The organism is Micromonospora sp. NPDC003816, from assembly GCF_042874705.1.
Taxonomy (GTDB): domain Bacteria; phylum Actinomycetota; class Actinomycetes; order Mycobacteriales; family Micromonosporaceae; genus Micromonospora.
The window spans coordinates 1377716-1435386 of sequence record NZ_JBIANP010000001.1 but is presented as its reverse complement, the minus strand read 5'-3'; the positions used below and the strand labels follow the sequence as shown (position 1 = coordinate 1435386).

Here is a 57671-nt window from a genome sequence, read left to right as displayed (position 1 = left end):
GAAGATCCGGGCGGGTCGGACGGTCCTGTTGCTGCTCGGCGCCGCCAACCGGGACGCTTCCGTGTTCGCCGACGCCGAGCGCCTCGACGTCGGTCGTGACCCCAACCCGCACCTCGGTTTCGGCGGCGGGTTGCACCACTGCCTCGGCACCGCGATGGCCCGGCTGATGTCGGTGATCGTTTTCGAGCGGATCGTGCGGTCGGTGGAGATCCTCGGTCCGGCGGGTCCGGCGGTCCGGCGTCGACACGCCAGCCTGCGCTCGTACGACCAACTGCCGTTGCTGGTACGACCGCGCTGACCCCGGGTGTGTCGGCTGTCTGCGCCGGAGTCGGCTGGGTAGGGTGGATGTCGTCTGTCGACATCAGGAGGATCCAAATGTCCGATGTGGTCGCACCGGTGATCCCCTTCCTGCGCTACCGGGACCCGGGTGCCGCCATCGACTGGCTCTGCTCCGCCTTCGGGTTCACGCTGCTGGAGAAGACGACCGGCGGCGAGGGCCAGGTGGTGCACGCCGAGTTGCGGTGGGGCATCGGCACGTTCCAGCTCGGTCCGGCCGGCTCGTCGAGCCTGCCCATGGCCAGCCCCCGGGACCTGCCCCTGACCAGCCAGGGCGTCTACGTCTACGTCGGTGACACCGTCGACGCCCACCACGACCGGGCGGTGGCGGCCGGCGCCGAGGTGGTCATGCCCCTCACCGACACCGACTACGGATCGCGGGAGTACGTGGCCCGTGACCTCGAGGGTCACCTGTGGGGTTTCGGCAGCTACGCGCCGAAGCTCGACTGACCGTCGGCTTCTTGTCGTCCGCCGGACGCAAAGAGCACATAGAGTGATTGTTCGTCCTGACAGTCTCGCCGTATCGACTCCGAGGAGTGACCCATGGCCGATTCCTCCGTGCCGCCCACCGTCGCCCCCTACATCGCCTACGAGAACCCGGCAAAGGCCATCGAATGGCTGGTGAACACGTTCGGTTTCACCACGCTCGGGGTCTTCGACGACGGGCAGGGCAACGTCTACCACGCCGAGCTGAAGATCGGTGACCACGGTCTGATCATGATCAACCCGGCCAACGGCGACCTGCGGCTCGGCGAGCCCCGGGCGCTCGGTGCCGCCACCGCCGGCACGTTCCTCCGGGTCGAGACCGACACCGAGGTGGACGCCCTGCACGAGCGCGCGGTCGCCGGCGGTGCCGAGATCCTGCTCGCGCCGGAGAGTAAGCCGCACGACTCGTACGAGTTCACCTGCCAGGACCCGCAGGGCCACGTGTGGACCATCGCGACCTACCGGACCGCCCTCGGCTGACCCACGACACACCGCGGCCCCGGTGCCCCCGTTCTCGACGGCGGCACCGGGGCCGCGGTTCATGTCGGCCGCACCCGGTCAGCGGCGCGGCAGCAGGAAGCTTCCCAACAGGGCCAGCGCGAAGCTGATCACGCTGAACCAGAGCGTGCCGACCATGGCCCGCTGGAAGCTGATCTGACTGGCCTCGAACGACCGCTCTTCGATCACCTGGACGGCCCGGTCACCGCCACCGGCTGCCACGGTCGCACTGTCGCAACCGGCCGGCGGCAGTGTCGGGTCGGCGGCGCCGAGCTGGGTGCTCACGCAGTCCCGGAACCGTTGCCCGATCTGCTCGGCCTGGCCCTCGGCGACACCGACGGCGACCAGGTCCGCGCGCAGACGCGGTCCCACGTCGTCGGTGGCGGTGGGTGCGCTGGCCGCGATCAGGCTGAAGAACAGCGTGCCGCAGGCGGCGATGCCGAGCGTCACGCCGATCTGGTAGTTGGCGTTCACCACACCGGAGGCCGACCCGGCCTGATGGCCGGGCACGTCGTGCAACGAGTACCCCATCAGCGGCGGGAAGGTCATACCCATGCCGGCGCCGCCGATGAACATCGGCACGAGCAGCTGCCAGATGGTCACCTGCGGGGTGCTGTCGATCACCCACATGAACCAGAACATGCTGGCGATCAGCAGCACCAACCCGATCTGTAGGCCCACCCGGCCGAGCTTCGGCGTGATCCACCGGGCGGAGAGCCAGCCGAGCAACGGCACCGCGATGTCCCAGGGCAGACCGGCCAACCCGGCGCGCAGGATGCTGTAGCCCACGCCGATCTGCACGTAGATCGTGATGACCAGGAAGAACGACATCACGGCGCCCTGGAAGAGGAAGACCACCACCAGGCCGGAGCTGAACGAGCGGTGCCGGAACAGCGACAGCGGCACCAGGGGCGACTCGGTGCGGGAACGCTGGTGCAGCACGAACAGCGCGAACACCACCAGACCGGCGACCATCATGCCGTACGTCCACAGCGGCCAGCCGTGCTCACGCCCCTGCACCAGCGGATAGACGATCAGCATCACCGCAGCCGTGATCAGGGTCGCGCCGACCACGTCGAGCCGTTCCCCGCGGTTGCGCTCGGACTCGGGCAGCAGCGCCCGCGCGGCGAAGAACGCCGCGATGCCGATCGGGACGTTGACCAGGAAGATCATGCGCCAGCCCAGGCCGCCGACGTTCGCGGTGGTCAGCAGCGCGCCGACCAGGGGGCCGCCGACCGTGCCGAAGGCGAGCGCGGCGCTGAGCGCGGCGAACGCCCGGCCGCGTTCCTTGGGCGCGTAGAGCAACTGGATCAAGGTGTAGACCTGCGGCACCATCACCGCGCCCATGGCGCCCTGGAGGAAGCGCAGCACGATGAGCTGCTCAGGCGACTGCGCCATGCCGGCGAGCAGCGAGGTGAAGGTGAAGCCGGCGACACCGATGAGGAACATCCGGCGTACGCCGATGATGTCACCGAGCCGACCGGAAATGATCAGCATCGAGGCGAAGGCGAGCGCGTAGCCGGCCACCAGCCACTGCATGGTGGAGGCGGTGGCGTTGATGCCGTCCCGGATCGACGGCAGGGCCACGTTGACGATGGTGATGTCGAGCAGGTCCAGGACGAACCCGGTGAGCACCACGATGAGGGCGAGGGTGCGCTTGCGACCGGTGACCGGAGGAACGAACTCGTCGGGTGGCGTCGCGGCCGGCGCAGGTGCCGACACCGTGTCGGTGTCGGTTCCTGGCGACGTGCGAGTGTCGTCAGACATCAGATCCCTCTCCTGGGGGGTTCGGTGGACGTGACGGTGGCGGGTGCGTCCCCGGTGTCCGGCAACGGACGGAGATCACCCGATCGCGTTAGGTCAGCAACTTATTGGAAATGTGTGTCGATGCGAAACCCGCCACACCGGAGCGGATCGGGTCGAGCAGTGAATTGCCGTCGTGAGTGGACACCACAAGGGGTCCACCGAGACTCGCCAGTGCGGCGGCGTACCCGGTGGGGGCATCCAGGTCGACCAGGTGCGGCCGGGCGGCGGGACGGGACGGACCCGCCCAGCGCCGCAGCCGGGCCGGCTGGTCCGGTGCGGTCACCGTGATCGTGGCCGGGTCGACGGTCAGGCCGTCCCCGGTGGCCTTGACCAGTGCCTCCTTCCTGGTCCAGTAGCGGATGAAGGCGGCCGTGCGGTCCCGGGCGTCGGTGGCCGCGACCACCGCGCGCTCGACCGGCGACAGCGCGCGCCACGGGAGGTCGCGCCCGCGTACCGCGATCCGCTCGACGTCCACGCCGACCTCGGTCCGGGAGGCGAACGCCACCGCACACCAGTGCCCGGAGTGCGCGACGGAGAACGACACCGGTGTGGCGGGTGCGCGCAGTGCCGGCTTGCCGTGCGGCCCGCCGCACTGTCGGCACACCGCCTCGAAGCGCAGCTCGCTCGCCGGGGTGCCGAGCATCCCGGCGAGCACCGACCGGGTCAGCGCCCGGGCGGTGAGGTGGGTCGCGCGCGAGTGCGGATCGGTGAACCCGGCGTGCCGGTCGCGTTCCGGCGCGGACAGCAGGGCGATCAGACGCGCGTCGTCCGGTGACCCGACCTCGGCCCACCAGACCTGGCAGGTGCCCTCCCCGGGCGGGCCGGTCGCCATCGCGGGTGCCACCCTCTCCGCCGGTCACCACCGCTGCCTGACCGGCCGTCATGCCGTCGTATGTGGAGCCTATTGCAAGTAGCATGTTCTTTCTACTGTACGTATCCGTGTCGGCTTGTTACCTTGGCGTCGGCACGGACTCGTGTGGCGGTGCCGGACAACTCCGTCGAACAGGGGAGACCCAGATTGGGCGTCGAGGCCGAACACACACGACCCTTCACCCGGGACGGTATGCGGGACGACATCGCGGCCGTCCTCGGTGAGCCACCCGGCACGGTCGCGGACGACGCCGACCTGCTTCAGCTCGGTCTCGACTCGATCGGCGTGATGCGGTTGGTCGCCCGGTGGCACCAGCGTGGCGTGCCGGTGAGCTTCGCGGAACTGGTCGAGGGACGCACCCTGGACGACTGGTGGCGGATGGTCGCCGAGCGGGCACCGGCCGACGCGGTCGTCCCCGACGCGCCGCCGCTGACCGTCGTCGACGCGGACGAACCCTTCGACCTGGCCGCGATGCAACACGCGTACTGGGTGGGACGCGGCGACGGCCAGGCGCTCGGCGGCGTCGGCGCGCACTTCTACAACGAGTTCGACGGCAGCGGGGTGGACCCGGACCGGCTCGACACCGCGGTCCGGGCACTGCTGCGCCGGCACGGGATGCTACGCGCCCGCTTCGACGACGACGGCCGCCAGCGGATCCTGCCGACGAGCCCCTGGCCCGGCCTGACCGTGCACGACCTGCGGGCCCTCGACCACGCGCATGCCGAGCGGACCCTGCTCGACCTGCGCGACCGGCTGTCGCACCGGCGGTTGGACGTGGCCCGTGGCGAGGTCTTCGACGTGCAACTCTCGCTCCTGCCCGACGGCGGTACGCGCTGCCACGTGCACATCGAGATGCTGGTGGCCGACGCGCACAGCTTCCGGATCCTGATGTCGGAACTCGCCCGCCTCTATCAGGACCCGGACGCCGAGCTGCCCCTGATCGGGCTGGACTACCCGAGCTACCTGGCGACGCTGCGTCGACGCCGGGTCGGCGAGCGGGACGCCGACCAGGCGTACTGGCAGGCCCGGCTGCCCGAGCTGCCCGGCCCGCCGGAGCTGCCGCTGGCCGTCGATCCGCAGCAGGTCAGCGGCCAGCGGGTGGTCCGACACCACCACTGGGTCGCCGCCGAGCAGGTCGAGCGACTGACCCGCCGCGCCCGGACGTACGGGTTGACCCTGCCGGTGCTGTTCCTGGCCGCCTTCGGTCACGTGCTGGGTCGGTGGAGCTCCGCCGGGCGGTTCCTGCTCAACCTGCCGCTCTACGACCGGCAGCCGGTGCACCCCGACGTCGCGCACCTGGTCGGTGACTTCACCAACCTGCTGCTGCTGGAGGTGGACACCACCGCCGAGCGTGACTTCGCGGCCTTCGCCCGTACGGTCCAGGAGCGGCTGCGCGCCGACGCCGCCCACCCCGGCTACACCGGAGTGGACGTGCTGCGGGACCTGACCCGGCTGCGCGGCGGTACGCCCGTCGGCGCCCCGGTGGTCTTCACCAGCGCGCTCAGCCTCGGCGAACTCTTCGACGGCGAGGTACGCGAGAGCTTCGGCGCGCCCGGTTGGACCATGTCGCAGACCCCGCAGGTGTGGCTGGACGTGCAGGTCACCGAGCGTGAGCACGGCCTCTTCGTGAACTGGGACTGCGTCGAGGAGCTCTTCCCGGCCGGGCTGGTCGGCGAGATGTTCGACGCGTACCTGCGGATCCTCGACTGGCTGCTCGACGACGACGCCGACTGGGCCGCGTACCCGCCGGAGTTGCTGCCGGAGCGGACCCGGCAGGTCCGCGCGGCGGCCAACGACACGGCCCGTCCGATCCGTCGTCGCCGCCTGCACGACGACGTCTTCGCCCGGGCCGCCACCGAGCCGGACCGCCCGGCGCTGCTCTGGGGCACCGACGGCCGGCTCGACTACGGCGACCTGGCCGCGCAGGCCGACCGCGTCGCCGGAGCGCTGGTCGCCAACGGGCTCCGTCCGGGCGACCCGGTGGCGGTCACCGTCGAGAAGGGACCACGGCAGGTCGTCGCGGTGCTCGGCGTGCTGCGGGCCGGCGGGGTGTACGTGCCGGTCGGCGTCGACCAGCCGGCCGCCCGCCGGGCCCGGATCCACACGGTGGCCGGGGTGCGGCACGTGGTGACCGGGGTGCCCCTGCCGGAACTGCCCGCAGACCTGTGCGTGCTCGACGTGGCGGACCGCTCGTACCCGCCCGCCGGCCCGGTCCCCGGCACCGACGACGACCCGGCCTACCTGCTGTTCACCTCCGGCTCCACGGGCGAGCCGAAGGGCGTGCAGGTGCCGCACCGGGCGGCGGTCAACACGATCGACGACATCGGCCGGCGCTTCGACGTCGGTCCGGAGGACCGGGTGCTCGCGGTCTCGGCCCTCGACTTCGACCTCTCCGTGTACGACATGTTCGGCATGCTGAACGCCGGTGCGGCGCTGGTCTGCGTCGGCGAGGACGAGCGGCGGGACGCCGACCGCTGGGTGGAGCTGGTCCGCCGGCACCGGGTCACCGTCTGGCAGTCCGTGCCGGCGCTGCTGGACATGCTGCTGACCGCCGGTGCCGACGGCGACCTGCCGCTGCGGCTGGCCCTGCTCGGTGGCGACTGGGTCGGGCTCGACCTGGCCGGACGGTTGGCCGCACAGGCCCCGGGCGCGGTCCTGGTGGCGCTCGGCGGCACCACGGAGACCGCGATCCACTCCACCGTCCAGGTGGTGCCGGTGCCGGTGCCCGGGGAGTGGCGTTCGGTGCCGTACGGCGTGCCCCTGGCCAACCAGCTCATGCGGGTCACCGACCCGGCGGGACGGGATCGGCCCGACTGGGTCACCGGTGAACTCTGGATCGGTGGCCTCTCGGTGGCCGACGGCTACCGGGGCGACCCCGACCGCACCGCCGCGCAGTTCCGTCAGATCGACGGGGTGCGGTGGTACCGCACCGGTGACCTGGCCCGCTACCACCCGGACGGCACCGTCGAGTTCCTCGGTCGGGCCGACGCCCAGGTCAAGATCCGGGGGCACCGGATCGAGCTGGGGGAGATCGAGACCGCACTGGAACGGCACCCCGCCGTCCGCCGCGCGGTCGCGGTCGCCCTCGGTACGCCCCGGCAACTCGCCGTCGCCGTCATCACCGAGACCGACCTGGACCCGGCCGCGCTGCGTGACTGGCTGGCCGAGCAGGTGCCCGGGTACATGGTGCCCGAGCGGGTGGTGCTCACCGACGATCTGCCGTTGTCGGCCAACGCCAAGATCGACCGACGGGCGGTGGCCCGCCTGGTCGACGCCGCCCGCCCCGGGACCGAGCAGCTCGAACCGCCGGTCGGCGACATCGAGCGCGAGGTGGCCCGGATCTGGGCCGAGCTGCTCGGGGTGCCCGCCGTCGGGCGGCGGCAGAGCTTCTTCGCCGCCGGTGGCGACAGCCTGGTGGCGACCCGCTCGATGGCGCTGCTCGGCGCCGCCGGGCTGGACGGCGCGAACCTGCGCCAACTCTTCGCCACCCCGGTGCTGGCCGACTTCGCCGCCACCCTGCGCCGCGTCGAGGGGGACCGCCCGGTCGCCGTCGCACTGCGGGCCGACCCGGCGAACCGGTACGCGCCCTTTCCCCCCACCGACGTGCAGCGGGCGTACTGGCTGGGGCGCAGCAGCGAGTTCGCGCTCGGCGGCGTCGGCTCGCACTGGTACTGGGAGTTCGACGGCGCGGACGTCGACCTGGACCGGCTGGAGGACGCGGTCGACCTGCTGGTCGCCCGGCACGACATGCTCCGCGCGACCTTCGACGACGACGGCGACCAGCGGGTGCTGGCCGAGGTGGACCGGTTCCGGATCACCGTCCGCGACGGCGGTGACGCCGAACTGCGCGAACTGCGGGAGCGGATGGCCCACCGGGTCCCCGACCCGAGCCGGTGGCCGCTGCTGGAGATCGCCGCCGTCCGGTACGCCGACGGCCGGGTCCGGATCGGGTTCAGCTTCGACTACATCGTGCTCGACGCGCTCAGCATCGTGATCTTCTTCGACGAGCTGACCACGCTCTACACCGACCCGGCGGCCTCGCTGCGGCCGGTCGGCGTGACCTTCCGTGACTACGTGCTGGCCGACTCGTCGACCGTCGAGGACGACCAGCGGTACTGGCGGGAGCGGCTGGACAGCCTCCCGCCCGCGCCGCCGCTGCCGCTCGCCGTGGACCCGGACACCGTGGTCGCCCCGCGCTTCGTCCGCCGGGAGGACCGGCTCGACCCGACGCAGTGGGCCCGGCTGACCGAGCAGGCCCGGCGGCACGGGGTGACCCCGGCCAGCGTGCTCGCCGCCGCCTTCGCCGAGGTGCTGTCGGCCTGGTGCGGTCGCGGGGAGCTGACCCTCAACCTCACCCTGTTCAACCGTCGTGACGTGCACCCCGACATCAACAACATCCTCGGCGACTTCACCTCCCTGCTGCTGCTGGCGCATCGGGCGGGGGCGGGGGACACCTGGCTGGACGTGGTCCGGCGCACCCAGGAGCAGGTCTGGGAGGGGATGGCCCACGACTCGGTCTCCGCGCTGTGGGTGCTGCGCGAACTCGCCCGCCGTCAGCAGGGCGGCGCGGTCAGCATGCCGGTCGTGTTCACCAGCGCCCTCGGTGTCGCCGGTGGCATGAGCGAGATGTCCTTCCCCTTCGGCGAGCTGGTCTGGGGCATCTCGCAGACCCCGCAGGTCTGGCTCGACAACCAGGTGATGGAGCGCGACGGCGGACTGGTCTACAACTGGGACTCGGTCGACGACCTGTTCCCGCCCGGCCTGCTCGACGCCATGTTCGACGCGTACCGGGAGCTGCTGCTGCGGCTGACCACGGCGGACTGGGAGGCCGTGCCCCCGGCCCCGCTGCCGGCGGCGCAGCGGCGGGTCCGGGACACGGTCAACGACACCGCCGGCCCGCTGCCGACCGGCCTGCTGCACACCGGCTTCTTCCGGCACGCCGCCGCCACGCCCGACGCGACCGCCGTGGTCACCGCCGACGGACTCACGGTCGACTACCGCGAACTCGCCGTGCGGGCGCTGCGTCTCGGCGGGGCGTTGCGCGCGCACGGCGTCCAGCCCGGCGACGCCGTCGCGGTCACCCTGCCGCGCGGCGTCGACCAGGTCGCCGCCGTCCTCGGCGTGCTCGCGGCGGGCGGCCACTACGTCCCGGTCGGCGTCGACCAGCCGGCCGAGCGCCGCGACCGGATCTACTCCCGGGCCGGGGTACGCGCCGTCGTCGCCCGACCCGACCTGGACACCGGTCACCCGGTGGTGGCGCCGGACACGCCCGCCACCCCGTTGCCCGCACCGGTCGAGGTGGACCCGGACCGGCTCGCCTACATCATCTTCACCTCCGGCTCCACCGGTGAGCCGAAGGGCGTGGAGATCACCCACCGGGCGGCGCTGAACACCGTCGACGACATCAACACCCGCTACGGCGTCGGCCCCGACGACCGGGTGCTGGCCATCTCGGCGCTCGACTTCGACCTGTCCGTGTACGACGTCTTCGGTCTGCTCGGCGCCGGCGGTGCGGTGGTCTGCGTCGCCGACGAGGACCGGCGGGAGGCCCGCCGGTGGGTCGCCGTCGCCCGCAGTGCCGGGGTGACGATCTGGAACTCGGTGCCCGCGCTGCTGGACATGCTGCTGGTCGCGGCCGACACCGACGGCCTGCCCGACGGGCTGCGGCTGGCCCTGCTCTCCGGCGACTGGGTCGGGCTCGACCTGCCCGGACGGCTGCGCGACCGGTGCCCCGAGGCCCGGTTCGTCGCCCTCGGCGGGGCGACCGAGGCGGCCATCTGGTCCAACGCCTGTGACATCGACGTGGTGCCCGCGCACTGGCGGTCCGTGCCGTACGGGCTGCCGTTGCGCAACCAGCGCTACCGGGTGGTCGATCCACGCGGCCGGGACTGCCCGGACTGGGTCCCCGGTGAGCTGTGGATCGGCGGTGTCGGGGTGGCCCGGGGCTACCGGGGCGACCCGGAGACCACCGCACGACAGTTCGTCACCGTGGACGGACAGCGGTGGTACCGCACCGGGGACCTCGGCCGGTACTGGCCCGACGGCACGCTGGAGTTCCTCGGCCGGGTCGACTTCCAGGTCAAGATCCGTGGGCACCGGATCGAGCTGGGGGAGATCGAGGCGGCCGCGGAGGCGTACGCCGGGGTGGCCCGCGCCGTCGGGCTGACCGTCGGCGAGGGTACGCACCGGCGGCTGGCGCTGGCCGTGGTCGCCGCCGACGAGCCGGTCGACGAGGCGGCCCTGGTCGGCTTCCTGGCGACTCGGCTGCCCAGCTACATGGTGCCGGAGCGGGTGGTCGGCGTCCCCGGGCTGCCGCTGACCGCCAACGGCAAGGTGGACCGTCGGGCGTTGACCGCCCAGGTGGACACCGAACCCGACGACGCGGCCGACGAGAGCCCGCGCGGGGACAGCGAGAAGCTGATCGCCGAGATCTGGGCCGAGGTGCTCGAGTGCGAGCGGATCGGCCGGCAGCAGAGCTTCTTCGCCCTCGGCGGGGACAGCCTGCTGGCCACCCGGCTGGTGGAGACGCTGCGGCTGCGCCACGGGGTGGAGCTGTCGTTGCGGCAGCTGTTCCTGGCGCCGACCGTGGCGCAGTTGGCAGACGTCTTCGACGCCCACCGCGGCGCGGTGGAACCCGGTGACTTCGAGGAGGGCACGATATGAGTCAGTCGTCCGCCGGTGACCTGCTCGCCGAGTTGGAGAGCGTGGGGGTACGGGTCTGGTTGGAGGCCGGTCAGCTGCGTTTCCGGGCACCGCAGGGGGCGATGACGCCGGATCGTCGCGAGGCGTTGCGCGCCCGACGCGACGAGATCGTCGCGCACCTCGACAACGCCGCCGGCAACGGCACCCTGGTCCCCGACCGGGCGCACCGGCACGACCCGTTCCCGGTCACCGACGTGCAGGCGGCGTACCTGCTCGGGCGGGGCGAGACGTTCGCGTACGGCGGCGTCGCCTGTCACGGCTACGGCGAACTGGTCTATCCCGAGCTGGACCCGGAGCGGATGACCGCCGCCTGGCGGGCCCTGATCGCCCGGCACGACATGCTCCGCGCGGTGGTGGAGGCCGACGGCGCGCAGCGCGTGCTGGCGGAGGTGCCGCCGTTCGAGGTGCCCGTGATCGACCTGACCGGCCGTCCCGAGGCGGTGGTCGACGCGGCGGTCAGCGCCGTCCGCGCCGAGATGGACCACCTGGTGCACACGCCCGACCGGTGGCCGCTGTTCGCCGCCCGGATCACCCGCGCCGACCACCGGACCGTGCTGCACGTCTCGATCGACTTCCTGATCGCCGACTTCATCAGCGTCCAGGTGGTCCTCGACGAGCTGCACCGGCTCTATCACCGGCCGGACGAGCCGCTGCCGCCGCTGGAGATCACCTTTCGGGACTACCAGCTCGCCGAGCGCGCGGTGCGGGACAGCCCGCGCCACGAGCGGGACAAGCAGTGGTGGCTGGCCCGGGTCGACGAGCTGCCGGCCGCGCCGGAACTGCCCACGGTGGCCCGTCCCGCCGACAGCGAGGGCCGGTTCCGCCGCTGGGAGACCCGGCTCTCGTCGCAGGTCTGGGAGGGGCTGCGGCAGCGCGCCGGCCGGCACGGGGTCAGTCCGTCCGGTGCGGTGCTGGCCGCGTTCTCGGACACCATCGCGGCGTACAGCCGGCGGTCCCGGTTCACCCTCGACATCACCCTGCTCAACCGCGCGCCGGTGCACGACCAGGTCAACGCGCTGGTCGGCGACTTCACCTCGGTGGACCTGCTGGCCGTGGACGCCGACCCGACCCGCCGCTTCGACGAGCGGGCCCGGGACCTGCAGGCCCAGCTCTGGGAGGACCTGGACCACCGCTCGTTCAGCGGCATCGAGGTGATGCGGGAGATCGCCCGCCGGCAGGGCGCCGAGGCGGCCCTCTTCCCGGTGGTCTTCACCAGCGCCATCGGCATCACCTCGGCCGGGGCCGCCGCCGGCGGCGCGCCGCTGGGCGAGCTGGGCTACGGGATCAGCCAGACGCCGCAGGTCTGGATCGACTGCCAGAACATCGAGCGTGACGGCGGCCTGGTGTCCAACTGGGACGTCCGCGAGGAGGTCTTCCCGCCCGGCGTGGTCGACGACATGTTCGCCGCGTACGACGCGGTGCTGCACCGGCTGGCCGGCGACGACGCGGCCTGGACCGGGACCGGGCACCCGGACCCGCCCGAGGCGACGCGGGACCGTCGCGCCGAGACCAACCGGACGCAGGCCCCGGTCCCCGCCGGGATGCTGCACGACAGGGTGGTGTTGCAGGCGCTGAGCACCCCGGACCGGCCCGCCGTCGTCGCCGCCGACCGCACGCTGGACTACGCCGAGCTGCTCGGTCGGGCCGCCGGGGTGGCCGAGGCGCTGACCGCCGCCGGCTGCCGCCGCCAGGAACTGGTCGCGGTGGTCATGGACCGGGGCTGGGAGCAGGTCGTCGCGGTGCTCGGCGCGTTGCTGGCCGGCTGCGTCTACGTACCGGTGGACACCTCGCAGCCGGCGGCGCGCCGCCGGACCATCCTGACCAACGCCGGGATCCGGTGCGCGCTGACCCAGTCCCGAGTGGACCGGGACGGCTGGGCCGAGGGGCTGCGCCTGCTCGACGTGGACCTGCTCGGCACCGGGCAGCCGCAGCCGGTCGAGGGCTCCGGCGACCCGGAGGAGCTGGCGTACGTCATCCACACCTCCGGCTCCACCGGTAGCCCCAAGGGCGTCATGATCAATCACCGTGGCGCGGTGAACACGGTGCTCGACATCAACGACCGCTTCGGCGTCGGCCCCGACGACCGGGTGCTCGGCCTCTCCAACCTCGGCTTCGACCTGTCGGTGTACGACGTCTTCGGGCCGCTCTCGGTGGGCGGCGCGGTGGTGCTGCCCGACCCGCAGCGGCGCGGGGACCCGTCGCACTGGGCCGACCTGGTCGGCACGCACGGCGTCACGGTGTGGAACTCGGTGCCGGCCCAGTTGCAGATGCTGCACGACTACCTCGTCTCGGCCACCGCCACCGTGCCGGACGGACTGCGACTGGCGATGCTCTCCGGCGACTGGATCCCGGTGGCGCTGCCGGACCAGATCCGCGCCCGGGTGCCCGGACTGCGCATCGTCAGCCTCGGCGGGGCGACCGAGGCGTCCATCTGGTCGATCTGGTATCCGATCGAGCAGGTCGACCCGGAGTGGCGCAGCATCCCGTACGGCCGCCCGCTGACCAACCAGAGCTTCCACGTGCTCGACGCGGCCCTGCGGCCCCGTCCGGACCTGGTCAGCGGCGAGCTGTACATCGGCGGTGTGGGGCTGGCGGTGGGCTACCTCAACGACCGCGAGCGCACCGCCGAGCGCTTCGTCGTGCACCCGCAGACCGGTGAGCGGCTGTACCGCACCGGTGACCTGGGCCGGTACCTGCCCGACGGCACCATCGAGTTCCTCGGCCGGGAGGACCTCCAGGTCAAGATCCGGGGCTACCGGATCGAGTTGGCCGAGATCGAGGCGGCGCTGGGCGGACATCCGGCGGTCGCCGGGGCGGTGGTGGTGGTCGACGGCGACACCCCGCTGGAGCGGCGGCTGGCCGCGTTCGTCGAACCCGCCGGACGGCCGGTCACCGCCGCGCAGGCCGAGCACGACCAGGCCGCCCTGCGGCAGCTCGGCGTGGACGCCTGCGTCGACGCCGACAGCACGCTCGCCGGTGTCGACCGGGAGCGCTACCTCGCGTACGCCCACCGGCTCGACGACGTCGCGCTGCCGGCCATGGTGGACGCGTTCCGCGCCGCCGGGCTGTTCGCCGCCGGCAGCCGGCACCCGCTGGCGGACCTGCTGGACACCGCGCACGTCGCGTCCCGCCACCACCGGCTGGTCCGGCGCTGGCTGCGCGCGCTCACCGACGCCGGTCTGCTCGACCGGGACACCGACGGCCGGTACGGACTGACGCCGGCGGGCGCGGCGGCGGACACCGACGCCGGATGGCGGGAGGTGGAGCAGCTCGCCGACGCCGAGGACCGGGAACTGCTGGACTACTTCCGGGCCAGCACCGCGCACCTGCCCGCCCTGCTGCGCGGCGAGGACGACCCGCTGGCGCTGCTGTTCCCGCAGGGCCGGGTGGACGTCTCGCAGGGCCTCTACGAACGCACGCTGTTCAACCGGTGGGCCAACGAGGCGGCGGCGGCCCTGGTGCGGCGGATCGCCGAGCAGCGGATCGAGCCCGGGGCGCTGCGGGTGCTGGAGGTCGGCGCCGGGGCCGGCGGCACCACCGCCGCCGTGCTCGCCGCGCTGGACGGGTACGAGGTGGACTACCTGGCCACCGACCTGTCCCCGTTCTTCCTGGGCGAACTGCGGACCCGGTTCGGCGACCGGCCCGGCCTGCGCCTGGAAGCGGTCGACATCGACCGGGACCTGGCCGGGCAGGGCCTCTCCCCGAACTCGTTCGACGTGGTCGTGGCCGGCGACGTGCTGCACGCCAGCGCCGACGTCGGCCGGGCGCTGGACCGGCTGCGCGAGGTGCTCGCCCCGCAGGGCTGGCTGGTCGCCTGCGAGATGACCCGCGACCACCACCAGATCATGACCTCGCTGGAACTGCTGGTCCGTGTGGACGAGGCGACCGCCGACTTCACCGACCTGCGTCGGGGCACCGAGCAGGTGTTCCTCGACCGGCGGTCCTGGCTGGAGGTGCTGGGCGCGGCGGGCGCGGCGCAGCCGCTGTGCCTGCCCGAGCCGGACGGCTTCATCGCCGAGCTGGGCATGTGCGTGCTGGCCGCCCGGTTCAAGACCGACCGGGTGCGGATCTCCCGCGACGACCTGACCGAGCACCTGGCCGGTCGGCTGCCGCAGTACATGGTGCCGTCGGTGGTCCAGGTCGTCGACGCCCTGCCGCTCAACGCCAACGGCAAGGTCGACCGGGCGGTACTGCGCCGTCGACTGCCCCGGCGGGGCACGGCGACCGCCGCCGGGTCGTCCGGTGCCCTGGACAGCGACCTGGAACGTCGGATCGCGGCGGTCTGGGCCGAGGCGCTGCGGCTGCCCCGGGTCGGCCGGGACGAGAACCTGTTCGAACTCGGCGGGGACTCCCTGGTCGCGGCCCAGATCACCGGCCGGATCCTGGAGGAGATCCCGCAGGCCGCCGGCCTCTTCTTCGACCAGCTGCTGCGGCAGGTGCTGGAGCAGCCCACGGTGGCCGCCCTCGCCGGGCACGTCGAGGCGGAGTCGGCCACCCCGGTCACCGCGTCGCCGTCGGTGCCGGCCACGTCGGGCGGGGACGGGCTGTCCCCGCTGCACGAGGGCACCGACGGGGTGCCCTGGGTGCTGGTGCCCGGCGGCGAGGGTGTCGACGCGTACGCGGGTCTGGTGCCGCACCTGGCGGCGACCGGTCCGGTGCTCGGGTTGGCCCCGGGCGCGGCCGACGACCTGCTCCGGGTCGCCGCCGCGCAGGCCCGCCTGGTCACCGCGGCCGGACACCCGGCGGTACGGCTGGTCGGGTACGGCCTCGGTGCCACGTCCACGCTGGAGGTGGCGCGGTCGCTGATCGAGGCCGGCGGTCAGGTCGACGCGGTGGTGCTGATCTCGCCGTGGCGGCCGGCGGCCGGCGCCGACCCGGCGGCGGCGTACCGGGCGGAGACCGGTGCCGCCGGGGCGCCCGGCGAGGACTTCGCCGCGCGACTGGCGGCCGTCGCCCGGCACGAGCCGACGCTCTACGCCGGTGACCTCGTCGTGCTGCGGCCCACCGGCGCGGTGCCCTACGACGCGCAGAGTCTGGAGTTCTGGGCCGACCTCTGCCTGGGTGACATCCGCACGGTCGACGTGGACGCGGACCACCTGACGGTGCTGGGCCCGGCGGCCGGTACCGCGCTGGCGGCCCTCGACCCGGAGCCGGCGCGGTGACCGCTGTCGCCGTGCTCGGCGCCTCCGGGGCGGTCGGGCGGGCGGCGGTGGCGCTGTTGCGGTCCTGGGACGTCGGCCCGCTGCGGGTCGGCGCCCGGCGACCCCCGCAGCTCGACGGCGTCGACCGGATGGTCGTGGACGCCCGCGACCCGGCCGACCTGGCCCGGTTCTGCGCCGGTGCCCGGGTGGTGCTCAACTGCGCCGGCCCGGCCGTGGAACTGGTCGACCAGGTGGCCCGGGCGGCGGTGGCGGCCGGTGCCGACTACGTCGACGCGGCCGGTGACGACGCGCTGCACGCCGCCGTGACGGCGGTGGCCGGCGGCAGCGGCCGGACCGGCGTGGTGTCGGCCGGGATGATGCCCGGACTGACCGGGCTGCTGCCCCGGCTGCTCGCCGCCCACCTGCCCGACGGCGACCGGCTGACCGGGTACGTCGGCGGGCGGGACCGGTTCACGCTGACCGCCGCCGTGGACTACGTCGCCGCCGACGAGAGTTTCGGCTGGCCCGCCGCGGCCTGGCGGGACGGCCGGGTGGCCCGCAACGCGTTGCGCCCGGTGCCGGAGCTGACGCTGCCGTGGTTCCCCGAGCCGGTCACCGCCCAGCCCTACCTGGGCACCGAGACCGCCCGGGTGGCCGCCGTGCTGGGGCTGCGACAGGTCGACTGGTATTCGGTCTTCGCCGGCGAGCGGGTGCTGGCCGCGCTGCGGACCGGGTCCGGGACCGCCGAGAGCGGGCACCGGGAGGCCGGGGAGCGACTGTGCCGGGCGGCGGAGCTGGACCTCTTCGGCCACCCGGCGTACCAGAACCTGGTGGTCACCCTCGCCGGACCGAGCGGGGAGCGGACCGCCGTGGTCCGCAGCACCGGCGCCAGCGAACTCACCGGAAGCATGGCCGCGCTGACGGCCCGAGCGGTGCTGGCCGGCGCGGTACCGCCCGGTGTCTGGCACACCGACGAGGTCCTCGACCCGATCGCCACCGTCACCGAACTGGCGGCGGTGCCGGCGGTGCCGCTGGCCGCCGTGGTGGCGGACGTCTCCGCCGTCGAGCAGTACGAGGAGGACGTGATATGAAGCGACCCACCCGGGTGGTCGTCTGTGGCACCCGGTTCGGCCAGGTCTACCTGGAGTCCTTCCGCGAGGCGGACCCGAGCTTCGAGCTCGCCGGGGTCCTCGCCGGTGGCAGCGACCGGTCCCGCGCCTGTGCCGCGCACTACGGCGTGCCGTTGTACACGGCGGTGGACCAGTTGCCCGACGACATCGACATCGCCTGCGTGGTCATCCGGGGCGGGCTGCTCGGCGGCCGTGGCTCCGAGCTGGCCATGGAGCTGATGGCGCGCGGCGTGCACGTGCTCCAGGAGCACCCGCTGCACCACGACGAGCTGGCCCGTTGCCTGCGCCAGGCCCGCCGGCACAAGGTGGTGTACCAGCTCAACCCGTTCTATCGGCACATCACCCCGGTCCGTCGGTTCCTCGGCGCGGCGGGCGAACTGCTGCGCCGCCAGCCACCGCGCTACCTCGACGTGGCCTGCGGCTTCCAGTTGGCGTACTCGCTGCTGGACCTGCTCGGTCAGGCGCTCGGCGGGGTGCGGCCGTGGCGGTTCACCGAGCTGCCGGCCCTGCCCGCGTCGGTCACCTCGGCGACCGAGCTGGACCTGCCGTTCCGCAGCCTGGACGGGGTGCTGGCCGGGGTGCCGGTCACGCTGCGGGTACAGAACCAGATGGACCCGGCCGACCCGGACAACTACGCGCACCTGATGCACCGGATCACCATCGGCACCGAGGCCGGCAACCTCACGCTGGTGGGTACGCACGGCCCGACGGTCTGGACCGCGCGTCCGGACTTCCCCCGCGAGGTCGCCGGCATCGGCGCCGACCCGCACTTCGCCGCCGACCGTGACACCAGCACCCCCAGCGCCGTCACGTTCGGCCCGAGCGAGGTGCCGCACTACGACACGGTCTTCGGCACCACCTGGCCGCAGGGCGTACGCCGGGCACTCTGGACCCTGCGGGACACCGTCGAGCGGGGCGAGGACCCGCTGCGGCAGGGCCAGTACCACCTGACGCTGTGCCAGCTGTGGCAGGAGCTGACCGCTATCCTCGGCCCGCCGGAGCTGGTCTCCGCCGAGCCGCCCCGGATGCTCGGCGCGGGTGACCTGGCGGCCCTGGCGGCGGCCGGTGAGGCGGCGGTGGCCGACCCGGCGGCCGCGCGGGAGCCGGCGGGGGTGGGCGGGTGACCTCGGTCGAGACCAGCGCGCGACGGTGGCTGCGCTGCTACCGGCCCCGGCCGGCGGCCACCGTGCGACTGGTCTGCTTCCCGCACGCCACCGGCAGCGCGCCGTTCTACCGGAGCTGGGCCCGGGAGCTGCCGGACGACGTCGAGGTGCTGGCGGTGCAGTACCCGGGCCGGCTGGACCGGATCGCCGAGCCCGCGCTGACCGCCATGCCGGTGCTGGCGGACATGGTCACCGACGTGCTCGCGCCCCGGCGTGACCTGCCGATCGCCCTCTTCGGGCACAGCATGGGCGCCGCCGTGGCCTACGAGGTGGCACGCCGGCTGGAGCAGCGGCACGCCGCGCCGCTGGCGCACCTGTTCGTCTCGGGACGGCCCGCGCCGTGCCACCACCGGCCGGGCACCAAACACCTGGGCCCGGACGACGACCTCTGGGACGAGCTGCGCCGACTGGGCGGGACCGACCCGGCAGCGCTGGAGAACCCGCAGCTCCGGTCGGCGTTGCTGCCGACGCTGCGGGCGGACTACCGGCTGATCGAGAGCTACCGCCCGGTCGACGCCGCGCCGCTTGCCACCCCCGTCTCGGCGCTCGTCGGCGACGTGGACACCGAGGCGCTGGTGGACGAGGTGGCGGCCTGGGCCGGTTACACCCGGGCCGCCTTCGACCTGACCGTCTTCGACGGCGACCACTTCTATCTGGTGCCGCACCGGACGAAGGTGCTGGCCGGTGTCATCCGGAGCCTCGGCCTGACGTGACCGGGCCCGCCGCCTCGCGCGGCGGGTGCGCGGACGCGTCCAGGTGGCGCCGCCACAACTGGCGCCGCCTCGGCTTGCCGCTGGTGGTACGCGGGATCGTGCCGGACGGCACCGGCACCACGTGCACGTCGGCCGCCGGCACCAGCGGCGCGACCAGGGCGGGGATCCGGGGCAGCCACTCCGGCCGGGGATGTTCCAGGTGGACCACCACGGTCGGGGCCCCCGCCACCAGGCCGAGCACGGTGGCCAGCCGTCCGGGCGGCGCGTCCAGGGCCGCGCCGAGCACCGCGTCGACGTCCTCGGCGAACACCGTCCGGCCGTGGACCTTGAGGCTGTCGCCGAGGCGGCCCAGCACGAAGAGGTGCCCGTCCCGCAGGAACCCGGCGTCCCCGGTGCGGACCGTGCCGTCGAAGGGCGGGCCGCCCGCGTACCCGTCGGCGACCGACGCGCCACCGACGACGATCTCACCGACCGTCCCGTCGTCGACCGGCCGGCCGTCGTCGTCCACCACTGCGATCTCGGCCCCGGTGACCGGGCCGCCGCAGCCCACCACGGGTACGCCGTCCGGGCCGGGTACCTGCCGCCACCCGGTCCGCAGCGGCAGCCCGGTCACCGCCAGCGTCGCCTCCGCCAGCCCGTACGCGGGCAGCAGCGCCTCCCGGCGCAGCCCGTGCGGGGCGAGCAGGTCGGCGAAGGCGGTCAGGGTGGCCGGTGGGATCCGTTCGGCGCCGACGATGACCGCCCGCCACTGCCGGAAGTCCAGCCCGGCGAGCTGCTCCGGGCGGACCCGCCGCAGCACGTGCGCCAGCCCGAAGCCGGGCATCGCGGTCAACCGGGCCCCGGCGCGACCGAAGCACTCCAGGTACCGGCTCGGCCGGCGGACGAACTCCGCCGGGGTGAGCAGCCACAGGTCGGCGCCGGTGACGACCGGTGCCAGCAGGCATCCGACCAGGCCCATGTCGTGGTGCACCGGCAGCCACGAGGCGGTCGCGTCGTCGGGCGTCATCTCCAGCCAGTCCCGGACGGCCGCGATGTTGGCCTCCAGTGCGGTCCGTGGCACGCGCACCCCGCGTACCGCCCCCGTGGTGCCGGAGGTGAACTGGAGCAGCGCCACCCGGGCCGGCGCCACCTCCACCGGCGCCGTCGCCTCGGCGGGCAGGTCCGCGACGTCGACGGTGGACACCCCGGCGTCGGCCGCCGCGCGGGCCACCGAGGGCGCGGACGCGCCGTCGACCACCAGCAACCGGGGCCGCATCGCCGTCAGGGCCGCGCTCAGGTGCTCGGCGTACCGGTCGGGGTCGCCGAAGGCGGTGGGCGGGGCGAGCGGGGACACCGTCGCACCGGCCAGCAGCGCCCCGAACAGGGTGCCGACGAATCCGGGCCCGGAGGGCAGCACCACCCCGACCACGTCGTCCGGGCGTACGCCCCGCGCGGCCAGCCCGGCGGCGTGTCCGTGGGCCAGCCCGGCCAACCGCGCGTACGACCACCGGTCCCAGTCCCCGTCCGGGCGGGAGAAGCGGACGCCCCGGTCGGCGCGCGGCTGCCCCAGCCAGGACAGCAGCCCGGTCATACCGGTCGGGCCTCGATCACCGGGAACATCGGCGTCTGCGTCGCCTCGACCAGTTCCAGCCCGGCCCCGGCCAGGATCGCCCGTTGCTCGTCCAGGCTGCGCGCGCCGCCCGCGCTCAACGTCAGCATCAGCATGTCCATCCGACGGGCCAGCGGCGTGCTCTCCGCCTCGGACTGCCGTCCGGCCTCGAGGATGAACACCCGGCCCTGCGGGGACATCGCCGCCCGGATACGGCGCAGCACCCCGGTCGCCTCCTCGTCGCTCCAGCTGTAGAGGATCCGCTTGAGCACGTACGCGTCGCCACCGGACGGGATGTCGTCGGTGAGGAAGCTGCCGGGCACCACGCGTACCCGGTCGGTGACGCCGGCCGTGGCGAAGGTCTCCGGCGCGTTCGCCACCACGCCGGGCTTGTCGAACAGCACGCCGCGCATCCGGGGGAAGCGGCCCAGCAGGTCGGCGAGGAACCGGCCGTTGCCGCCGCCGACGTCGACCACCGTGCCGAAGCGGGACCAGTCCGAGGCGCGCAGGATGGCCATCAGCTCCATCCCGGTGACCCCGCTCATCACCTTGTCGAACGCCTCGCCGTCGGCGGGGTGCTGCCCGAAGTGGTCCCACATGCCGATGCCGTGGACCGCGTCGAAGGCGCCCTCGCCGGTGCGCAGGGTGTGGTCCAGGCCCTCCATCGCCCGGGTGCAGACCACGGGGGAGAGGAAGATGTCCCGGGCCGAGAAGGGGTGGTCGGCGCGCAGCAGGTCGGCCATCGGGGTCAGCCCGAACTCGCCGGGCGCGACCTCGGCGAACAGGTCCCGGGAGGCCAGATACCGCAGTGCCTTGGTCAGCGACGGCTCGTGGGCGTCACAGGCGCGGGCCAGGTCCGCGGCGGGCATCGGCCCGTCGGCGAGCTGGTCGGCGACCCGCAGCAGGCAGACCGCCCGGATCGTGTACGGCAGCAGGTAGTCGCCCACCTCCATCAGCCGCAGGATGGCCGGTACGTCGATGCGGGCACGTCGTCTCGTCAGCATCGCTGCTCCTTGTCGGTCTCGGTCGGTGCGCCGTCGGCCGGTGGGGTCACGCGGCCGGCCGTGCCGGTTGCGCCCGCCCGTGCAGCAGGTGACCGGCGAGGGTGGCGAGATGGTCTCCGGTGGGCGTGTCGAAGCTGTCCAGCCAGAGCGCCCGGCGGTACCACCAGTGCAGCGGGTACTCCCAGGTCGCGCCGAGCCCGCCGGTGACCTGGAGGGCGTCCTCGCAGGCGCGTACGGCGGCCTGCCGGGCCGCCACGACGGCCTCGGCGTACGCCTGGGCGATCTCGTCCGGTGCCGCGTCGTCCGGACCGGCGCCGACCAGCCAGCAGGCCCGCAGCGCGAGCGAGGTGGCCAGTTCCAGCGCCACGTACCCGTCGGCCAGCCGGTGCGCCACCGCCTGGTACGCCCCGATCGGTCGGCCGAACTGCACCCGGTCCAGCGCGTGCCGGCGGGCCAGGTCCAGGGCTCGGCGGGCGACGCCGACGGCCTCGCAGGCCAGCAACGTGCCGGCGTGCCGGCGCGCGTCGGTCAGCACCCGCTCGGCGGCCTCCGGCCCGACCAGCATCTCGGCGGGGGTGTCGACCAGGTGCAGCAGTGCGGCGCCACGCAGCCGGTCCAGGGCGGGCTGCGGCGCGACGGTGAGCCCGTCGGCTGCGGCACCCACCAGGAACAGGGCCGGGCCGGTGTCGGTGTCGGCGGCGACCACCAGCGCGGTGGCCCCCGCCACCTCGGTCACCAGGCCGCGTCGGCCGGTCAGCCGCCAGGTGCCGGCGCGTTGCTCGGCGCGGGTGCCCTGGCCGGTGTCCGGGTCGTCCTGCCAGGCCAGGGTGAGCGGACCTGTCGGCAGGTCACGCCCGGCCGCCACGAGGACCGGGTGGGCCAGGCCGACCGTGCTCCACCAGCCGACGGCGGCCAGCGCGTACCCGGCCTCCTGGGCCAGCAGGCCCTTCTCCACCACCGGAAGCTCCGGGTCGCACCAGCCCTGCCGGCGCAGGTGCGGCCACCCGTCCGGATCGGCGTCGCCCGACTCGGCGAGCGCGGCGACCCGGTCGACCGGGTACCGGTCGGCGAGCAGCCGGGCGGCGGCCGACGCCAGGTCACGCTGGTCGTCGGTGAGGGCGAAGTCCATGGTCATCCTCTCCGGGTCACCGGGTGCGGGGCAGGCCGAGCACGCGTTCGGCGATGATGCCGCGCAGGATCTCGGAGGTGCCGCCCTCGATCGAGTTGGCGCGGCTGCGCAACCGCAGGTGCTGCCAGTGGCCGGCGGCGTGGCTGTCCGGGCCGTCGAGCACGGCCGCCGGGCCGAGTAGCCGCAGCGCGAACGCGGCCAGCCGCTGGTTGGTGACCGACCAGTGCAGCTTGAGCACCGAGCTCTCCGGGCCGGGCTTGCCGGTCCGCGCCAGCGTGGCCATCGTCCGGTGACCGGTCCAGCGCAGGGCCTGCAACTGCACGTGCAGCTCGGCCAGCTCGGCGCGGACCGTCGGGTCGTCGGCCAGCCCGAGGTCGCGGACGGTGCGCAGCAGCCGGTCGAACTCGACGGTCAGCCGGGCGGTGAGGGTGATGCCGAAGGTGCCGCGTTCGTGGGCGAGGGTGGTCATCGCGATCCGCCAGCCCTCGCCGACCGGCCCCAGCACGCAGTCGCGGGGCACCAGCACGTCGTCGAGCACGATCTGGTTGAAGTCGGCGTCGCCGGTGCTCTGCCGCAGCGGCAGCACCTGCACCCCGGGGCTGCGCATGTCGACCAGCAGGCAGGTCAGGCCGGTGTGCGCGGTGGAGTCGGGCTGGGTGCGGGCCAGCAGCAGACACCAGTCGGCCTGGTGGGCGTAGGACGACCAGACCTTCTCGCCGGTGACCCGCCATCCGTCGGCGGTGGCCGTCGCCCGGGTCCGCACCGCGGCCAGGTCACTGCCCGCGTCCGGCTCGGAGAAGCCCTGACAGAAGACGTACGCGCCGGAGAGGATCGGTTCCAGGAAGCGTTGCTGCTGCTCGGGGCTGCCGTGCGAGACGATGGTGGGTCCGACCATGCCCAGGCCGATCACGTTGCTGTGGTCCGGCGCCTCGGCCAGCGCGCTCTCCTCGGCGTAGATGCCCTGGTAGGTCGGGGGCAGCCCCCGCCCGCCGTAGGCGGCCGGCCAGGTCAGTCCGGTGTAGCCGGCGGCGTGCAACGCCTTGGTCCAGTCACCGGGTGCGCCGCCGTCGCGGTGCCGGGGCACCTGCTCGGCCAACCAGGCGCGCAGGTCACGCCGGAACGCGGCTTCCTGCGGGGTGTCACGCAGGTGCATCGCTCAGCCCTCCCGCGCGGTCACGGCGCGCGACGGGTCGCGGTAGGTGCTCACCCCGGCGCCGAAGTACCGCTCGCGCAGCGTCGTCTCCGCCGGGTCGTACGCGGTCCGGAACAGGCCCCGCCGTTGCAGCTCCGGCACGAGCAGGTCGCAGATGTCGTCGATGCCGTCCGAGGGCGGGCAGGGGATCAGGTTGAAACCGTCCACGTCGGCGACGGTCAGCCACTGCTCCATCCGGTCGGCCACCTGCTCGGGCGTGCCGAACAACGTCACCGGGGCGTCCACCCGGGGCCGGCGGGGGCGGGAGACCAGGTACTTCACGTCCCCGACCGTCCAGGTGCGGTCCGGGCTGAGCTTGCGCAGGAAGCCGAGGAAGGAGTGACTGGCCTGGCTGCGGATCTCGTCCACCGGGGTCTCGTCGGGGAAGGCGGCGAGGTCGATGTCCATCCACCCGCACCACTTGGCGAGCTGCCCCTCGCTGCTCCACAGCGTGTTGTACGCCTCCGCCTTGGCCTTGGCCTCGGCCCGGTCCCGCCCGATCATGACCATGCCGCCCTGCAACGCCTTCACCATGCCGGGGTCCCGGCCGTGCCGGGCCGCCGCCGCGCGCAGGGCGGCCACCGGCTCCGCCCCCGAGGCGGGATCGGCCAGGGTCAGGAAGACCACCTCGGCGTGCCGGGCGGCGAACTCGATGCCCCGGGGCGAGGAGCCGGCCTGGTAGAGCACCGGTGTGCGCTGCGGGGACGGCTCGCACTGGTGTGGACCCCGGACGCTGAACCAGCGGCCCTCGTGGTCGATCTGGCGGACCCGGTCCGGGTCGGTGAAGATGTCGCGTTCGGCGTCGCGGACCACCGCGTCGGCGTCCCAGCTCTCCTCCCACAGAGCGCGGGCGACCTGGACGTACTCGTCGGCCCGCTCGTAGCGCTCGTCGTGGTCGAGGTACTCGCCGAGGCCGTTGGCGGTGGCCGAGCGCAGGTAGGAGGTGACGATGTTCCAGCCGACCCGTCCGCCGGTGAGGTGGTCCAGCGAGGAGAAGAGTCGGGCGCACTCGTAGGGGGAGTGGTAGGTGGTGGAGTAGGTGATCGCGAAGCCGAGGTGTCGGGTCGCCGCCGCGGCGGCCGACAGCAGCAGCGCCGGGTCGATCGAGGGGATCTGCACCGCGTGTCGCACCGCCGGTGCCCAGGAGCCCCGGTAGACGTCGTAGACGCCGTGGATGTCGGCGAAGAACAACGCGTCGATGCAGGCCGCCTCCAGTTGGCGGGCCCGGGAGATCCAGTAGTCCAGCGACCGGTATCCGGTGGCCGTCCGGTCGCCGGGGAGCCGCCACATGCCCTTGAACTGCGGTGACGGCGAGCACTGGGTGAACACGTTCAGATGCATGCCCGGTTCCTCACATCCGTTCCGGCCCGGTACGGGCAGCGCGCTGCCAGGTGACGACACGCTACCGGTTGCCGGTAACAACACGCCACACCCAAGATACAAGTGAAGCATCTATGATGCGTCATGTGCCTAAACTCAATGGCAGGAACCACGTCAACCTGACCGTCCGCGACCTGGACCGCAGCACCGAGTGGTACTGCCGGGTCATGGACTTCACGCCGGTACGCGACGCGACACCCGCCGAGTCCGGGTTCACCTTCCGGACGTTGGTGCACCGGGGGTCGCTCTCCTCGATCGTGCTCGGCCAGGCCGTCGAGCCCGACCCGGCCCCCTTCGACGAGCGTCGGGTGGGCCTGCACCACCTGGGCTACCACGTCCCCGAGATGGCCGACCTGGACGAGTGGGCCACGCACCTGGACGCCGTCGGCGCCGAGCACTCCGGCGTCCGCGAACTGTTCCTGGAGGCCGGCTACGGCATCTGGCTGCGCGACCCGGACAACATCTGGCTGGAGTTCTACTGGCTCAACGCCGACTACTTCATGGACCGGCTGCGCCAGCAGCGTCGGGCCGAACGGGCGGCGCGGGTGGCCGCCGACGGGCATTGACTGTCGGGTCTTGCCGAACACAACACACACTATGGATAGTGGGTGCGGGCCGACGACTTGGAGAGCGACGTGGAAGAGACCCGGAACACCGTCTACTGGCACGACACCGAGCCGGTCGAGGTCGGCGAACCCCTCGACGGTGACGCGAGCTGCGACATCTGCATCGTCGGCGCGGGCTACACCGGCCTGTGGGCGGCGCACTTCCTCGCCGAGGCCGAGCCCTCGGCCGACATCAAGGTGCTGGAGGCCGAGGCGGTCGGCGGCGGCGCGTCCAGTGCCAACGGCGGTTTCGTCGGGCTGACCGCGGGCAAGGTGCTGCGCCGGCTGCTCTGGTACTACGGCCGGGAGAAGGCCGCGGGTGTCTACCGCAGCGGCGCCCGGTCGATCATCGACATCGGGCGGTTCTGCCGCCAGTACGGCATCGACGCCGACTTCGCGATGAACGGCGTGCTCCAGGTGGTCACCGACCGCAAGCAGTTGGCCCGGCTCGAACTCCAGGTCAAGCGCAGCGAACGCACCGGCCTGCGCGGATCGTTCAAGCTGCTGGACCGCGACGAGGCACAGCAACGCATCGGCTCCCCGCAGGTGCTCGGCGCGCTGCGCACCACCGGCGCGCTGGTCAACCCGCACCGACTGGTGCAGGGCCTGGCCCGCGTCGTCCGCGAGCAGGGCGTGGACATCCACGAGCGGACCCCGGTCACCGAGATCCGCAAGGTCGGCGGACGCTACCGGGTGACCACCCCCACCGGCACGGTCACCGCCAACGAGGTCGTCCTGGCGACCAACGCCTGGCAGCACAGCTTCGCCCAGACCCACACCAAGGTCATGCCGGTGTGGAACTACCTGATGGTGACCGAACCGCTGACCGACGCGCAGCTCTCCCGGGTGGCCTGGCCCGGCCGGGAGGGGGTCAGCAACTCGCTGTCCTTCGCCCACGCGGCCCGGCTCACCGCCGACAACCGGGTGGTCTGGTCCGGCGGCCGGTGGTACTACTACGACCAGCGGAACACCGACCGCTCCCACCTGCGCAACGACGCCGCCCACGCCGCGCTGCGGGAGTCCTTCGCCCGCTTCTTCCCGGCCTGGCGGGACGTCCGGTTCAGTCACGCCTTCGGTGGCCCGATCGGCTGGAGCCGCACCTTCATCCCGCAGTTCGGCCGCACCGACGACGGCCTGGTGTACGGGCACGGCTACACCGGCAACGGGATCGCGCCCAGCCACACCGGCGGCAAGATCCTGCGGGATCTGGTGCTGCGCCGGGACACCGAGTACACCGACCTGGCGTACGTGACCGTGAACCAGCCGAAGTTCGCCAAGGGCGCGATGGGCGACAAGGGCGCGCACCTGTTCATCTGGCGGCAGGAGACCGGTGACCGCCTGCCGCTGATGCTGCCGCACCCGGCCGCGCTGGCGCCCCGGTCGTTCTTCGCCGGACGTGCCGCACGCCGGGCCGCCGGCGCCAGCCGCTGACCCGTCGCACCGCGCAGCGGCCCGGCCGACGGCCGGGAACCACGCTGGACCGGCGGCCCGGCCGGCCACCACCGGCCGGGCCGCCTGTTCAGCTCAGGTCGGTGGTGCCGAACTGCCGGCTCTGCCCGACCGCCAGGTCCCAGAGGGCGTCCGCCGGGCGGCCCGACTCGGCCCACGCCTTGCGGGCCAGCTCGACCGGGGCCAGCACCGGCTCGGCGGAGAGCGCGAACGTGCCCCAGTGGATGGTGACCATCCGTTCCGCCCCCAGGTCGCCGCACGCGCGCACCGCCTCGGCCGGGTCCATGTGCAGCGGCTTCATGAACCAGCGCGGCCGGAACGCGCCGACCGGCAGCAACGCCACGTCGATGCCGGGGAAGCGCGCGCCGATCTCGGCGAAGGCCGGCCCGTACGCCGAGTCACCGGCGAAGAAGACCCGGTGGGTCGGCGTCTCCTCCGAGGTCATCAACCAACCGCCCCAGAGGCTCTGGCAGGTGTCGAAGAGGCCCCGCCGGCTCCAGTGGTGCGCCGGGGTGAAGTCGAACCGTACGCCGCCCACGACGGTCGACTCCCACCAGTCCAGCTCCACCACCCGGCGGAAACCCCGTGTCTGGAACCACCAGGCCAACCCGGCCGGCACCAGCACCGGGGTGTCCCGGGGCAGTCGGCGGACGGTCGGCTCGTCGAGGTGGTCGAAGTGGTTGTGGCTGATCACCACCGCGTCGATCGGCGGCAGCGACTCCCACGACACCCCGGGCGGGGTGTACCGGCGCGGCGTGCCCGGGATCTTGTCGGCGAAGACCGGATCGGTCAGCACCGCCCGGCCGCCGAGCTGCACCAGGCAGGTGGCGTGACCGATCCAGGTCACCGCGGCCTGCCCGGCACCGACCCGGGGCACCGCCTCCTCCACCACCGGCACCCGGCCACCGGTCGCGCCGACCGGGCGGGTGCCACGCTCGCGCATCAGCCGCAGCACCGCCGCCGGGCCGGGCACGGGGTGCGTGAGCCGGTCGGTGAAACCACCGGGCCAGTCACGCCCGCGGGGTGCCCCGGTGAGCCGGGCGAGAGCGCGGTGCACGGCGCGTGGTCGGTACACGGGTTCCTCCTCGGGTAGTGGGGTCGGCACCGGACGCCGGGCCGGCGCACGTCACCCTCGCTTGTGCGCGGTGAGCAGCAGGTAGCCCAGGCAGGACTCGGCGACCGCCTGGAGGTCCAGGACCGCGTCACTGAGCTGGCGCAACACCCGGGGCCCGTACGTGCCGGCGAGGCGCTCGCGCTCCCGCGCCACCGCCTCCCGGGTGGCCTGGTGGGAGCGGCGGACGTGGGCCCCGGCGTCGACGACGTCGACCACCTCGAAGCCGGCCTCGCGGACCAGCTCGACGTAGGTCGGCACGGTCGGCGGCATCGACATCGGCATCGCCGACCAGATCCGCGCCTGCGCGTCGTCCATCGGCCGGGCCAGGGTGAGTTCGGCGAGGACGAGCCGCCCGCCGGGGCGCAGCACCCGGTGTGCCTGGCGCAGCGCGAGGGCCTTGCCCGGCACGTGCACCAGCACCTCCAGCAGCAGTGCCGCGTCGAACCACCGGTCCGGGTACGGCAGGGCGGTGGCGTCGGCCCGGGTGAAGCGGACCCGGTGGGCCAGCCCCTCCTCGGCCGTGAGCTCACCGGCCCGGTCGACCTGTCGACCGCTGAGCGAGACACCGCTGACCTCGGCGCCGGTCACCCGGGCGACGTGACGGCTGGGTCCGCCCGTGCCGCAGCCGACGTCCAGGACGTGGTCGCCCGGCCCGACCGCGAGCCGTTTGGCGAGTTCGTCGTTGAGCCGTGCCTGCGCCTGCGCGACGCCTGCCGGGTCGTGCTCGTCCGACCAGTAGCCGTAGTGCAGGTTGTCGCCGTAGACGGCGTCGAGGAACGGGCCCATCAGATCGTAGAACAAGCCGACCCGTTCGGCCCGTGTTGCCGGATCTTCGGTCACCTGCGACCTCCCCCGTGGATTGACGTATCTCAGCATAGTGTCCGTCGTTTGCGGCAAACACAACACTGTCTTTATGTAGCTTCTAGGCCGCCGGTGGTGTCTTCGTTAGGCTGTGCGCAGAACCCACACCGACTGACCACGGAACGGACGGTGGACCGACTGATGAGCAACTCTGCCAAGGTGCTGGACCGCGCGGAGCGCATCGCCGAGGAGGTGCTGTTCCCGACGGCGGAGGAGGTCGACGCCGCCGACACCGTCCCGGCCACCCACCTCGACCTGCTCGCCGCCGAAGGCTTCTACGGTCTGGCCGGCCCGCCGCAGTTCAGCGAGATGGCCGCCGAGGAGACCGAGACGGCGGCCCGCGCGTTGGAGATCATCGCCAGCGGATGCCTCAGCACGGCGTTCGTCTGGGCGCAACACCACAGCGCGGTGATGGCGGCGACGCACAGCCAGCGGCCCGGCATCTCCGACCAGTGGCTGGAGCCGCTGTGCCGGGGCGAGCGGCGCGCCGGGCTGGCCATCCTCTCCGCCACCCGGCCCGGCCCGCCGGCGGTACGCGCCGAGGCGGTCGACGGCGGCTGGCTGCTGCACGGCACCGCCTCCTGGGTGACCGGGTGGGGCCTGGTCGACACCCTGTTCACCGCCGCCCGGGACGCCTCGGACACGCTCGTCTGGTCGCTGCTGGACGCCACCGAGAGCGACACCCTCAGCGTCACGCCCGTCGACATGGTCGCGGTGGCGGCCAGCCGCACCGTGCAGGTCACCTTCACCGGCCACTTCGTGCCGGAGCACCGGGTCACCGGCACCGTCCCGCACGCGGTCTACCTGCAACGCGACCCGGCCACCCTGCGGTTCAACGGATCGCTGCCGCTGGGCGTGGCGACCCGCTGCGCCCGGCTGATCGGGCCGAGCCCGCTGGACGCGGCGATCGACGAGTGCCGGGCGACCCTCGACGCCGCCGGCCCGCAGGACCTGCCCTCGGCCCGGGGCGCGGCCGCCGCCCTGGCCCTGCGGGCCGCCGGCCTGCTGGCCACCACCACGGGCAGCGCCGCCGTGCTGCGGCACGGCCCGGCCGAGCGGCTGATGCGGGAGGCGTTGTTCCTGCTGGTCTTCGGCACCCGTCCGGGCATCCGCGCCGATCTGATCGCGCGGCTGCACCGGGGCTGAACCACCGCACCACCCGCCGACCACGCGCCCGGGGTACGGATTCCGTACCCCGGGCGTCCGTCGGTCAGGACGCGGTCAGGACGTCGGTCACCACGGCGGCGGTCGGCGCCACCATGACCGGATCGGTCACCGCGAAGTGGTCGCCGGTCACCTGCCGGCGGGTTGTCACGGCACCCTCGGGAAGCCGTTCGCCCAACGGCACCAGATAGCCGCCGGCCGCGCCGCCCAGCGCGGTCCGGGCCTCCAGCAGGTGCACGGTGAGGCCCGGTGCCGCCGGCACCGGGTAGCGCACCAGAGCCCGGGTGTGCGCGGCGAAGACCCCGAACAGCCGCTCGGCCGAGTCCAGGCCCAGCGACGCCAGCTCCGGGCGGGCGGCGGCCACCTGCGGCCAGGCCGCCCGCAACGCCTCCACCCCGGAGGCGTCCGCGTCGACCGGGGCGTTCTCGTCCACCTCGCCCCGGGTCACGTCGGTCAGGAACGCGCGGACCAGTTCGGCGGCGCTCGGCTCGGCGACCGTGCCGGGCGGGCCGACCCAGGGGTCGATCAGCACCGCCGTGCAGGTACGCCCCGCCTCGGTCAACTGCCGACCCACCTCGTAGGCCAGCACCGCGCCGAGCGACCAGCCGACCAGGCGTACCGGGGTGTCCGCCGGCAGCGTGGCGCTCAGCGCGTCCCGGTAGGCGCGGGCCAGCTCGGTCAGGGTCGGCGGCACGGTGGCCGTACCGTCCAGCGCGGGCGAGGCGACCCCCAGCACCGGCCAGCCCTCCGGCAGCCGCGCGACCAGCTCGCGGTAACAGAGCAGGTCGCCGCCGACCGGGTGGATCAGCACGACCGGCGTGCCGTCACCGGGAGCCAGCGACTGCACCGGAGACGCCCCGGCGCCCGCGTCCCGCTCGTCGAGCAGACGGGCCAGCTCGGCGACGGTCCGGTGCTGGTAGAGGGCGGCCAACGGGAGCCGGCTGCCGAACTCCCGCTCGACCCGGTTCATCAGTTGCGCCGCCTGCAACGAGCTGCCGCCGAGGGCGAAGAACGGGTCGTCGACGCCGACCGAGGGCAGGTCGAGCAGGTCCGACCAGAGCGTGGCCAGTCGCCGCTGGGTAGCGGTGTGCGGGGCGCGGAACCGTCCGCCGCCCGGTGCCAGACCGGCCGCGTCCGCGACCAGGGCGGCCCGGTCCACCTTGCCGTTGCCGGTCAGCGGCAACGCCTCCCGTACCTCGATCACCGGCGGCACCAGGTACGCGGGCAGCGTCGCGCCGAGCGCCGCGCGGACCTCGTCGGCGAGGTCCGGCTTCGCCGCCTCGGCGGCCACGAAGGCGACCAGCGACGCGCCCCGCTCGCCCCGGCGGGCGACCACCACGGCGTCGGTCACCCCCGGCTGCGCGACCAGCGCCGCCTCGATCTCACCCAGTTCCACCCGGAAGCCGTTGATCTTCACCTGCGGGTCGTCGCGGCCGAGGAACTCGATCACCCCGTCCGGGCGGTACCGGCCCAGGTCGCCGGTGCGGTAGAGCCGTTCGCCGGTGACCGGATGGGTGACGAAGGCGGCGGCGGTCAGCTCCGGCGCGTGCAGGTACCCGTCGGCCAGCCCCCGCCCGGCGATGTACAGGTCACCGGGCACCCAGTCGGGCCGGTGGGCGAGTCGGGAGTCCAGGACGTGGAAGCGCTGGTTCCGCAGCGGCCAGCCGTACGGCACGCTGGTCCACTCCGGGGGCACCCGGGCGGGCACGTCGAACCAGTTCGACCAGATCGACGCCTCGGTGGCCCCGCCGAGCGCCATGCACCGGGCCCTCGGGGCGATCTCGGCCAGTTCGCGGCCGAGCGACAACGGCACCCAGTCCCCGCTGACCATCGCCACCCGCAGCGGCTCCGGGCGCGCGCGGTCCGCCGCCGCCCGGACGTAGTCGACGAACATCGCCAGGTAGGCCGGCACCGAGTTCCACACCGTCACGCCCGCCCGGACGGCCAGCTCGTGCAGGTGCACCACCTCGCGGGCCTGACCCGGATCGGGGACGACCACGGCGCCGCCGACGGCCAGCAGACCGAAGACGTCGTACACGGAGAGGTCGAAGGTGAACTCCGAGACGGCCAGCACCCGGTCGGCGGCCCCGACACCGAAGCGCGTGTTGACGTCCACGATGGTGTTCGCCGCGCTCTGGTGCCGGATCATCACGCCCTTCGGCGTGCCGGTGGTGCCGGAGGTGAAGATGACGTACGCCAGGGCCTCCGGCTCGTCGGTGACCTCGGCGTCGGGCAGGTCACCGTCGGGCAGGTCGGACAGCCGCCAGCGGACCGCGTCGGCGGGGGCCCCGTCGAGGTCGTCGTCGGTGTCGCCGAGCACCGCGCGTACGCCTGCTCCGGCGAGGATCTGCGCGCGGCGCGGCAGCGGCCAGGCGGGCGCGACCGGCACGTAGGCCGCGCCGCTCATCAGCACCCCGAGCAGCGCGGCGATCTGGTCCGCGCCCCGCTCGGCGACGACCGCGACCAGGTCGCCCGGGCCGCGTCCGGCGGCCCGCAGCGCGGCGGCCACCGCGCCCGCCCGTTCCCGCAGTCGCCGGTACGTCACGGTGCCGGCGGAGGTGACCACCGCGTCGGCGTCCGGGGTGCGGCGGGCCTGGGCCAGGAAACCGCCGTGCAGGGTCTGCGCGGCCACCTCGGCGGCGGTGTCGTTGGCCTGCGCCCGGACCGCGAGCTGCCGCGCCGGGGTCAGCCGGTCACCCCGCGCCGCCGACCAGGCCGCGTCGTCGCCGGCCAGGTCGATGAGCAGGTCCCGGTACGCGGCGAACATGTCGTCGACCATTCCGGGCGGGTAGAGCCCGTCGGCGGTGTCCCAACTGAACACCATCTCCCCGGACCGCATGAACACCTGGTGGTCGAAGGCGACCTGCGGGGTGCGGACCAGCGACTCACGGCGCTGCCAGCCGAGCAGTTCCAGGAAGACCGGGTCGGTGTCGGAGCCGAGTCCGAGCATGCTGGTGAACACCACCGGCATCCGGGCGCCGGAGACCGTCCCGGAGCGGCGGTTCAGTTCCCGGATCACCGACACCCCGCTGAACGCGCCCTGTGCCATGTCGCGCAGCATCCGACCCCGCAGTGCGGCGGCGTCGGCGGCGAAGTCGCTCTCCCCGCCGGCCGGTGAGCACTCCAGCAGCAGGGTGCTGGCGAAGCTGCCGATCAGCTGGGACACGTCCGGGTGCAGGTTGAGCCGCTCGCCGTACATGATGTTGACGGTGAACCGGTCCTGGCGGCTCCAGTGCCGCAGCACCTGGGCGAACGCGGCGGCCACCGCCATCGTCGGGGTGAGCCGACGGCGGCGCAGCGCGGCGGTGAACGCGTCGGTCACCGCCACCGGCAGCGTGAAGACGCGCCGGACCAGCGGACCGTCGTGCCGCCCGCCCCGGCGCAGCGGCAGCTCCGGCGCCCCGGGCAGGTCGTCGAGCCGGTCGGTCCAGTACCGGCGGGCCGCCGCGTACTCCGGGCCGTCCCGGCGCTGGTCCAGTTCCCGGCGGTACCGCTCGTAGGTGAACTCCAGTGGTGCCAGCTCCCCACCGGCGAGCAGGGTCCGCAGCTCCTGGGCGAAGACCTCGCCGGACTGCCCGTCGAAGACGATCAGCCGCCCGGCCATCTGCACCAGGTACTCGCCGTCGTCGCACCAGACGAGCATGCGGAAGGCGGCCGGCCCGGTCAGCGGCGGTCCGTCGCCGGAGAGTTCCCGGCGACCGGCGGCCAGCAGTTCGGCGCGGCGGTGGACGGGTTCACCGCGCAGCGACCGGATCGACAGCGGGGAGGGCGGATCGTCCAGGATCCGCACCTGGCCGTCCTCGCCGACCGCGCAGCGCAGCATGGGATGCCGGCGGAGCAGGGCGTGCACGGCCGCCGCGAACGCGTCGGTGTCGAAGGGAGGTGCGGCGTACTCCTCGTAGAACAGCGCGGGACCGCCGAGCTGGAAGTCACCCAGCTCGCCGATCAGGTACGCCTGCTGGAGGTCGCTGAGTCCGAACCCGGTTGCCGTGAGCTGGTCCATCGTGCTCCTCGCTGGGGTGGCCGGCGGTCAGCCGACCGTGAGCTGTTCCCGTACGGCCACGAGCAGTTCCGCGGGCGTCGGGCGGTCGAAGACCTCGAACAGGGGCAGCGAGACACCGAACTCCTCGGCGACGTGGTGCACGAGGGCGGCAGCGGCCATCGAGTCGCCGTCGAGATCGGTGAAGAAGTCGGCGTCGTCGGTGATCGACTGCTGGAAGATGAACTCCCAGACCTTGCGCATCCTCTGCAGGTCGTCCATGCCAGGCTCCTCGTCGCTGGTCGGGGGCGCACCGCTGGTCGGCTGGCTCACACGATGGCGCGTAGCGCGAGCCGGGCCAGGGGCGCCGTCCGGTCGGTGCGGTGCTCGTAGTGGTCGGCTCCGGTGGCGACCGCGCTCACGCCCCGGACGCCGATGAACCGCAACGGCTCCGGTTCCCACCGGCGGGACGCGTTGTCCACCCAGCAGAGCCGGGTCTCCGGGCGGCTGACGCCGGCCACCAGCGCGGCCAGCGACCGGGCGGCCAGGTTGCTCAGCGCGATGCCCTCGCCGCCGTAGCCGCCGGCGTGCCCGAGCCCGGTGTCGCGGTCGTAGACCACCTCGGGCTCGGTGTGCCGGTGCAACCCGTACACCCCGCTCCACCGGTGCGACACCGGCACGTCGGCGAGGTCGGGCAGCAGCTCGGCGAGGGTGCGGCGGAGCCGGTCGTGCGCCCGGCGGTCGGCGCCCCGGCCACGGTCGGCGGCCGAACCGAACCGGTAGTACGCGCCCCGCCCGCCGAGCACCAGCCGGTCGTCGAGGGTGCGTTGCAGATAGCCGAACTGGTAGCGGCCGTCGGCGACGGTCCGGTGGTCGGTCAGGCCCAGGCGTTGCCACACCGCGTCGTCCAGCGGCTCGGTGGCCAGCACGTACGAGTGCAGCGGCAGCACCCGGCGGGCGTGGCCGGGTAGTCGGCCGGTGTACCCCTCGGTGGCGCAGAGCACCGACCTGGCGCGCACCGTACCGGAGTCGGTGACCAGCAGTCCCGGGGCGATCCGCAGGGCCCGGGTCCGCTCGACGACCCGGACCCCGCGACGTTCGACGGCGGCGAGCAGGCCGCGCGCGATGCGGGCCGGTTGCACGGCGGCGCAGTGCGGTGTGTACGCGGTGGCGCGTACCCCGGTCAGACCGATCTGCGCGGCGGCCGACGGCCCGACGGTGAGCGTGAGCCCGGTGATGCCGAGCTTGTCCCGCACCTCCTGCCAGCCGCGCAGCCGGTCCACCTGGGGCGCGCTGCGGGCCACGTAGAGCGAACCGTCGTGCCGCCAGTGCGCGTCGATGCCCTCCGTGGCGAACACCTTGCGCAGCTCGTCGAGGGTGCGTTGACCGGCCCGGTACAGCCGCATCGCGGCCATCGGCCCGTGCCGGCGGATCAGACCCGGCAGCAGCGCCGGCATCTCGGCGGTGCACCAGCCCCCGTTGCGCCCGGAGGCCCCGAACCCGGCCCGGCCGGCGTCGACGACCACGATGGACAGCTCGGGGCGGTGCACGCTGAGGTAGTACGCGGTCCACAGGCCGGTGTAGCCGGCGCCGACGATCGCCACGTCGGCGGTGGTGTCGCCGTCCAGCGGCGGACGGAGGGCGAGCTGGTCGGCGGGCAGTGAGTCGAGCCAGAGCACCCGGTCGGTGGTGCCGGCGACCGGCGGTGGGCGGGTCACGCCGCCGCCACCTCGCGGGCCAGCGCCCGCCGGTCGATCTTGCCGACCGGCGTGTACGGCAGCGCGGGCGCGACGTGCAGCCGGTCGGGCAGCTTGAAGTCGGCGAGTCCGCGCTCGCGGAGGAAGTCGTGCAGGTCCCCGAGGGCGGGTGGGGTGTCCCGGGCGACGATCACCGCGCAGGTCTTCTCGCCGAGGCGTGTGTCCGGCACCGGCACCACGGCGGCGGTACGCACCGCCGGGTGCGCGATCAGGTGGGCCTCGACCTCGTCGACGGAGATCTTCTCGCCGCCCCGGTTCACCACGTCCTTGATCCGACCGGTCACGACCAGCCGCCCGGCGGCGTCGCGGTGGACCAGGTCACCGGTGCGCAGGAACCCGTCGGCGGTGAAGACCGTGCGGTTGTGCTCGGGCACCGCGTAGTAGCCGCGCAGCGTGCACGGACCCCGGGCGAGCAGTTCGCCGACCTCGCCGTCGGGCACGTCGCGGTCGGCCTCGTCCACCACCCGCAGCTCGTCGGCGGGGCTCAGCGGGGTGCCCTGGCTGGTGGCGGCGGCCTCGTCGCCCTCGTCCGGGCGGGTGAAGCAGAGCACCCCCTCGGCCATCCCGAACCAGTGGGTCAGCGTGGCGCCGGTGGCCGGGCGCACCCGGCGGGCCACCTCCGGGCTGAGCGTGGCACCGCCCACCTCGATGACCAGCTTCGAGAGGTCGGCGCCGAAGATGCCGGCCGTCTCGGTCCAGACCGGCAGCAGCGCCGGCATCAGCGTGGTCAGCGTGACCTGTTCGGCCGTGACCAGCGGGAAGACCTCGTCCGGTGCCGGGCTGGCGGCGAGTACGGCCCGACCGCCGGCCCGCAGCGCCCCCAGCACGCCGGGGCAGCCCAGTGCGGCGTTGTGCGCCACCGGCAGCGCGGCCAGGTACGCCCCGTGCTCGTCGAAGCCCATCGCCTCGGCGGTGGCGCGCAGTTGGAACGCGTAGTCGTCGTGGGTGCGCGGGATCAGCTTGGGCAGTCCGGTGGTGCCGCCGGAGAGGAGGAAGAACGCCACCTCCGACGGGTCGGGGGCGGGCAGGTCCACCGGCTCGGCGTCGACGTCGCCCAGCGCGGTCAGCTCCTGCGGCTCGCCGGCCACCAGCACGTGCCGGACCGTGGGCACCGCCTGGCGTACCGCCCGGGCCAGGTCCCGGTGGTCGGTGCCGGCCACCACGTCGGGCACCACGAGTGCCACCGCGTCGGCGTACTCGGCGAGGTAGACCAGCTCCGCCCGGCGGTGGGCGGGCAGTGCCAGCACCGGCAGCGCACCGAGTCGGAAAAGCGCCACACACGTCACTACGAAGTCGGGGGTGTTCGGTAGCTGCACGACCACCCGGTCACCGGGCCCGATGCCGAGCGCGACCAGCCCGGCGGCCAGCCGGTCGGCGCGGGTGTCCAGTTCGCGGTAGCTGTGCCGGCTGTGCCGGGTCACCACCGCGGTCCGGTCCGGGTCCCGCGCGGCCCAGGGACGCAGCAGGTCACCCAGCACCTCGCCACGCCATATGCCGTCTCGGCGGTAGCGCTGGGCGAACTCGTCGGGCCAGGGGACGCATCCGGTCAGCATGCTCGGCCTCCAGGACGTGCCATCGGGAAAGCTTCCCGCCGGAGCGGACCGCCCGACGCTATGCGACGTTTCTTCTCTCGCGCAAGTGTCTGTTGTTTCTGGTCGGCGAATCCTACATGCGTCATCTATCGTGGGCGTGCCCCGGTCAACCCGAAGCGTGGGAGAAGACGATGTGGATAGTCGTGGACTACGACCGCTGTGACAGCCACGGGGTCTGCGCCGACAGCGCCCCGGAGGTGTTCGAGATCCGGGACGACGACCTGATGTACGTGCTGGTCGAGCAGCCGTCGGCGGAGCAGGTGCCGCAGGTCGAGACGGCGGTACGCGGCTGCCCGAAGCTCGCCCTGTCGTTGCGCGGGGAGTGAGCGCCGTGGCGGAGGCGGTGATCGTCGCGGCGGTGCGTACCCCGATCGGCCGGCGGGACGGATGGCTGCGCGGACTCAAGGCGGTCGAGCTGCTGCGTACCGTGCAGCGGGAGGTGCTCGACCGGGTCGGGCTGCCGGCCTCGGCGGTGGACCAGATCATCGGTGGTTGTGTCACCCAGGTCGGTGAGCAGAGCCTGAACGTGACCCGCAACGCCTGGCTGAGCACCGGGCTGGACCCGGAGGTCGCCTGCACCACCGTGGACGTGTCCTGCGGCTCGGCGCAGCAGGCCAACCACCTGGTCTCGGCGCTGATCACCGCCGGGGCGATCGACGTGGGGATCGCCTGCGGGGTGGAGTCGATGACCCGGGTGCCGGTGGGCACCAACCTCTACCAGGGGCCCGGCCACTACAAGACCGACGACTACCCGTGGGACGACCCGCCCAAGGCGCAGTTCGGCGGCGCGGAGCGGATCGCCGCCAAGTACGGCGTCGACCGGGCCGCCGCCGACGCGTACGGGCTGCGGTCGCAGCGCCGCGCGGCGGCGGCCTGGGCACAGGGACGCTTCGACGCCGAGGTGGTCGCGGTCCGCGCCCCCACGCCCGACGGCGGCACCGTCGAGGTGACCAGGGACCAGGGACTGCGCGAGACCACACCGGACGGGTTGGCCGGGTTGAGACCCACCGTCGAGGGCGGCGTACACACCGCGGGCAGCACCTCGCAGATCTCCGACGGCGCGGCGGCGATCCTCTGGATGTCGGCCGAGCGGGCCGCCGCGCTCGGGCTGCGCCCGCGCGCCCGCCTGTTGCACCAGGTGGTCACCGGCTCCGATCCGGCCCTGCTGCTGGAAGGACCGGTGGTGGCCACCCGCAAGATCCTCGACCGGGCGAAGATGCGACTGTCCGACATCGACGTCGCCGAGGTCAACGAGGCGTTCGCGGCGGTGGTGCTCGGCTGGACGGCGGCACACGACGCCGACCCGGAACGGGTCAACGTCAACGGCGGCGCGATCGCGCTGGGTCACCCGCTGGGCGCCTCCGGCACCCGGCTGCTGGTCAGCGCGCTGCACGAGCTGGAACGCACCGACCGGGAACTGGCCCTGGTCACCATGTGCTGCGGTGGCGCGCTGGGCACCGCCTCGATCCTGCAACGGATGTGAGCGCGGTGCACGGGCACGACGCCGGGGACTTCTATCGCGAGGCCCGCGACGATCTGGCCGGACCGCTGGACGGGATCCGGGTACTGGACGTGACGAAGGTCTGGTCCGGCCCGCTGACCAGCGCGATCCTGGCCGACATGGGCGCCGACGTGATCCGGGTGGAGCTGCCGCACGGGCGCGACGGCGAGGTGCCGCCCCGGATCCCCGGGACCGGGTTGTCCTGGTTCCGGCAGACGGTCAACCGCAACAAACGCAGCGCCGGGCTCGACCTGCGGGAGCCGGCCGGACGCGAGACCTTCCTGCGACTGGTCAGCACCGCCGACGTGGTGGTGGAGAACTACCGCCCCGGCACGCTCGACGGGTGGGGGGTGGGCTGGGCGCAGTGCCGGGCCGTCCGTCCCGACCTGGTCTTCGTCTCGATCTCCGGCTGGGGCCAGTACGGCGACCGGCGTACCGAGGCGGCCTACGACCCGATCGTGCAGGCGGCCAGCGGGTGGATGGCGCTCAACGGGCCGCCCGGGGCCGGTCCGGTCCGGGCGCCGACGTTCCTCGCCGACGAGCTGGCCGGCCTGCACGGGGCGATCGGGGCGCTGGGCGCCCTCTGGCACCGGGCGCGGACCGGCGAGGGGCAGCACGTGGACGTGGCGATGTTCGACGCCATGCTCGCCGGCAGCGCCGGCCTGCACACCCTCGCCGCCGCCGGCCGCCCGCCCGACAGGTGGGGCAACCAGACCGACTTCGTGGTGCCGTCCAACGTCTACGACTGCGCCGACGGGCAGGTCTACCTGGCCGTCGCGTTGGACCGGCACTGGCGGGAACTGGCCGAGGCGATGGATCGCCCGGAGCTGGCGCGGGCCCCCGGGTTCGGGCGCGCGGCCGACCGACTGGCCAACCGGGTCGAGGTGGACGCCACGGTGGCCGGGTGGTGTCGGGGACGGCCGGCGGACGCCGTGGTCGCCGCGCTGGTCGCGCGGGGTCTGACCGTCTCCCGGGTCCGCAGCGTGGCCGAGGTGGCCGCCGATCCGTACCTGGCGCAGCGGGAGATGCTGCAACCCACCGTGCTCAGCGACGGCAGCACCGCGCCGATCGTCGGTCCGGCGGCGAAGTTCTCCCGCACCCCGACCCGGGTACGGCACGGCGCGCCGACGCCCGGGCAGCACACCGCACAGGTGCTCGACGAGCTCGGTCCGGTGCCCGTCGAGGTGGCAAAAAAAACATACGACACCACTTGCTGACCCCGTCGCCGGTGGGTCAGTATGTTGGCGCGGAACAGATACAACATACGCGTCAGTGGAGTGTTGTATCGCGTTCGGTCGGCAGTCGTCCGACAGGGGAGGTTGGCTTGACCACTCAGCTTCGAGCTCTGGTGACCGGCGTCTCGCGGGGAATCGGACGCGCCACGGCGCTGCGGCTCGCCGAGCAGGGCTACGCGGTGGCCGGTTGCTACAGCAGCGCCAGCGAGGCGGCGGCCAAGACCCGCGCCGAGGTCGCGGCCTTCGGAGTGCCGGTGCACTTCGCACCCTGCGACGTGACCGACCTGGCGGCGGTGGAGGCGTTCGTGGGCGCCGCCGAGGACGCGCTGGGGCCGATCGACTGTCTGGTCAACAACGCCGGCATCACCCGCGACAGCCCCCTGGTGCTCTCCACCGAGGCGGACTGGTCGGCGGTGATCTCGACCAACCTCACCGGCACCTGGAACCTCTGCCGCGCCATGACCTTCCGCTTCATGAAGCGCAAAGCCGGCGTGGTGGTCAACATGTCGTCGGTGGCCGGTGTGTACGGCAACACCGGACAGACCGCGTACGCCGCCAGCAAGGCCGGGATCATCGGGCTGAGCCGCTCGCTGGCCAAGGAGGTGGCCCGGTACGGCATCCGGGTCAACGTGGTCGCCCCCGGTTTCATCGAGACCGACATGACCGACGCGCTCTCCGGCAAGCTGCGCGAACAGGCCCTCGGTCAGATCGCCCTGCGCCGCTTCGGCCGCGCCGAGGACGTCGCCGACCTGGTGGAGTTCCTCTGCTCGCCGCGCGCCGGATACATCACCGGCCAGGTGTTCCAGGTCGACGGGGGGATCACGTTGTGAGCACCCCCACCGTCACCACCACCCGCCGCTGCCCGCCCGGCGCCGCGCCGCTGGCCGCCGTCGACGACCTCCAGGTCACCGCCGTCGGCGAGCACGTCGAGGTGATCGCCGCGGTGCCGGTCCGCCCGGACGACCCGAACCTGTGCGGTCACTTCCCCGGCTTTCCGGTCTTCCCCGGCGTGTTCGTCCTGGAGGCCCTCGCGCAGGCGGTCGACATCGCGTTGCGCGGCGCCGGCCGACCCCGGTTACGCACGCGCGCGGTCCAGGCCGTGCGGTTCCTGGCGCCGCTGCTGCCGCCGGACCGGCTGACGCTGGACATCAAGGCCGTCGCCGACGGGCCCGACCGCTGGGCGGTGACCGCCTCCGGCCGCCGCGACGACGGCACGGTGACCGTGACGATGCGCGCCCGCTTCGACGGCGGGGACGTGGTCGAGGCGACCGCGTCCGACCCGTCGGGCCCGCCCACCGTCACCGGGGGAGCGCTCGGGCACCACCAGGTCCGGGCACTCCTGCCGCAGCGTTACCCGCTGCTGCTCGTCGACCGGGTGCTGGGCCTGGCGCCCGGTGACCGGATCGAGGCGGTCAAGACGGTCACCGCCACCGAGCCCTGCTACCGGGCCCTGACCGACGACGCACCGCCCGGCGACTACGCCTACCCGGCGTCGCTGCTGGTGGAGTCACTCGGGCAGACCGCCGCCCTGCTCTGGCTGACCGGGTCGGACACCCCGATCGGTGACGAGCACGTGCTGATGTTCGTCGGGGCCCGCGACTTCACCTTCGACGGCGTCGCCTACCCGGGCGACGTGCTGCGTCACGTGGTCCACCTGGAACGGGTGATCGCCGACACCGCCTTCGCCACCGGCGAGACGTACGTCGGCGACCGCCGCATCGCCCGCGTCGGGACGCTGATGGCGGCCCGACGCCCGCGTACGGCGCTCACGGCCACGGCCGGCGCCGAGACCGCCACCTCGGGAACCGTCGGCGTCCCCACCGGACGGGACTCGTCCCGGCCCGGGGTGCCGCCGGCTTCGTCAAACCTCCGCTGGAAAGGCTGACCTGTCATGACGCAGACCGACCCCCGCATGGCCGAACTCCGCGAGATCGTGGCGGAGGTGCTGGAGCTCGAGCCGGAGGAGCTCACCGAGACCGGCGACTTCGCCGAGGACTACGAGGCCGACTCGCTGCGGGCGATCGAGATCCTGGCGCGGATCGACAAGAAGTTCAAGATCGAGATTCCGCAGTCGGAGTTGCCGCAGCTGAGCAACCTCAAAGCGGTCTACGACGCGGTGGTGCGTCACTCAGCCGACCAGGCCTGAGCATGAACCGGGTCGTGGTGACCGGGCTCGGCCCGGTGTCCAGCATCGGGATCGGCGTCTCCGCGTTCACCGACGGCCTGCGCGAAGGCCGATCCGGCATCTCGCCGATCCGCAGCTTCGACGCCGGCGGCTTTCCCCACCGCAACGCCGGGGAGGTGCCGGGGTTCCGCCCGGAGGCGCTGCTGGATCGGATCGACGTGGCGCGTTGGGGGCGGTCCGCGCAGTTCGCGGCCGCCGCCGCGCGGCTGGCCCTGGCCGACTCCGGCCTGGACCCGTCGGCGGTAGCGCCGGAGCGCGCCGGGGTGGTGGTCGGCACCACCAGCGGCGAGTCGGTGGTGGTCGAGGCGGTGACCGCCCAACAGGTCGAGTCCGGCTTCGAGGGCATGGACCCGGACCTGCTCCGGCAGGTGCCGGCGGGTCGGCTCGCGCACGCGGTGAGCACCGAACTGGACCTGGCGGGGGAGTCGCTGACCCTGGCCACCGCCTGCTCGGCCAGCAACTACGCGATCGGCTACGCGTACGACATGCTGGCCACCGGTGAGGCGGAGGTGATGTTCGCCGGCGGTGCCGACTCGGTCTGCCGCTGGGCCCACGCCGGCTTCTACCGGTTGGGGGCGCTGACCGCCGACGCCTGTTCGCCGTTCGACCGGGACCGTTCCGGCATCCTCACCGGCGAGGGCGGGGCGATCCTGATGCTGGAGACCCTCGACCACGCCCGTGCCCGTGGGGCGCGGATCTACGCCGAGGTCCTCGGGTACGGCGTCAACTGCGACGCCAACCACCCCGTCGCACCGGACCGGGGCAGCATCGCCGCCTGCATGCGCGCCGCCCACCGCAACGCCTCGGTCAAGCCGGCCGACGTGGACTACATCTGCGCCCACGGCACCGGCACGCCGGCCAACGACTCGGTGGAGGCCCAGGCCATCTTCGACGTCTTCGGCGACCGGGTGCCCCCGGTCAGCTCGATCAAGTCGATGATCGGGCACACCATGGGCGCGGCGAGCGGCTTCGGTGCGATCGCCGGAACCCTCGCCATCGCGCACGGGTTCCTGCCACCGACGATCAACTGGGCCAATCCGGACCCGGCCCTGGCCGGGCTGGACCCGGTGCCGAACACCGCCCGGCAGGCCGGTGTCCGGGTGGTGCAGAACAACGGGTTCGCCTTCGGCGGCAACAACGCCATCGTCCTGATCGGAGCCGTCGAATGAGCGGGGTCGTGATCACCGGATGGAGCGCGGTCAGCCCGGCCGGGGTGGGCCGGGCCGCGCTGGCCGAACGCCTGGCCGCCGTCACGCCGGGCGTCCCGGCCGGCGTCCCGGCTCCGGGCGGGCCGGTCGACGTCACCGCGTTGACCGACGAGCCGCTGCCCACCCCGACCGGACACGCGCTGGTCGACTTCGACGTCCGGAGCCACCTGGGCCGCAAGGGCACCAGCTTCTACGACCGGGCCACCGCGCTCTCCGTGGTGGCGTGCGGCGACGCGCTGCGCGACGCGGGCGTGGAGGTGGACGACACCAACCGCGCCCGGCTCGGCCTGGTGCTCGGCACCTCGCTGGGCAGCTTCCGCTCCACCAGCGACTACACCCGGGAGACGCTGGTCCAGGCGAAGCCGTACCTGGTCAACCCGGTGCTGTTCCCCAACACCGTGATGAACTGCGCGGCCGGGCAGTCCGCCATCCGGCACGGCCTGCGCGGGGTCAACGCCACGGTGGCGACCGGCCCGCTGGCCTTCCTCGACGCGCTGCGGTACGGCAGCAACGCCATCGCCCGGGGGTACGTCGACGCGATGCTGGTCGGTGCCGTGGAGGAGTTCAGCCCGCACCGGGCCTGGACCACCTGGCTGACCGGTCGCCCCGGGCAGCCGGTGCCGACCGGTGAGGCGGCGGTGGTCTTCGTGCTCACCCGCGCCGAACAGCCCGCCTGGGCCGGCGTACGCCGGGAGGCCGAGGTGCTCGCGCTGGCCACCGCGTACGGCCCGGGTGGCGGTCCGGCCGCCGACCGGGCGCTCACCGGGTGCGTCTCCCGGGCGGTCCGTCGGGCCGGCGTCGACCCGGCCGAGGTGGACTGCGTCCTGACCGGCGAGACCGGGGAGGACGACACCGACGAGTTCGACCCCGCCTGTGCGGCGCTCGGCCAGGTGCCGACCCGAATCCGGGCCAGCGGTCTCTTCGGGCGCTGCGACGCGGCCACCGGTGGACTCGCGCTGGCCACCTTCCTCGCCACCGCACCGGCCGGCGACACGCCCCGGCTGGCGCTGATCACCTCGCGCAGCCCGGACGGCGGCACCGCTGCCGCCATCGTCAGGGGGTGGCCGGGTGCCGGCGCGTCTGACCGCTAGCGAGCTGCGCACCTGCCTCGGCGACGGGGACCGGACCTTCGCCGGCCTGCTGGCCGGCACCAGCGGGATCGGTCCGCTGCGGCACGGCGTACCGGCCGCCCTCAACGTCGCCCACGGCTACCACGTCGACGACGGCGCGGACCGGGCCTTCGCGGCCAGCCGCTGGGTGGCCGAGTGCGCCGCGCGGGCGGTCGCCGCCGGTGCACTGGATCCCCGGCGTCGCCGCGTGGTCGCCCTGGTCGGCACCGGTCTGCGGGAACTGGCGGCGGTGGAGGCGTACGCCACCGGCGGCGACGCGTTCGGCGCGCACCGGCTGCACTTCGGCGACGCGGTGCACACGGCCGTGCCCGGCCTGCGGGAGGTGGTGACCGTCAGCAACGCGTGCAGCGCCGGCGGACACGTCCTGGCCCTCGCCGAGGACCTGCTCATGCTCGGTGACGCCGACGCGGTGCTGGTCTGCGGCGTCGACGCGACCACCGAGTCGATGCTGGCGATGATCGGCCGTGTCGTCGACCGCCCCACCGAGACGGTCCGGCCGTTCGACGCCGACCGGCAGGGCGTCCTGCTCGGCGACGGCGCCGCCGCGCTCGTGCTGGTGCCCGACGACGACACCCGTCCGGCCCTGGCCCGGATCGTGGCCACCGGCCTGTCCTGCGACGCCCACCACGAGACCGCCCCGTCGGTGGCCGGCATCACCCGCGCCATGCGGGACGCGCTGGCCCGCGCCGGCCGGGAACCGGCCGAGGTCGACCTGGTCGTGGCGCACGGCACCGGCACCGCGCTCAACGACCCGGCCGAGTGCGAGGCGCTCCGGCAGGTGTTGGTGAGCGGCGGCGCGGATCCGCTGGTGACCGCCGTGAAGGGCGCCACCGGGCACACCTCCGGTGCCGCCGCGCTGGTCAACCTCGACGTGGCACGCCGTTGCCTGGCCGAGGGCCGGGTGCCACCGGTGGTGGGACTGCGGCGTCCGTTGCCGGAGGGCGCCGGACTGCGGTTCCCCACCGAGGCGACCGCGCATCCGGCCCGGCTGGTCCAGTCCGACGCGTTCGGCTTCGGCGGCGTCAACGCCGTCACCCTGTTGGAGGCCCCGTGACCAGCCCACTGATCGCCCCCGACCCGACCCGGCCCGCCGGCACCGCCGCACCGGTGACGGTGCGGGTGGCCGGGTGGAGCCTGCACCTGCCCGAGGCGGACGGTCTCGCCGCCGACCTGGCCGCGTGGTCCGGCACGTCGGCGTCGCGACTGTCCGCGACCCTGGCCGACGCGGTGCCCGCCGACCGCGCCCACCAGGTGCTCGGCCGTAAGGGCCTGCTCTTCAAGGAACCCGCCACCCGGCTGGCGCTCTGTGCGGTGCACCGCGCGCTCGGCCTGCCGCCCGGCCGCCACCCGCCCGACGGCGTCGACCCCCGCAGCGCGGTGGTGGTCGCCGGCAACCTCGGCAACGTCGCCACCGTCGCCGACCTGGCCCGTACCGTGCACGCCGAGGGGGGCCGCGCGGTCAGCCCGCTCGCCGCCCCGAACGCCTCCAGCAACGTGGTGGCCAGCACCGTGGCGCTCTGGTTCGGACTCGGCGCGGCGAACCTGATGGTCTGCTCCGGCGCCACCGCCGGCCTGGACGCGGTCCGCGCGGCGATGCTGCTGCTGCGCGCCGGACGGGCCGACCGGGTGCTGGTCGTGGGCACCGAGCCGGCCGACGAGGTGGCCACCGAACTGCACCAGGCGGGTCGCCCGGCTTTCCCGCTGCGCGCCGGTGCCGCCTGCCTGGTGCTCACCACCACCGCCCGGTCCGACACCGGGCCCGTGCTGGGACCGTCCGACGGGCGTTCCGCGTACCGCCGGATCGGGCCGGGCGGCTTCGACCCGGCGGCGCACTGGGGAGACTGCTACGGCGCGGCCGGCGTGGTGAACCTGGCGCTGGCCGCGACGCTGCTGGACGCCGGAGCGCCCGGCCCGGTCGCGGTCGCCTGCGGGGACGACACCGACGGCGTACGCGAGCTGCTCCTCGACGCCACCCCCGGAGCCGGACGATGATCCCGGCCCCGGCGGTGCACGAGCTGACCTCCGGCGTGCCCGGGGGAGACATGGTGGTGCTCGCCCACGGCCTGGAGGACTCCTGGGAGTCGTGGCGACCGCTGGCCCGGGCCTTCGACCCCCGCTGGCACGTGGTCGCCCTGGACCTGCCGTGGCGGGCCGGCAACGACTACCGGTGGCGTCGCCAGGGCAGCCCGGCGCAGTGGCTCGCCGCCGGGCTGGCCGGGTTGCCCCGCCCGGCGGACACCGTCGTCGCGCACTCCTTCGGCGCGAACGCGACGCTGGAACTGCTGGCCGGCGGGGAGCCGGCGGCCCGCGCCACGGTGCTGATCTGCCCGCTGTACTGCCCGCCCGAGCAACCGATCACCTGGCAGGTCTTCGACCGGGCCCGGCGTACCTTCGACCGGCACGTCCACGACGGACTGCGGCTGCGCGTCGGCCCGCGACTGCGCAAGCTGGACGCCGCGTTGCTCGACGCGATGTTCACCAAGGCCATCGACCGGATCGGGCCGGCCGGCTTCCTCACCGTCTTCGACCAGTTCGTCAACAGCGGCGGGCTGGCGCTGACCACGGTGGACGTCCCGACGTTGATCCTGGCCGGCGGGGCCGACCCGACCCTCTCCCCGGCCGCCGCCGCCACGCTGGGCCGGGACATGCCCCGGGCCACCCTGCTGGTGCACGAGCACTACGACCACTTCTGCCACGTCCGCCACGCCGACGAGGTCGCGGAGCAGGCCGCCCGGTTCGTCGGTGAGGCGAACCGGGTGACGGTACGTCCCTGACGACAGGAGCAGCCACCATGACCAGTGCGCCCACCGCCCCGCTGACCGTCCTGGTCGGGCGGCCCCGGTACGAGGGGGCCAACATCCGCACCTGGATCGGTTTCAAGCACTTCATCTATCTGGTCGAGGAGGCGGTGCTGCAGTGGCTGCGGGACCGTGGTCCCGGTGCCCGCGACCTCTTCCACGAGCACGGCCTGGGCGTCGAGATCGTCGACTGCTCGGTGCAGTTGCCGGCCGTGCTGGAGGTCGACGACGAGGCGCGGGTGGAGGTCACCGGCGAGTCCGCCGATCGGCTGACGGTGCGGATGACGGTGGTCCGCGACGGGCGCGAGCAGGTGGTGCTGCGCGGCAAGGTCCGGGTGGCGCTGGTCGTCGAACCCGCCGCCACCGCCTCCGCGCCCGCCCCCGCGTACCTGGCGGACCTGGTGGTGCCGACCCTGGGTGCCGCCGCCACGGTGAGCCGACCCGACCACCGGCCGATCCGCCCCGGCGAGACGGTCGCCGACGTGCTCACCCCGGTCGGGTCCCGGTCGTTCCTGTGGACCTGGCGGGCGCCCTACTTCTACTGCCACTTCTCCGACCGGGTGCAGCACTCCGGCTACGTGCGGGCGCTGGAGGAGGTGGTGGACCGGTTCCTGGCCGCCCGAGGCATCTCGGTGGGCCGACTGGTCCGCGAACGCTCCTGGATCCCGGTGGTGTCCCGGGCCCGGATCCGGATGGTCGAGGCGGCCCGGATGGAGGAGGACGTGCACACCGTCCTGACCGTCACCGACGTGCTGCGCGGGGTCATGTTCGACGCGCGGATGGACTGCTACGTCCGGCGCGGCGAGCGGCTGGTGCACACCGCGACCGCGAACATCCTGCACGGGTACGCGATCAGCGCCGGCCCGAACGCCGGCGAGCTGGCCGAGTTCGACGACGAGGTGCTCCGCGCGCTGGCCGGCGGTGTGGCATGAAGAAGCGGCCCCGGCTCTACTTCTCCTTCCGCAGCCCGTACAGCTGGCTGGCGGTGCACCGGCTGCGTGCCGAGGTGCCGGACCTGTTCGCCCAGGTCGACTGGTTCCCGTACTGGGACCCGGACGAGAAGACGAACGCGGCACTGGCCGAGCGGGGCGCCGAGATGCACTACGTGCAGATGAGCCGGGCCAAGCACCGTTACCTGCTGGTGGACACCAAGCGGCTGGCCCAGCGCGCCGGACTGCCGATGGCCTGGCCGATCGACGTGGACCCGTGGTGGGACCTGCCGCACCTGGCCTGGCTGCTGGCCCGCCGGGCCGGTCGGGCGGTGCCGTTCTACGACGCGCTGGTGGCGGCCCGCTGGGAGCGCGGCGAGGACATCTGCACCCCGGAGGTCGTCGCCCGGGCCGCCGTCGAGGCGGGGATCGACCCGGTGGCCGCACAGAACGCCCCGCAGGACGAGACGCTGCGCGCGGAGGGGGTCGACTGCCTGGCCGCCGCGTACGACGACGACATCTTCGGCATCCCGTACCTGCGCGTCGGTCGGCACCGCTTCTGGGGCCTGGACCGGGTGGACCACTTCCTGGCCGAATGGCGACCGGAGAACACGCCCACGCCGGAGGCGAGTCCCGCCGTTCCGACGGCGGTGCGCGATGGAGCCGCCGTTCCGGCGGCGGTGCTCGACGGTGCCGCCTTCGACACCGACACCGCGGGAGGCTGCGGATGACCGGGCGCACGCCGGCCGAGGAACGCCTGCGTCGGCAGCGGCAACTGGCGGCGACCTGCCGGCTCTTCGCCCGCTACGGGTTCGACGAGGGTGCCGGGGGCCACGTCACGGCCCGCGACCCGGAGGACCCGGACCGGTTCTGGATCAACCCGTTCGGGATGCACTTCGGACACGTACGCGTCAGCGACCTGCTGCTGGTGGACGCGGGCGGTGAGGTGCTGGAGGGCACCGGACGGATCAACCCGGCCGGGTACGTCATCCACTCGCACGTGCACGCCGCCCGTCCCGACGTGGTCGCCGCCGCGCACACCCACTCCACCCACGGGCGGGCCTGGTCGGCGCTGGGCCGTCCGCTGGACCCGATCACCCAGGACGCCTGCGCCTTCTACCAGGACCACACCGTGTTCGCCGACTACACCGGCGTGGTGCTCGCCGACGAGGAGGGCAAGCGGATCGCCGACGCACTCGGCGACACCAAGGCGGTGGTGCTGCGCAACCACGGGCTGCTCACCGTCGGCGGTTCGGTGGCGGAGGCGGCCTGGTGGTTCATCGCCATGGACCGCAGCGCCCAGGTGCAGTTGCTGGCCGAGGCGGCGGGGCAGCCGATCCTGATCGGCCCGGACGAGGCCGCCGAGACCCGGCGCGTCATCGGCACCCCGGGGATCGCCCGGCTGAACTTCCGGCCGTTGTACGCCGACATCGTGCGGGCCCAGCCGGACCTGCTGGACTGAGCCGGAGGGAACGGGATGGCCGTACTGCTGAGGGACCTGACCGGGGCCACCGGTGCACCGGCACTGACCGACGCCGACGGTGAGCTGGACTGGACCGAGCTGGACGCGCGGGTCAACCGGTGGATCCGGTTGCTGCGCGCCGAGGGGCTGCGGGTCGGCGACACCATGGCGGTGGTCTGCGGCAACCGGCGGGAGACGTTCGAGGCACTGCTGGCCGCCCTGCACGCCGGGGTGACGGTGGTGCCGGTCAACTGGCACCTGACCGCGCCGGAGATCGCGTACCTGCTGGCGGACTCGGAGAGCCGACTGGTGCTGACCGAGCCCGCCTACGCGCCCGTGGTCGACCAGGCGGTGCGGACCGCAGCGGTGCGGGTCCGGCAGCTCGTGACGGGGGAGAGCGACGTCGGCGACGGGGTCGCGGTCGAACCGCGGCTGGCGGGTCTCGCCGCCGACGAACCGCCGGATCAGGTCTGCGGCTCCACCATGCTCTACACCTCGGGCACCACGGGTGCGCCCAAGGGGGTCCGCAACGGCCTGTTCCGCGCCGGGGCGCCGTTCGGGCGGGTGGAACGGCTGTTGGCGTACGCCGGGCACGCCCTGCACGTGCCGGCGCGCGGCGCGGTGCTGTTGGTCGGTCCCTGGTACCACTCCGCGCAGCTGTTCTTCGCGCTGCTGCCGTTGCTGCGCGGCAGCCGCCTGGTGCTGCACGAGCGCTTCGACCCGCAGGCGTTCCTGGCCACGGTGGCCGCGCACCGGATCACCGCCTGCCACCTGGTGCCGACCCAGTTCGTCCGGCTGCTGCGGCTGGACGACGCGGTCCGGGCCGACGCCGACGTGCGCAGCCTGCGGGTGGTGTGGCACGGCGGCGGGCCGTGTCCGGTCGAGGTGAAACGACAGATGATCGAGTGGTGGGGGCCGGTGGTGGTCGAGTACTACGCGGCGACCGAGGCGGGTGTGGTCACGCTCATCGGTGCCGAGGAGTGGCTGCGTCGGCCGGGAAGTGTCGGTCGGCCGGTGCCTCCCAACGAGGTGGTCATCCTCGACCCGGACGGGGTGGCGCTGCCGCCCGGCCGCCCGGGGCGGGTCTTCGTCCGCCGGGCCGGGGGAAAGACGTTCGAGTACCACAACGCCCCGGAGAAGACCCGCGACGCGCATCTGGGTCCCGGCGTCTTCACCTACGGCGAGACCGGTCACCTGGACGAGGAGGGTTACCTCTATCTGACCGGACGCGCCCGCGACCTGATCATCTCCGGTGGGGTGAACATCTACCCGGCCGAGGTGCAGGCGGTCCTCCAGGAACACCCGGCGGTCCGGGACGCGGCGGTGACCGGGGAACCCGACGACGAGTACGGCGAGCGGGTGGTGGCCGTCGTCGAACTCGATCCGCACCGGCTCGACCCGGCCGCCGCCCCGCAGGTGCTGGAGGCGTTCTGCCGCCGTTCGCTGGCCGGGTTCAAGGTGCCCCGCCGGTGGCGGTTCGTCGCCGAACTGCCGCGCGACGGCACCGGCAAGCTCCGCCACGACGTGCTGCGTGAACTGCTGCGTCCGCAGACCACGGCGGGACGCTCGTGAGCCCGGTGGCGCAGCGTCCGGACGTGGCGCACCCGGCCACGTACGGCGTCGAGGTGCCGCACACCGAGTTCGCCCGGATGCGCCGCGAGGAGCCGGTGTCCTGGGTGTCCGAGCCGGCACTGTGGCGGCGGGGCGGCGGCGGCCGGATGCTCAGTCAGGGGTCGGGCTTCTGGGCGGCCACCAGTCACGAGGCGGTGGTCGCCGCGTCCCGGCAGCCGGAGCTCTTCTCCTCCGGCCGCAAGGGCGCGTTCCTGCCCGATCCGCGTACCCCCGCCGACCTGGAGCAGGCCCGTCAGCTCCTGGTCAACATGGACGCGCCGCAGCACTCGCGGATCCGGCGGCTGGTCACCTCGGTGTTCACCCCACGGGCGGTGCGCGCCCTGCACGACAGCGTCGCCGCCCACGCCCACGACCTGGTGCGCCGCGCGGTCGCCGCGGACGAGTGCGACGTGGTCGCCGACCTCGCCGCCGAACTGCCCCTGCTGGTCCTCGCCGACCTGCTCGGCCTGCCGCGCGAGGACCGGCACCTGCTCTACCGGTGGAGCAACAACCTGGTCGGCTTCGACGACCCGGAGTACGGCGGCGGTGACGTGGAGGCGTACCGCACCACCTTCGTCGAGGCGTTCCAGTACGCCCTCACGGTGGCCGGTGAACGGCGTCGGTCGCCCCGGGACGACCTGATGACCCTGCTGGCGACCAGCGAGGTGGACGGCCGACGCCTGACCGACCGCGAGTTCTGTAGCTTCTGGCTGTTGCTCGTGGTGGCGGGCAACGAGACGACCCGACACCTCATCTCCGGTGGCGTGTCGGCACTGCTGGCCGCGCCGGCCCAGCGGGACCGGCTGGCGCGGGACCCGTCGCTGTTACCGTCGGCGACGGAGGAGTTGTTGCGGTGGGTGACACCGATCATGCAGTTCCGACGTACCGCCACTGAGGACACCGAGTTGTGTGGCCGGGCCGTCGCCGAGGGCGACAAGGTCGTGCTCTGGTACGTCTCGGCCAACCGCGACGGTGCCGTCTTCGACGACCCGGACGTGCTGCGTCTGGACCGCAATCCCAACCCGCACCTGTCGTTCGGCATGGGGCCGCACTTCTGCCTGGGCGCCCATCTGGCGCGGCTGGAGGCGCAGGCGATGCTGCGGGAACTGGTGCCGCACCTGGGGCGTTTCGAGCTGACCGGACCGGCCGTACGGCTGGAAAGCAACTTCGTGAACGGGCTCAAGTCATTGCCCGGACGCTTCATTCCGGACGGCTCCGTCGGACCGGACGGAGTGTGAAGCAGTTGTTAACCACCGACGGTGATATCGTCATATGCCGGGTCGCTTCTGTGAGTAGCCCGTTCAATCCGCTAATCTGGTGTGAAGCGTTCAACCACCACACCGCCGGAGTGTGCAGTGTGATGTGACGAACAGCGGAGGGTGGCGATGAGTGACTACACAATCACGATCCGGTCCGAGGGTGCCGACACGGAAACCGTTATCTGTGTCGACATCGACGATTCCACGCCGCGCGTGGTCGAACTCGTGATGCGTGCCGGCAGTGGCATCTCGGCGCCGACGCTTCCCTCCTTCGACCTGAATCTCCTCCTGCGCGCGTTGTTCCCGGCCGGCGGCACGCCGGTGACTCCGGCCTCCGTCGTCGAGTCACCCACCGAGGTCCCCGCCGCCGAGCAGTCGTTCACCCCGGCCACCGGCAACCGGTCCGTGCGCTCCGGCGCCAACCGCTCCGGCTCCGGCACGACGCGACGCCGGACCGAGGCGGCGGTGCCGAAGGGGCGGGTCTACCGGCGCATGCCGGAGGACGTCGTCGAGGTCTTCAACCGCACCGGCACGGTCACCGCGGTGGCCGAGCACTACGGCGTGCCCCGGCACACCGCGCAGGGCTGGATCGGCCGGCTGCGCCGCCGGGGCGGGTTCTCCGCCGCCTCCTGACACACGTCCGCCCGGTGGCCGCCAGCCGGCCACCGGGTACGGCGCTCCGCGCGTACGTCGACCGGTGTGTCGGGGTGGGGGATCAGACCGTGACGTGACCGGCGGGACGGCGTTCCGCCACCACCGGCACCGCCATCTCGGCGTCGATGTCCGCCGTCGTCAGCGCGGCCTGCCGCAACTGCGCCACGGCCTCGTCGAGGCTCTCGAAGATCGGGAAGACCCCGTCGAGCTTCATGGTGTGCAGCACCGTGCGGATGAACCGCGACGGCGCGGCCAGGCACAGCCGCCCGTCCCGCTCCCGGACCTCCCGGTGGGCCCGCACCAGCAGGCCGAGTCCGGCGGAGTCGATGAGCTGCACGCCGTCCAGGTTCACCACGATCGTGCCGTGCACGTCGACCGCCTGCCGCAACGCGACGCGCAGCGCGGTCTCGGGCCCCGTCACGGCCTCGCCGACCACGGGCGCCTCGTCGGCACCGCCGAGACCGATCGGCGTACGGTCGGCGCGCGGGGGCGGGCCGGCCGGCAGTGCGCTGCACCGGGGGCAGCGGTGCGGGCCGGTGGCGAACGGGGAACCGCTCCAGCCGTGGTCCGACACCAGAGTCCAGACCACCTCCGCGTCGGGCAGCACACACGCCGTGCCGGTGGTGGTGTCGCCGCAGACGTCGCAGATCAGTGTCATCAGGTTGTCGTCCGGTACGACGGTCATTCTGCATCCTCTCCGGTGCCGCAGCTGTGCGGCCGGGACACGGACTCGGGGCGTCGGTGCGGTACGCCGTCGCCGTACGGACTTGTCAGAGTGAGTCGGAACGTTCCTTGCCGGCGGTGGCGACCACGATCACCACACCGACCGCGGCGAGACCGGCCTGCGCGACCAGCCCCAACAGGCTGAATCCTCGGAGGCCGGCGAGCCAGGCACTGATCGCGCCGAGCAACGCGATGACCGCGCCGATGGTCATCGTGAGCCACAGCGGCACGGCGGGACGGCCGGGGACGACGAGCCGGCCCACGGCACCGACGGCGAGACCGACGACTAGGGCCGCGGCGATCCCGGCGATGGTCATGCTGCTCCTCGTTCTCGCGATGTCGGTGCGTCGGCGGCGGTGGGTCAGGTGCGTACGGTCACGGCCGCCCGGCCGTGCGCGGCCGGCTGCGGCGTGACCTCCGGTGACGCGGGCCGCCGGGGCGGCACCACACCGGGTGCGGCCGGTGTGGTGCCGGGCGGTGTCGCGGCGTCGCCGGACGGCTCGGGCGCGGTCCCGGCCGCGCCGTGCACCGGCAGGATCTGGTCCAGCCGGGCGGTCTGCAGGATGCGGGTGATGCGGGGGTTAGGGTTGCGCACCGCCAGTACCCCGCCGAGGCGCACCATCCGTCGGTGCACGTCGAGCAGCAGGCCGATGGCCGCCGCGTCGATGTGCCGGCAGCCGGCCAGGTCGATCACGACCTCCTGGGGCCGGAGGGCCAGCAACTGGTCGAAGACCGCTCCGGTCTCCGGAAGGCAGGCCAGGTCGAACTCGGTGATGGACACCTCGACCAGCGGCACCGCGCATTCGGGGCGTCGTGGCGTGGTCACGTCGAGGGCCCCCTTCCTGGTAACCCGAGGTCGGTTCTCACCCTGCCCAGCGGGCTTGGCGGGCAGAGCGCGGACGTATGACAGTTGCGTGACAAAAGCCCCGCAGGTCGGTGGTGGTTGGCCGCCCGGCCAGGGCTTGGGGATGATGCCGGTATGACAGCGGTACTGGTGATCGAGGACGACGACCGGATCCGGTTGGCGTTGCTGCTCGCCCTGGAGGACGAGGGCTACGAGGCCCGGGGCGCGGCCACCGCCGAGGAGGGCCTGCGGACGCAGCGCCGGGACCCGGCCGACTACGTCCTGGTCGACCTGATGCTGCCCGGCATCGACGGCTTCGAGGGCATCCGTCAGCTCCGCCGCGACGACGACGTGCCGATCGTGGTGGTCAGCGCCCGCGACGACACCCACGACATCGTCGCCGCGTTGGAGGCCGGTGCCGACGACTACGTGGTCAAGCCGGTGGCGATCAAGGAGCTGACCGCCCGGCTGCGCGCCCTGCGCCGTCGGGCCCGCACGGTGACCCCGGTGGAGGCGCCGGTGCCGGTGCTCGCCTTCGGCGAGTTGGAGGTCAGCCCGGAGGCGGGGGAGGTGCGCCGGTCCGGTACCCCGGTCGCGGTCACCCGCACCGAGTTCCGGCTGCTCTGCGAACTGGCCGAACACGCCGGGCGGGTGCTCTCCCGCCAGCAGTTGCTCAGCCGGGTGTGGGGCTACGACACCGGCGACGAACGGCTCGTCGACGTGCACGTGGGTCGGCTCCGCCAGAAGATCGAGCGCGATCCGGCCAACCCCCGGCACCTGGTGACGTTGCGCGGGCTCGGCTACAAGCTGCAGAGATGAGACCACGTCTCGGTCTGCGTGCCCGGGTCACCGCCGCGTTCGCCGTCGGTGCGCTGTCGCTGTCCGCCTCGATGGCCCTGGTGTCGTACGAGCTGACCCGCCGGACCCTGCTCGACGAGCGGGAACGCACCGTGCTGCGGGTGGCGTACTACGACGCGGAGGTGGTCCGGGCGGGCCTGGCCACCGACGAGCCGGACGTGGCGGAGGCGCTGCGCGCGCTGGACACCGGCACCAGCCGGCGGGCGGTGCTGTACTTCAACGGCGAGTGGTACGGCCGGCGGGCCGACACCGGCACCACCCCCGCCATCCCGCAACGGTTGCAGGACCTGGTGATGGCCGGCGAGCCGGCCGTGCAGCGGGTCCGCGTCGCCGATCAGCCGGTGGTGCTGGTCGGTGTGCCGTTGTCGGACTCGGCGGCGTTCTACGAGATCGTCTCGCTTCGGGAGCTGGACCAGACGTTCCAGGTGCTCGCGCTGGCGCTCACCGCCGTCGCGATCGTGGTGGCCGGCTCCGGGGCGGCGATCGGGTGGTACGCCACCCGGCACGGGCTGCGCCCACTCACCGCCGTCGCCGACGCCGCCGAACGGATCGCGGCGGGCGACTTCACCACCCGGCTCGCGCCGGACACCGACCCTGACCTGACCCGGCTCTCCACCTCGTTCAACCGGATGGTGGACGAGTTGGCCCGCCGCATCGACCGGGACCGGCGTTTCGCCGCCGACGTCAGCCACGAACTGCGGTCGCCGTTGCAGACCCTCGCGGCGGCCGCCAGCGTGCTGAGCAAGCGGCGCGAGAACCAGGACGAGCGGACCACCACGGCGGCCCGGCTGGTGGCCGACGAGATCGCCCGCTTCCAGCAGCTCGTCAACGACCTGCTGGACCTAGCCCGCAGCGACCAGCCGACGCACCGGGAACAGGTCGACGTCGGCGCGCTGGCCAGGCAGGCCTGCCGGGACCGGGACCTGCCCGAGTCCATGGTGCACCTCGATCCGGACACCCCGCCGACGTGGCAGGTGGACCGGCGGCGCGTCGCGCAGGTGTTCACCAACCTCCTCGACAACGCCGAGCGGTACGGCGCCGGCCCGGTGGCGGTGCGGTTGTCCCGCGACGGTGCCACCGGCGTGGTGGAGGTCGACGACGAGGGACCGGGGGTGCCGATGGAGGATCGAAAGGCGATCTTCGACCGCTTCGTCCGCGGTCGGGCGGCCAACTTCCGGGGCGGCGGCGACGGCACCGGCCTCGGGCTCGCGCTGGTGGCCCAGCACGCCGCCGCGCATGGCGGTGACGCCACGGTCAGCGACCGTCCCGAGGGCGGCGCCCGGTTCCGGATCACACTGCCGGGCAGCCTCGGATGAGGCGTACCGCCGGGCGGATCTCGGCCGCCCTCCTGCTGACCCTGGTCGCCGGGTGCGGGGTGCCCGCCGAGGACCATCCCCGGACGGTGACGCCGCCGCCGGGCCCGTTCCCGTACACCGCGACCGCCGCCCCCACGGCGGCGGAGACCGGGGCCCTCACCGAGCTGCTCTACTTCTCGCGCGACGACCGGCTGGTGCCGGTGACCCGTCGCGCCGACCAGGCGCCCACCCCCGACGAGCAGCTCCGGGACCTGCTGGCCGGGCCGACGCCGGGGGAGCGGGACGACGGCGTCGGCAG

At 73.7% G+C, this 57671-nt stretch carries 47 protein-coding genes (2 of these 47 running past the window's edge); 31 read left to right on the top strand and 16 right to left on the bottom strand.

The features are described from left to right. From ACFYTT_RS06210 to ACFYTT_RS06200, 3 genes are all read left to right on the top strand, one after another. Positions 1 to 298, top strand: partial view of a cytochrome P450 gene (locus ACFYTT_RS06210; protein WP_387257949.1) — the final stretch only. 911 nt of this gene lie to the left of the window's left edge; the window shows 298 of its 1209 coding nt (coding positions 912-1209); the start codon falls outside the window, past its left edge; the stop codon is at positions 296 to 298. A gap of 77 nt (positions 299 to 375) precedes the next feature. Further along, a complete protein-coding gene (locus ACFYTT_RS06205; protein WP_387257948.1) occupies positions 376 to 786 on the top strand; it encodes a VOC family protein in 411 nt (136 codons plus the stop codon). A gap of 93 nt (positions 787 to 879) precedes the next feature. Further along, positions 880 to 1302 (top strand): VOC family protein, encoded by a 423-nt coding sequence (locus tag ACFYTT_RS06200; protein ID WP_131054763.1) that lies wholly within the window; start codon positions 880 to 882, stop codon positions 1300 to 1302. Positions 1303 to 1380: 78 nt separating this feature from the next. Here the strand turns inward: ACFYTT_RS06200 and ACFYTT_RS06195 are convergent, their stop codons facing one another. Then, positions 1381 to 3087 carry an MFS transporter gene (locus ACFYTT_RS06195; protein WP_176094259.1) on the bottom strand — a complete coding sequence of 569 codons (1707 nt, stop codon included), beginning with the start codon at positions 3085 to 3087 and terminating at the stop codon, positions 1381 to 1383. 88 nt (positions 3088 to 3175) lie between these two features. Continuing rightward, positions 3176 to 3958 carry a 4'-phosphopantetheinyl transferase family protein gene (locus ACFYTT_RS06190; RefSeq protein ID WP_387257947.1) on the bottom strand — a complete coding sequence of 261 codons (783 nt, stop codon included), beginning with the start codon at positions 3956 to 3958 and terminating at the stop codon, positions 3176 to 3178. 231 nt (positions 3959 to 4189) lie between these two features. Here ACFYTT_RS06190 and ACFYTT_RS06185 point away from each other — a divergent pair, with 231 nt between their 5' ends. From ACFYTT_RS06185 to ACFYTT_RS06165, 5 genes are read left to right on the top strand one after another with little or no spacing between them, the layout of a single operon-like run. Continuing rightward, a complete protein-coding gene (locus ACFYTT_RS06185; RefSeq protein ID WP_387257946.1) occupies positions 4190 to 10660 on the top strand; it encodes an amino acid adenylation domain-containing protein in 6471 nt (2156 codons plus the stop codon). After that, positions 10657 to 15861 carry an amino acid adenylation domain-containing protein gene (locus ACFYTT_RS06180; protein ID WP_387257945.1) on the top strand — a complete coding sequence of 1735 codons (5205 nt, stop codon included), beginning with the start codon at positions 10657 to 10659 and terminating at the stop codon, positions 15859 to 15861. Before ACFYTT_RS06185 ends, ACFYTT_RS06180 begins: the two co-directional genes overlap by 4 nt. Beyond that, positions 15858 to 16931 carry a saccharopine dehydrogenase NADP-binding domain-containing protein gene (locus tag ACFYTT_RS06175; RefSeq protein WP_176094255.1) on the top strand — a complete coding sequence of 358 codons (1074 nt, stop codon included), beginning with the start codon at positions 15858 to 15860 and terminating at the stop codon, positions 16929 to 16931. The genes ACFYTT_RS06180 and ACFYTT_RS06175 overlap by 4 nt, the downstream gene beginning before the upstream one ends. Continuing rightward, positions 16928 to 18094 (top strand): Gfo/Idh/MocA family oxidoreductase, encoded by a 1167-nt coding sequence (locus ACFYTT_RS06170; RefSeq protein ID WP_387257944.1) that lies wholly within the window; start codon positions 16928 to 16930, stop codon positions 18092 to 18094. Before ACFYTT_RS06175 ends, ACFYTT_RS06170 begins: the two co-directional genes overlap by 4 nt. Next, positions 18091 to 18846 carry a thioesterase II family protein gene (locus ACFYTT_RS06165; protein WP_131057773.1) on the top strand — a complete coding sequence of 252 codons (756 nt, stop codon included), beginning with the start codon at positions 18091 to 18093 and terminating at the stop codon, positions 18844 to 18846. Before ACFYTT_RS06170 ends, ACFYTT_RS06165 begins: the two co-directional genes overlap by 4 nt. On the opposite strand, the gene ACFYTT_RS06160 is transcribed toward ACFYTT_RS06165, so the two are convergent. From ACFYTT_RS06160 to ACFYTT_RS06140, 5 genes are read right to left on the bottom strand one after another with little or no spacing between them, the layout of a single operon-like run. Next, positions 18821 to 20416: an AMP-binding protein gene (locus ACFYTT_RS06160; RefSeq protein WP_387257943.1), complete on the bottom strand. Its 1596-nt coding sequence runs from the start codon at positions 20414 to 20416 to the stop codon at positions 18821 to 18823. The genes ACFYTT_RS06165 and ACFYTT_RS06160 overlap by 26 nt on opposite strands. Continuing rightward, on the bottom strand, positions 20413 to 21438 hold the full coding sequence (locus ACFYTT_RS06155; protein ID WP_131056746.1) for a methyltransferase: 1026 nt from the start codon (positions 21436 to 21438) through the stop codon (positions 20413 to 20415). Before ACFYTT_RS06155 ends, ACFYTT_RS06160 begins: the two co-directional genes overlap by 4 nt. A 46-nt stretch (positions 21439 to 21484) precedes the next feature. Continuing rightward, positions 21485 to 22567, bottom strand: a complete 1083-nt coding sequence (locus ACFYTT_RS06150) for an acyl-CoA dehydrogenase family protein (protein WP_387257942.1) — start codon at positions 22565 to 22567, stop codon at positions 21485 to 21487. A gap of 16 nt (positions 22568 to 22583) precedes the next feature. Continuing rightward, complete coding sequence (locus ACFYTT_RS06145; RefSeq protein WP_131056750.1) at positions 22584 to 23720, bottom strand: acyl-CoA dehydrogenase family protein; 1137 nt, start codon at positions 23718 to 23720, stop codon at positions 22584 to 22586. 3 nt (positions 23721 to 23723) lie between these two features. After that, on the bottom strand, positions 23724 to 25100 hold the full coding sequence (locus ACFYTT_RS06140; RefSeq protein WP_176094250.1) for an LLM class flavin-dependent oxidoreductase: 1377 nt from the start codon (positions 25098 to 25100) through the stop codon (positions 23724 to 23726). A gap of 116 nt (positions 25101 to 25216) precedes the next feature. Here ACFYTT_RS06140 and ACFYTT_RS06135 point away from each other — a divergent pair, with 116 nt between their 5' ends. Further along, positions 25217 to 25705, top strand: coding sequence for a VOC family protein (locus ACFYTT_RS06135; RefSeq protein ID WP_236146040.1), 489 nt, complete (start codon positions 25217 to 25219; stop codon positions 25703 to 25705). Between the two features lie 42 nt (positions 25706 to 25747). Beyond that, positions 25748 to 27175: an FAD-binding oxidoreductase gene (locus ACFYTT_RS06130; protein WP_131057485.1), complete on the top strand. Its 1428-nt coding sequence runs from the start codon at positions 25748 to 25750 to the stop codon at positions 27173 to 27175. Positions 27176 to 27263: 88 nt separating this feature from the next. On the opposite strand, the gene ACFYTT_RS06125 is transcribed toward ACFYTT_RS06130, so the two are convergent. Then, entirely contained in the window at positions 27264 to 28268 is a 1005-nt protein-coding gene (locus ACFYTT_RS06125; protein WP_387257941.1) for an MBL fold metallo-hydrolase, read from the bottom strand. Positions 28269 to 28319: 51 nt separating this feature from the next. Continuing rightward, on the bottom strand, positions 28320 to 29147 hold the full coding sequence (locus ACFYTT_RS06120; RefSeq protein WP_387257940.1) for an SAM-dependent methyltransferase: 828 nt from the start codon (positions 29145 to 29147) through the stop codon (positions 28320 to 28322). 162 nt (positions 29148 to 29309) lie between these two features. On the opposite strand from ACFYTT_RS06120, the gene ACFYTT_RS06115 reads away from it, so the two are divergent. Beyond that, complete coding sequence (locus ACFYTT_RS06115) at positions 29310 to 30314, top strand: acyl-CoA dehydrogenase family protein (protein WP_176094248.1); 1005 nt, start codon at positions 29310 to 29312, stop codon at positions 30312 to 30314. A 64-nt stretch (positions 30315 to 30378) separates the two neighbouring features. Here the strand turns inward: ACFYTT_RS06115 and ACFYTT_RS06110 are convergent, their stop codons facing one another. Genes ACFYTT_RS06110 through ACFYTT_RS06095 form a run of 4 tightly spaced genes read right to left on the bottom strand, consistent with a single transcriptional unit; the run spans position 30379 to position 37621 of the window. Next, complete coding sequence (locus tag ACFYTT_RS06110) at positions 30379 to 34335, bottom strand: amino acid adenylation domain-containing protein (RefSeq protein ID WP_387257939.1); 3957 nt, start codon at positions 34333 to 34335, stop codon at positions 30379 to 30381. 27 nt (positions 34336 to 34362) lie between these two features. Continuing rightward, entirely contained in the window at positions 34363 to 34593 is a 231-nt protein-coding gene (locus ACFYTT_RS06105; protein WP_131054442.1) for an acyl carrier protein, read from the bottom strand. Between the two features lie 47 nt (positions 34594 to 34640). Beyond that, positions 34641 to 36029, bottom strand: coding sequence for an NAD(P)/FAD-dependent oxidoreductase (locus tag ACFYTT_RS06100; protein ID WP_387257938.1), 1389 nt, complete (start codon positions 36027 to 36029; stop codon positions 34641 to 34643). Further along, positions 36026 to 37621, bottom strand: a complete 1596-nt coding sequence (locus tag ACFYTT_RS06095; RefSeq protein ID WP_387257937.1) for a (2,3-dihydroxybenzoyl)adenylate synthase — start codon at positions 37619 to 37621, stop codon at positions 36026 to 36028. Before ACFYTT_RS06095 ends, ACFYTT_RS06100 begins: the two co-directional genes overlap by 4 nt. 170 nt (positions 37622 to 37791) lie before the next feature. Here ACFYTT_RS06095 and ACFYTT_RS06090 point away from each other — a divergent pair, with 170 nt between their 5' ends. The 17 genes from ACFYTT_RS06090 (at position 37792) to ACFYTT_RS06010 (ending at position 53611) form a co-directional block, all read left to right on the top strand. Then, positions 37792 to 37986 carry a ferredoxin gene (locus tag ACFYTT_RS06090; RefSeq protein WP_131054439.1) on the top strand — a complete coding sequence of 65 codons (195 nt, stop codon included), beginning with the start codon at positions 37792 to 37794 and terminating at the stop codon, positions 37984 to 37986. 5 nt (positions 37987 to 37991) lie between these two features. Then, positions 37992 to 39143 carry a steroid 3-ketoacyl-CoA thiolase gene (locus ACFYTT_RS06085; RefSeq protein WP_131054438.1) on the top strand — a complete coding sequence of 384 codons (1152 nt, stop codon included), beginning with the start codon at positions 37992 to 37994 and terminating at the stop codon, positions 39141 to 39143. Further along, positions 39140 to 40378, top strand: a complete 1239-nt coding sequence (locus ACFYTT_RS06080) for a CaiB/BaiF CoA-transferase family protein (RefSeq protein WP_131054437.1) — start codon at positions 39140 to 39142, stop codon at positions 40376 to 40378. Before ACFYTT_RS06085 ends, ACFYTT_RS06080 begins: the two co-directional genes overlap by 4 nt. A 107-nt stretch (positions 40379 to 40485) precedes the next feature. Beyond that, entirely contained in the window at positions 40486 to 41226 is a 741-nt protein-coding gene (gene fabG / locus ACFYTT_RS06075) for a 3-oxoacyl-[acyl-carrier-protein] reductase (protein ID WP_131054436.1), read from the top strand. Then, entirely contained in the window at positions 41223 to 42281 is a 1059-nt protein-coding gene (locus ACFYTT_RS06070; protein WP_387257936.1) for a 3-hydroxyacyl-ACP dehydratase FabZ family protein, read from the top strand. The genes fabG and ACFYTT_RS06070 overlap by 4 nt, the downstream gene beginning before the upstream one ends. A 6-nt stretch (positions 42282 to 42287) precedes the next feature. Beyond that, on the top strand, positions 42288 to 42542 hold the full coding sequence (locus tag ACFYTT_RS06065; protein WP_131054435.1) for an acyl carrier protein: 255 nt from the start codon (positions 42288 to 42290) through the stop codon (positions 42540 to 42542). A 2-nt stretch (positions 42543 to 42544) separates the two neighbouring features. Continuing rightward, entirely contained in the window at positions 42545 to 43750 is a 1206-nt protein-coding gene (locus tag ACFYTT_RS06060) for a beta-ketoacyl synthase (RefSeq protein WP_176094244.1), read from the top strand. Then, positions 43747 to 44880: a beta-ketoacyl synthase N-terminal-like domain-containing protein gene (locus ACFYTT_RS06055; RefSeq protein WP_387257935.1), complete on the top strand. Its 1134-nt coding sequence runs from the start codon at positions 43747 to 43749 to the stop codon at positions 44878 to 44880. Before ACFYTT_RS06060 ends, ACFYTT_RS06055 begins: the two co-directional genes overlap by 4 nt. Beyond that, entirely contained in the window at positions 44858 to 45973 is a 1116-nt protein-coding gene (locus tag ACFYTT_RS06050; RefSeq protein WP_387257934.1) for a beta-ketoacyl synthase N-terminal-like domain-containing protein, read from the top strand. The genes ACFYTT_RS06055 and ACFYTT_RS06050 overlap by 23 nt, the downstream gene beginning before the upstream one ends. Further along, on the top strand, positions 45970 to 46911 hold the full coding sequence (locus ACFYTT_RS06045) for a beta-ketoacyl synthase N-terminal-like domain-containing protein (RefSeq protein ID WP_387257933.1): 942 nt from the start codon (positions 45970 to 45972) through the stop codon (positions 46909 to 46911). Before ACFYTT_RS06050 ends, ACFYTT_RS06045 begins: the two co-directional genes overlap by 4 nt. Beyond that, positions 46908 to 47693, top strand: a complete 786-nt coding sequence (locus tag ACFYTT_RS06040) for an alpha/beta fold hydrolase (protein ID WP_387257932.1) — start codon at positions 46908 to 46910, stop codon at positions 47691 to 47693. The genes ACFYTT_RS06045 and ACFYTT_RS06040 overlap by 4 nt, the downstream gene beginning before the upstream one ends. A 17-nt stretch (positions 47694 to 47710) precedes the next feature. Continuing rightward, the gene (locus tag ACFYTT_RS06035) at positions 47711 to 48649 is read left to right on the top strand and encodes a thioesterase family protein (RefSeq protein WP_387257931.1); all 939 of its coding nucleotides are present in this window, start codon (positions 47711 to 47713) and stop codon (positions 48647 to 48649) included. Further along, positions 48646 to 49377, top strand: coding sequence for a 2-hydroxychromene-2-carboxylate isomerase (locus ACFYTT_RS06030; RefSeq protein WP_387257930.1), 732 nt, complete (start codon positions 48646 to 48648; stop codon positions 49375 to 49377). Before ACFYTT_RS06035 ends, ACFYTT_RS06030 begins: the two co-directional genes overlap by 4 nt. Further along, a complete protein-coding gene (locus tag ACFYTT_RS06025; RefSeq protein WP_131053905.1) occupies positions 49374 to 50108 on the top strand; it encodes a class II aldolase/adducin family protein in 735 nt (244 codons plus the stop codon). The genes ACFYTT_RS06030 and ACFYTT_RS06025 overlap by 4 nt, the downstream gene beginning before the upstream one ends. Before the next feature lie 15 nt (positions 50109 to 50123). Then, complete coding sequence (locus ACFYTT_RS06020) at positions 50124 to 51680, top strand: AMP-binding protein (RefSeq protein ID WP_387257929.1); 1557 nt, start codon at positions 50124 to 50126, stop codon at positions 51678 to 51680. A gap of 5 nt (positions 51681 to 51685) precedes the next feature. After that, positions 51686 to 52957, top strand: coding sequence for a cytochrome P450 (locus tag ACFYTT_RS06015; protein ID WP_236145792.1), 1272 nt, complete (start codon positions 51686 to 51688; stop codon positions 52955 to 52957). Between the two features lie 147 nt (positions 52958 to 53104). Further along, a complete protein-coding gene (locus tag ACFYTT_RS06010; RefSeq protein WP_131053908.1) occupies positions 53105 to 53611 on the top strand; it encodes a hypothetical protein in 507 nt (168 codons plus the stop codon). 82 nt (positions 53612 to 53693) lie between these two features. Here ACFYTT_RS06010 and ACFYTT_RS06005 read toward each other — a convergent pair whose 3' ends face one another. The 3 genes from ACFYTT_RS06005 to ACFYTT_RS05995 form a co-directional block, all read right to left on the bottom strand. Then, positions 53694 to 54317: an STAS domain-containing protein gene (locus ACFYTT_RS06005; protein ID WP_387257928.1), complete on the bottom strand. Its 624-nt coding sequence runs from the start codon at positions 54315 to 54317 to the stop codon at positions 53694 to 53696. A gap of 85 nt (positions 54318 to 54402) precedes the next feature. Continuing rightward, positions 54403 to 54672: a GlsB/YeaQ/YmgE family stress response membrane protein gene (locus ACFYTT_RS06000; protein WP_131053910.1), complete on the bottom strand. Its 270-nt coding sequence runs from the start codon at positions 54670 to 54672 to the stop codon at positions 54403 to 54405. 44 nt (positions 54673 to 54716) lie between these two features. Then, on the bottom strand, positions 54717 to 55181 hold the full coding sequence (locus tag ACFYTT_RS05995; protein ID WP_387257927.1) for an STAS domain-containing protein: 465 nt from the start codon (positions 55179 to 55181) through the stop codon (positions 54717 to 54719). A 153-nt stretch (positions 55182 to 55334) separates the two neighbouring features. On the opposite strand from ACFYTT_RS05995, the gene ACFYTT_RS05990 reads away from it, so the two are divergent. The 3 genes in view from ACFYTT_RS05990 to ACFYTT_RS05980 are tightly spaced (each overlapping or abutting the next) and all read left to right on the top strand, a layout consistent with a single transcriptional unit that may run on beyond the window. Further along, positions 55335 to 56018, top strand: coding sequence for a response regulator transcription factor (locus ACFYTT_RS05990; RefSeq protein ID WP_131053473.1), 684 nt, complete (start codon positions 55335 to 55337; stop codon positions 56016 to 56018). Further along, the gene (locus ACFYTT_RS05985; protein WP_176094236.1) at positions 56015 to 57373 is read left to right on the top strand and encodes a cell wall metabolism sensor histidine kinase WalK; all 1359 of its coding nucleotides are present in this window, start codon (positions 56015 to 56017) and stop codon (positions 57371 to 57373) included. The genes ACFYTT_RS05990 and ACFYTT_RS05985 overlap by 4 nt, the downstream gene beginning before the upstream one ends. Further along, on the top strand, positions 57370 to 57671 hold the 5' portion of the coding sequence (locus ACFYTT_RS05980; protein ID WP_387257926.1) for a GerMN domain-containing protein. 274 nt of this gene lie beyond the right edge of the window; 302 of the gene's 576 nt are visible here — the first part of the coding sequence; it begins with the start codon at positions 57370 to 57372; its stop codon lies off the right edge, out of view. Before ACFYTT_RS05985 ends, ACFYTT_RS05980 begins: the two co-directional genes overlap by 4 nt.

What these genes read in the sequence shown, in the direction of transcription:
- ACFYTT_RS06205 (WP_387257948.1), top strand. Translation starts at nt 376, where the DNA reads ATGTCCGATGTGGTCGCACCGGTGATCCCCTTCCTGCGCTACCGGGAC.
- ACFYTT_RS06200 (WP_131054763.1), top strand. Translation starts at nt 880, where the DNA reads ATGGCCGATTCCTCCGTGCCGCCCACCGTCGCCCCCTACATCGCCTAC.
- ACFYTT_RS06195 (WP_176094259.1), bottom strand. Translation starts at nt 3,087, where the DNA reads ATGTCTGACGACACTCGCACGTCGCCAGGAACCGACACCGACACGGTG.
- ACFYTT_RS06190 (WP_387257947.1), bottom strand. Translation starts at nt 3,958, where the DNA reads ATGGCGACCGGCCCGCCCGGGGAGGGCACCTGCCAGGTCTGGTGGGCC.
- ACFYTT_RS06185 (WP_387257946.1), top strand. Translation starts at nt 4,190, where the DNA reads ATGCGGGACGACATCGCGGCCGTCCTCGGTGAGCCACCCGGCACGGTC.
- ACFYTT_RS06180 (WP_387257945.1), top strand. Translation starts at nt 10,657, where the DNA reads ATGAGTCAGTCGTCCGCCGGTGACCTGCTCGCCGAGTTGGAGAGCGTG.
- ACFYTT_RS06170 (WP_387257944.1), top strand. Translation starts at nt 16,928, where the DNA reads ATGAAGCGACCCACCCGGGTGGTCGTCTGTGGCACCCGGTTCGGCCAG.
- ACFYTT_RS06160 (WP_387257943.1), bottom strand. Translation starts at nt 20,416, where the DNA reads ATGACCGGGCTGCTGTCCTGGCTGGGGCAGCCGCGCGCCGACCGGGGC.
- ACFYTT_RS06155 (WP_131056746.1), bottom strand. Translation starts at nt 21,438, where the DNA reads ATGCTGACGAGACGACGTGCCCGCATCGACGTACCGGCCATCCTGCGG.
- ACFYTT_RS06150 (WP_387257942.1), bottom strand. Translation starts at nt 22,567, where the DNA reads ATGGACTTCGCCCTCACCGACGACCAGCGTGACCTGGCGTCGGCCGCC.
- ACFYTT_RS06145 (WP_131056750.1), bottom strand. Translation starts at nt 23,720, where the DNA reads ATGCACCTGCGTGACACCCCGCAGGAAGCCGCGTTCCGGCGTGACCTG.
- ACFYTT_RS06140 (WP_176094250.1), bottom strand. Translation starts at nt 25,100, where the DNA reads ATGCATCTGAACGTGTTCACCCAGTGCTCGCCGTCACCGCAGTTCAAG.
- ACFYTT_RS06135 (WP_236146040.1), top strand. Translation starts at nt 25,217, where the DNA reads ATGCGTCATGTGCCTAAACTCAATGGCAGGAACCACGTCAACCTGACC.
- ACFYTT_RS06115 (WP_176094248.1), top strand. Translation starts at nt 29,310, where the DNA reads ATGAGCAACTCTGCCAAGGTGCTGGACCGCGCGGAGCGCATCGCCGAG.
- ACFYTT_RS06110 (WP_387257939.1), bottom strand. Translation starts at nt 34,335, where the DNA reads ATGGACCAGCTCACGGCAACCGGGTTCGGACTCAGCGACCTCCAGCAG.
- ACFYTT_RS06105 (WP_131054442.1), bottom strand. Translation starts at nt 34,593, where the DNA reads ATGGACGACCTGCAGAGGATGCGCAAGGTCTGGGAGTTCATCTTCCAG.
- ACFYTT_RS06095 (WP_387257937.1), bottom strand. Translation starts at nt 37,621, where the DNA reads ATGCTGACCGGATGCGTCCCCTGGCCCGACGAGTTCGCCCAGCGCTAC.
- ACFYTT_RS06090 (WP_131054439.1), top strand. Translation starts at nt 37,792, where the DNA reads ATGTGGATAGTCGTGGACTACGACCGCTGTGACAGCCACGGGGTCTGC.
- ACFYTT_RS06065 (WP_131054435.1), top strand. Translation starts at nt 42,288, where the DNA reads ATGACGCAGACCGACCCCCGCATGGCCGAACTCCGCGAGATCGTGGCG.
- ACFYTT_RS06060 (WP_176094244.1), top strand. Translation starts at nt 42,545, where the DNA reads ATGAACCGGGTCGTGGTGACCGGGCTCGGCCCGGTGTCCAGCATCGGG.
- ACFYTT_RS06055 (WP_387257935.1), top strand. Translation starts at nt 43,747, where the DNA reads ATGAGCGGGGTCGTGATCACCGGATGGAGCGCGGTCAGCCCGGCCGGG.
- ACFYTT_RS06040 (WP_387257932.1), top strand. Translation starts at nt 46,908, where the DNA reads ATGATCCCGGCCCCGGCGGTGCACGAGCTGACCTCCGGCGTGCCCGGG.
- ACFYTT_RS06035 (WP_387257931.1), top strand. Translation starts at nt 47,711, where the DNA reads ATGACCAGTGCGCCCACCGCCCCGCTGACCGTCCTGGTCGGGCGGCCC.
- ACFYTT_RS06030 (WP_387257930.1), top strand. Translation starts at nt 48,646, where the DNA reads ATGAAGAAGCGGCCCCGGCTCTACTTCTCCTTCCGCAGCCCGTACAGC.
- ACFYTT_RS06025 (WP_131053905.1), top strand. Translation starts at nt 49,374, where the DNA reads ATGACCGGGCGCACGCCGGCCGAGGAACGCCTGCGTCGGCAGCGGCAA.
- ACFYTT_RS06020 (WP_387257929.1), top strand. Translation starts at nt 50,124, where the DNA reads ATGGCCGTACTGCTGAGGGACCTGACCGGGGCCACCGGTGCACCGGCA.
- ACFYTT_RS06010 (WP_131053908.1), top strand. Translation starts at nt 53,105, where the DNA reads ATGAGTGACTACACAATCACGATCCGGTCCGAGGGTGCCGACACGGAA.
- ACFYTT_RS06005 (WP_387257928.1), bottom strand. Translation starts at nt 54,317, where the DNA reads ATGACCGTCGTACCGGACGACAACCTGATGACACTGATCTGCGACGTC.
- ACFYTT_RS06000 (WP_131053910.1), bottom strand. Translation starts at nt 54,672, where the DNA reads ATGACCATCGCCGGGATCGCCGCGGCCCTAGTCGTCGGTCTCGCCGTC.
- ACFYTT_RS05990 (WP_131053473.1), top strand. Translation starts at nt 55,335, where the DNA reads ATGACAGCGGTACTGGTGATCGAGGACGACGACCGGATCCGGTTGGCG.
- ACFYTT_RS05985 (WP_176094236.1), top strand. Translation starts at nt 56,015, where the DNA reads ATGAGACCACGTCTCGGTCTGCGTGCCCGGGTCACCGCCGCGTTCGCC.